This is a genomic window from Massilia agri, from assembly GCF_024753255.1.
GTDB lineage: Bacteria > Pseudomonadota > Gammaproteobacteria > Burkholderiales > Burkholderiaceae_D > Telluria > Telluria agri.
This window is the reverse complement of sequence record NZ_JANUHA010000018.1, coordinates 54,591-105,093: the sequence shown is the minus strand read 5'-3', so window position 1 is coordinate 105,093 and position 50,503 is coordinate 54,591. Positions and strand designations below refer to the sequence as shown.

The 50,503-nt window shown below is 67.2% G+C and carries 44 protein-coding genes, 1 tRNA gene, 1 other RNA gene and 1 riboswitch (1 of these 47 running past the window's edge); of the genes, 30 read left to right on the top strand and 16 right to left on the bottom strand.

Features of this window, described 5'->3' with window-relative positions; genetic code table 11:
- Positions 1-23: 23 nt before the first annotated feature.
- Positions 24-770: an SDR family oxidoreductase gene (locus tag NX780_RS21020; protein ID WP_258829832.1), complete on the bottom strand. Its 747-nt coding sequence runs from the start codon at positions 768-770 to the stop codon at positions 24-26.
- A gap of 144 nt (positions 771-914) precedes the next feature.
- Positions 915-1,029: riboswitch (ZMP/ZTP riboswitch) on the top strand.
- Between the two features lie 107 nt (positions 1,030-1,136).
- Here NX780_RS21020 and glyA point away from each other — a divergent pair.
- The 9 genes from glyA (at position 1,137) to NX780_RS20975 (ending at position 8,259) form a co-directional block, all read left to right on the top strand.
- Complete coding sequence (gene glyA / locus NX780_RS21015; RefSeq protein ID WP_258829831.1) at positions 1,137-2,384, top strand: serine hydroxymethyltransferase; 1,248 nt, start codon at positions 1,137-1,139, stop codon at positions 2,382-2,384.
- A 51-nt stretch (positions 2,385-2,435) separates the two neighbouring features.
- The gene (gene nrdR / locus NX780_RS21010) at positions 2,436-2,894 is read left to right on the top strand and encodes a transcriptional regulator NrdR (RefSeq protein WP_159695734.1); all 459 of its coding nucleotides are present in this window, start codon (positions 2,436-2,438) and stop codon (positions 2,892-2,894) included.
- A 220-nt stretch (positions 2,895-3,114) separates the two neighbouring features.
- A complete protein-coding gene (gene pilV / locus NX780_RS21005; RefSeq protein WP_258829830.1) occupies positions 3,115-3,633 on the top strand; it encodes a type IV pilus modification protein PilV in 519 nt (172 codons plus the stop codon).
- On the top strand, positions 3,630-4,592 hold the full coding sequence (locus NX780_RS21000; protein ID WP_258829829.1) for a PilW family protein: 963 nt from the start codon (positions 3,630-3,632) through the stop codon (positions 4,590-4,592). The genes pilV and NX780_RS21000 overlap by 4 nt, the downstream gene beginning before the upstream one ends.
- Before the next feature lie 7 nt (positions 4,593-4,599).
- A complete protein-coding gene (locus NX780_RS20995; RefSeq protein ID WP_258829828.1) occupies positions 4,600-5,451 on the top strand; it encodes a hypothetical protein in 852 nt (283 codons plus the stop codon).
- A complete protein-coding gene (locus tag NX780_RS20990) occupies positions 5,448-5,897 on the top strand; it encodes a type IV pilin protein (protein WP_258829827.1) in 450 nt (149 codons plus the stop codon). Before NX780_RS20995 ends, NX780_RS20990 begins: the two co-directional genes overlap by 4 nt.
- On the top strand, positions 5,894-6,466 hold the full coding sequence (locus NX780_RS20985; RefSeq protein WP_258829826.1) for a GspH/FimT family pseudopilin: 573 nt from the start codon (positions 5,894-5,896) through the stop codon (positions 6,464-6,466). The genes NX780_RS20990 and NX780_RS20985 overlap by 4 nt, the downstream gene beginning before the upstream one ends.
- A 27-nt stretch (positions 6,467-6,493) precedes the next feature.
- Positions 6,494-7,630 (top strand): bifunctional diaminohydroxyphosphoribosylaminopyrimidine deaminase/5-amino-6-(5-phosphoribosylamino)uracil reductase RibD, encoded by a 1,137-nt coding sequence (gene ribD, locus NX780_RS20980; RefSeq protein WP_370663634.1) that lies wholly within the window; start codon positions 6,494-6,496, stop codon positions 7,628-7,630.
- A gap of 5 nt (positions 7,631-7,635) precedes the next feature.
- Complete coding sequence (locus NX780_RS20975) at positions 7,636-8,259, top strand: riboflavin synthase (RefSeq protein ID WP_258829825.1); 624 nt, start codon at positions 7,636-7,638, stop codon at positions 8,257-8,259.
- A gap of 115 nt (positions 8,260-8,374) precedes the next feature.
- On the opposite strand, the gene NX780_RS20970 is transcribed toward NX780_RS20975, so the two are convergent.
- Positions 8,375-11,293 carry a M16 family metallopeptidase gene (locus NX780_RS20970; protein WP_258829824.1) on the bottom strand — a complete coding sequence of 973 codons (2,919 nt, stop codon included), beginning with the start codon at positions 11,291-11,293 and terminating at the stop codon, positions 8,375-8,377.
- 98 nt (positions 11,294-11,391) lie between these two features.
- Positions 11,392-14,061, bottom strand: a complete 2,670-nt coding sequence (locus NX780_RS20965; protein WP_258829823.1) for a two-component system response regulator — start codon at positions 14,059-14,061, stop codon at positions 11,392-11,394.
- A gap of 362 nt (positions 14,062-14,423) precedes the next feature.
- Here NX780_RS20965 and ribBA point away from each other — a divergent pair, with 362 nt between their 5' ends.
- From ribBA to nusB, 3 genes are all read left to right on the top strand, one after another.
- Positions 14,424-15,530: a bifunctional 3,4-dihydroxy-2-butanone-4-phosphate synthase/GTP cyclohydrolase II gene (ribBA, locus tag NX780_RS20960; RefSeq protein WP_258829822.1), complete on the top strand. Its 1,107-nt coding sequence runs from the start codon at positions 14,424-14,426 to the stop codon at positions 15,528-15,530.
- A gap of 66 nt (positions 15,531-15,596) precedes the next feature.
- Positions 15,597-16,076 carry a 6,7-dimethyl-8-ribityllumazine synthase gene (ribH, locus tag NX780_RS20955; RefSeq protein ID WP_258829821.1) on the top strand — a complete coding sequence of 160 codons (480 nt, stop codon included), beginning with the start codon at positions 15,597-15,599 and terminating at the stop codon, positions 16,074-16,076.
- Positions 16,077-16,089: 13 nt separating this feature from the next.
- Complete coding sequence (gene nusB / locus NX780_RS20950) at positions 16,090-16,560, top strand: transcription antitermination factor NusB (RefSeq protein ID WP_258829820.1); 471 nt, start codon at positions 16,090-16,092, stop codon at positions 16,558-16,560.
- Positions 16,561-16,678: 118 nt separating this feature from the next.
- Here the strand turns inward: nusB and NX780_RS20945 are convergent, their stop codons facing one another.
- Both NX780_RS20945 and NX780_RS20940 read right to left on the bottom strand, forming a co-directional pair.
- On the bottom strand, positions 16,679-17,149 hold the full coding sequence (locus NX780_RS20945; protein WP_258829819.1) for a GNAT family N-acetyltransferase: 471 nt from the start codon (positions 17,147-17,149) through the stop codon (positions 16,679-16,681).
- A gap of 71 nt (positions 17,150-17,220) precedes the next feature.
- A complete protein-coding gene (locus NX780_RS20940) occupies positions 17,221-18,132 on the bottom strand; it encodes a transglycosylase SLT domain-containing protein (protein WP_258829818.1) in 912 nt (303 codons plus the stop codon).
- A gap of 475 nt (positions 18,133-18,607) precedes the next feature.
- On the opposite strand from NX780_RS20940, the gene ubiD reads away from it, so the two are divergent.
- The 8 genes from ubiD (at position 18,608) to NX780_RS20900 (ending at position 26,444) form a co-directional block, all read left to right on the top strand.
- Positions 18,608-20,092 (top strand): 4-hydroxy-3-polyprenylbenzoate decarboxylase, encoded by a 1,485-nt coding sequence (gene ubiD, locus NX780_RS20935; RefSeq protein ID WP_258829817.1) that lies wholly within the window; start codon positions 18,608-18,610, stop codon positions 20,090-20,092.
- Between the two features lie 78 nt (positions 20,093-20,170).
- Positions 20,171-20,857 carry a type 1 glutamine amidotransferase domain-containing protein gene (locus NX780_RS20930; protein WP_258829816.1) on the top strand — a complete coding sequence of 229 codons (687 nt, stop codon included), beginning with the start codon at positions 20,171-20,173 and terminating at the stop codon, positions 20,855-20,857.
- A 52-nt stretch (positions 20,858-20,909) separates the two neighbouring features.
- An RNA gene (ffs, locus tag NX780_RS20925) (signal recognition particle sRNA small type) lies at positions 20,910-21,008 on the top strand.
- Positions 21,009-21,151: 143 nt separating this feature from the next.
- Complete coding sequence (locus tag NX780_RS20920) at positions 21,152-23,284, top strand: DNA polymerase III subunit gamma/tau (protein ID WP_258829815.1); 2,133 nt, start codon at positions 21,152-21,154, stop codon at positions 23,282-23,284.
- 41 nt (positions 23,285-23,325) lie between these two features.
- Positions 23,326-23,652: a YbaB/EbfC family nucleoid-associated protein gene (locus NX780_RS20915; protein WP_121561271.1), complete on the top strand. Its 327-nt coding sequence runs from the start codon at positions 23,326-23,328 to the stop codon at positions 23,650-23,652.
- A gap of 13 nt (positions 23,653-23,665) precedes the next feature.
- Positions 23,666-24,256 carry a recombination mediator RecR gene (recR, locus tag NX780_RS20910; RefSeq protein WP_258829814.1) on the top strand — a complete coding sequence of 197 codons (591 nt, stop codon included), beginning with the start codon at positions 23,666-23,668 and terminating at the stop codon, positions 24,254-24,256.
- A 105-nt stretch (positions 24,257-24,361) separates the two neighbouring features.
- A complete protein-coding gene (locus tag NX780_RS20905) occupies positions 24,362-25,519 on the top strand; it encodes a glycosyltransferase family 4 protein (RefSeq protein WP_258829813.1) in 1,158 nt (385 codons plus the stop codon).
- Positions 25,520-25,523: 4 nt separating this feature from the next.
- A complete protein-coding gene (locus NX780_RS20900) occupies positions 25,524-26,444 on the top strand; it encodes a DUF2334 domain-containing protein (RefSeq protein WP_258829812.1) in 921 nt (306 codons plus the stop codon).
- On the opposite strand, the gene NX780_RS20895 is transcribed toward NX780_RS20900, so the two are convergent.
- Both NX780_RS20895 and NX780_RS20890 read right to left on the bottom strand, forming a co-directional pair.
- Positions 26,362-26,646, bottom strand: a complete 285-nt coding sequence (locus tag NX780_RS20895) for a hypothetical protein (RefSeq protein ID WP_258829811.1) — start codon at positions 26,644-26,646, stop codon at positions 26,362-26,364. The genes NX780_RS20900 and NX780_RS20895 overlap by 83 nt on opposite strands.
- 215 nt (positions 26,647-26,861) lie before the next feature.
- Positions 26,862-27,218, bottom strand: a complete 357-nt coding sequence (locus NX780_RS20890) for a hypothetical protein (protein ID WP_258829810.1) — start codon at positions 27,216-27,218, stop codon at positions 26,862-26,864.
- A 64-nt stretch (positions 27,219-27,282) separates the two neighbouring features.
- Between NX780_RS20890 and NX780_RS20885 the strand changes: the two genes are divergently transcribed.
- Positions 27,283-29,679: a penicillin acylase family protein gene (locus NX780_RS20885; RefSeq protein WP_258829809.1), complete on the top strand. Its 2,397-nt coding sequence runs from the start codon at positions 27,283-27,285 to the stop codon at positions 29,677-29,679.
- A 122-nt stretch (positions 29,680-29,801) separates the two neighbouring features.
- On the opposite strand, the gene NX780_RS20880 is transcribed toward NX780_RS20885, so the two are convergent.
- The 5 genes from NX780_RS20880 to NX780_RS20860 form a co-directional block, all read right to left on the bottom strand.
- Positions 29,802-31,919: a putative bifunctional diguanylate cyclase/phosphodiesterase gene (locus tag NX780_RS20880; protein WP_258829808.1), complete on the bottom strand. Its 2,118-nt coding sequence runs from the start codon at positions 31,917-31,919 to the stop codon at positions 29,802-29,804.
- 1 nt (position 31,920) lies between these two features.
- A complete protein-coding gene (locus tag NX780_RS20875) occupies positions 31,921-34,773 on the bottom strand; it encodes a hybrid sensor histidine kinase/response regulator (protein ID WP_258829807.1) in 2,853 nt (950 codons plus the stop codon).
- Between the two features lie 177 nt (positions 34,774-34,950).
- Positions 34,951-36,024, bottom strand: coding sequence for a S41 family peptidase (locus tag NX780_RS20870; RefSeq protein ID WP_258829806.1), 1,074 nt, complete (start codon positions 36,022-36,024; stop codon positions 34,951-34,953).
- Between the two features lie 167 nt (positions 36,025-36,191).
- On the bottom strand, positions 36,192-36,398 hold the full coding sequence (locus NX780_RS20865) for a YbdD/YjiX family protein (protein ID WP_258829805.1): 207 nt from the start codon (positions 36,396-36,398) through the stop codon (positions 36,192-36,194).
- The gene (locus NX780_RS20860) at positions 36,398-38,464 is read right to left on the bottom strand and encodes a carbon starvation CstA family protein (protein WP_258829804.1); all 2,067 of its coding nucleotides are present in this window, start codon (positions 38,462-38,464) and stop codon (positions 36,398-36,400) included. The genes NX780_RS20865 and NX780_RS20860 overlap by 1 nt, the downstream gene beginning before the upstream one ends.
- Before the next feature lie 303 nt (positions 38,465-38,767).
- On the opposite strand from NX780_RS20860, the gene NX780_RS20855 reads away from it, so the two are divergent.
- From NX780_RS20855 to NX780_RS20835, 5 genes are all read left to right on the top strand, one after another.
- A complete protein-coding gene (locus tag NX780_RS20855; protein ID WP_258829803.1) occupies positions 38,768-40,132 on the top strand; it encodes a cache domain-containing protein in 1,365 nt (454 codons plus the stop codon).
- A complete protein-coding gene (locus NX780_RS20850) occupies positions 40,129-40,773 on the top strand; it encodes a response regulator transcription factor (RefSeq protein ID WP_258829802.1) in 645 nt (214 codons plus the stop codon). Before NX780_RS20855 ends, NX780_RS20850 begins: the two co-directional genes overlap by 4 nt.
- 94 nt (positions 40,774-40,867) lie before the next feature.
- A complete protein-coding gene (locus NX780_RS20845; protein ID WP_258829801.1) occupies positions 40,868-42,037 on the top strand; it encodes an EAL and HDOD domain-containing protein in 1,170 nt (389 codons plus the stop codon).
- Positions 42,030-44,084: a putative bifunctional diguanylate cyclase/phosphodiesterase gene (locus NX780_RS20840; protein ID WP_258829800.1), complete on the top strand. Its 2,055-nt coding sequence runs from the start codon at positions 42,030-42,032 to the stop codon at positions 44,082-44,084. The genes NX780_RS20845 and NX780_RS20840 overlap by 8 nt, the downstream gene beginning before the upstream one ends.
- Positions 44,085-44,132: 48 nt before the next feature.
- Positions 44,133-44,222: transfer RNA gene (locus NX780_RS20835), tRNA-Ser, on the top strand.
- Between the two features lie 53 nt (positions 44,223-44,275).
- Here NX780_RS20835 and NX780_RS20830 read toward each other — a convergent pair.
- From NX780_RS20830 to NX780_RS20820, 3 genes are read right to left on the bottom strand one after another with little or no spacing between them, the layout of a single operon-like run.
- Positions 44,276-44,935 (bottom strand): PAAR domain-containing protein, encoded by a 660-nt coding sequence (locus NX780_RS20830; RefSeq protein WP_258829799.1) that lies wholly within the window; start codon positions 44,933-44,935, stop codon positions 44,276-44,278.
- A 15-nt stretch (positions 44,936-44,950) separates the two neighbouring features.
- Positions 44,951-45,616 carry a WG repeat-containing protein gene (locus NX780_RS20825; protein WP_258829798.1) on the bottom strand — a complete coding sequence of 222 codons (666 nt, stop codon included), beginning with the start codon at positions 45,614-45,616 and terminating at the stop codon, positions 44,951-44,953.
- On the bottom strand, positions 45,613-46,287 hold the full coding sequence (locus NX780_RS20820; protein ID WP_258829797.1) for a T6SS effector amidase Tae4 family protein: 675 nt from the start codon (positions 46,285-46,287) through the stop codon (positions 45,613-45,615). Before NX780_RS20820 ends, NX780_RS20825 begins: the two co-directional genes overlap by 4 nt.
- A gap of 162 nt (positions 46,288-46,449) precedes the next feature.
- On the opposite strand from NX780_RS20820, the gene NX780_RS20815 reads away from it, so the two are divergent.
- The gene (locus tag NX780_RS20815; RefSeq protein WP_258829796.1) at positions 46,450-47,232 is read left to right on the top strand and encodes an alpha/beta fold hydrolase; all 783 of its coding nucleotides are present in this window, start codon (positions 46,450-46,452) and stop codon (positions 47,230-47,232) included.
- 6 nt (positions 47,233-47,238) lie between these two features.
- On the opposite strand, the gene NX780_RS20810 is transcribed toward NX780_RS20815, so the two are convergent.
- Positions 47,239-48,159 (bottom strand): LysR family transcriptional regulator, encoded by a 921-nt coding sequence (locus tag NX780_RS20810; RefSeq protein ID WP_258829795.1) that lies wholly within the window; start codon positions 48,157-48,159, stop codon positions 47,239-47,241.
- A gap of 105 nt (positions 48,160-48,264) precedes the next feature.
- On the opposite strand from NX780_RS20810, the gene NX780_RS20805 reads away from it, so the two are divergent.
- The 3 genes in view from NX780_RS20805 to NX780_RS20795 are tightly spaced (at most 27 nt apart) and all read left to right on the top strand, a layout consistent with a single transcriptional unit that may run on beyond the window.
- Positions 48,265-48,591 (top strand): nuclear transport factor 2 family protein, encoded by a 327-nt coding sequence (locus tag NX780_RS20805; RefSeq protein ID WP_258829794.1) that lies wholly within the window; start codon positions 48,265-48,267, stop codon positions 48,589-48,591.
- Complete coding sequence (locus NX780_RS20800; RefSeq protein WP_258829793.1) at positions 48,588-49,367, top strand: SDR family oxidoreductase; 780 nt, start codon at positions 48,588-48,590, stop codon at positions 49,365-49,367. The genes NX780_RS20805 and NX780_RS20800 overlap by 4 nt, the downstream gene beginning before the upstream one ends.
- Positions 49,368-49,394: 27 nt before the next feature.
- Positions 49,395-50,503, top strand: the 5' portion of a protein-coding gene (locus NX780_RS20795; RefSeq protein ID WP_258829792.1) for a GMC family oxidoreductase. 505 nt of this gene lie beyond the right edge of the window; only the first 1,109 of its 1,614 coding nucleotides appear in the window; the start codon lies at positions 49,395-49,397; its stop codon lies beyond the right edge, outside the window.

Here is a 50,503-nt window from a genome sequence, read left to right as displayed (position 1 = left end):
GAGACCCGTCCACCCTACGCAATTCAATTGCGCTTGATGGCGAACGGCGAGAACCCCTGGCAGGTCGGCATCAGCTCGATGCTGTTGACGTTCACGTGCGGGGGCAGGGTGGCGATCCAGTAGGCGGTATTGGCGATGTCCTCGGCCGTGAGCGGCGTCGTGCCCTCGTAGACCTTGGCGGCGGCCGCATCGTCGCCCTTGAAGCGCACGTTCGAGAACTCGGTGCCGCCGCACAGGCCCGGCGCCAGGTTGGTGGCGCGCACGCCGGTGCCGACCAGGTCGGCGCGCAGGTTGAGGGTGAACTGTTCGACGAAGGCCTTGGTGGCGCCGTAGACGTTGCCGCCAGGGTAAGGGTAGTGGCCGGCCACCGAACCCAGGTTGATCACCAGGCCGCTGCCACGGGCCACCATGCCCGGGAGCAGGGCGCGGGTCATGGTCACCAGGCCCTGGCAGTTGGTGGCGATCATGGTGTCCCAGTCTTCCAGCGGCACCTCATGCGCCGGCTTGGTGTTCAGCGCCAGGCCGGCATTGTTGATGAGCACATCGATGTCGCGCCAGCCTTCCGGCAGCTTGGTGAGCGCCGCCTCGATCGAGGCGCGGCTGGTCACGTCCAGCGTCACCGGCAGGGCGGCTTCGCCCAGCTCGCGCGCCAGCTCCTCGATGCGTTCGGTGCGGCGTGCGGCCAGGATGGCGCGGTGGCCATTGCTCACAAAAGTGCGCGCCATCGCGGCGCCGAAGCCGGCCGAGGCGCCGGTAATCAAGACGATCATGGGTGGTCCTTGGAGGAATGATCCGAAAATTGTAGCCGAAACAGCCACATGTCCGCTGGCGGCCGGCCTGGCGCCTGCGTCTTGTTAGGAAGACAGCAGTTTCCTTGCCCTAAGGAGCGTAGATCACATACAATTTGGTGAATTTACGTCTCACGTAACTGGCGAAATGCCGGGCGCGGCGGTGTTTCGCCACGACCGGCCAAGGTGGGCATCCACCGGGGAACGTGAGGCATCACCGCCGTTCGCCTGGGCAGCCATCGACGGAACGCTTTGCGATGCGTTCGGTGGGCGCTTGTCCTGGGGCCCGCCACATACGCACTGTCAACGCTGACCGTTGCCTGGTATTTCTCTCGATTGGAGTTTTACATGTTTGCAAAAGACCATACGCTCGCCAATGTCGACCCGGAACTGTGGGATGCCATCCAGAAGGAAAACGTTCGCCAGCAAGACCACATCGAACTGATCGCCTCCGAGAACTACACCTCGCCGGCCGTCATGGAAGCGCAGGGTTCGCAGCTGACCAACAAGTACGCCGAAGGCTATCCGGGCAAGCGCTACTACGGCGGTTGCGAATACGTCGACGTCGCCGAGCAGCTGGCGATCGACCGCCTGAAGCAGCTGTTCGGCGCGGAAGCCGCCAACGTGCAGCCGAACTCGGGTTCGCAGGCCAACCAGGGCGTGTTCTTCGCCATGCTGAAACCAGGCGACACCATCATGGGCATGTCGCTGGCCGAAGGCGGCCACCTGACCCACGGCATGGCCCTGAACATGTCCGGTAAATGGTTCAACGTCATTTCCTACGGCCTGACCGAGCAGGAAGACATCGACTACGAACAAATGGAACGCCTGGCGCGCGAGCACAAGCCGAAGATGATCATCGCCGGCGCCTCGGCCTTTGCCCTGCGCATCGACTTCGAGCGCTTCGCACGCATCGCCAAGGAAGTGGGCGCCTATTTCATGGTCGACATGGCCCACTACGCCGGCCTGATCGCCGCGGGCGAGTACCCGAACCCGGTGCCGCACGCCGATTTCGTCACCTCGACCACCCATAAATCGCTGCGCGGTCCGCGCGGCGGCATCATCCTGATGAAGGCCGAGCACGAAAAGGCCATCAACTCGGCGATCTTCCCGGGCATCCAGGGCGGTCCGCTGATGCACGTGATCGCCGGTAAAGCGGTCGCCTTCAAGGAAGCGCTGTCGCCGGAATTCAAGGAATACCAGAAGCAGGTGGTGAAGAACGCCGCCGCCCTGGCCAACACCCTGACCGAGCGCGGCCTGCGCATCGTGTCGGGCCGGACCGAATCGCACGTGATGCTGGTCGACCTGCGCGCCAAGGGCCTGACCGGCAAGGAGGCGGAAGCCATCCTGGGCCAGGCACACATGACCTGCAACAAGAACGGTATCCCGAACGACCCGCAGAAGCCCTTCGTCACCTCCGGCATCCGCCTCGGCAGCCCGGCCTTCACCACCCGCGGCTTCAAGGAAGAAGACGCGGTCAAGGTGGGCCACCTGATCGCCGACGTGCTGGACAATCCGCACGACGCCGCCACCATCGAGCGCGTGAAGGCTGAAGTCAAGGTCCTGACCGACAAGTATCCGGTCTACGCGAAGTAAGGCAATCCGGGGCTGCGCTGTGCAGCCCCTTTCAGGAAGCACTCGGCGCCCATGAAATGTCCCTTCTGCCAGCATGAAGATACCCAGGTCCTCGACACCCGCGTGTCCGAGGAAGGGGATGCCATTCGCCGGCGCCGGCGCTGCGCGAAGTGCGACAAGCGCTTCACGACCTACGAACGCATCGAACTGTCGATGCCGATCCTTGTCAAGAAGAACGGCAGCCGCACGGAATACGCGCCAGCCAAGCTGCGCGGCAGCCTGATGCTGGCGCTGAGGAAGCGCCCGGTCGCCGCCGAGGCGATCGACACGGCCGTCGCCACCATCGAAGAGAAGCTGCTGACCAGCGGCCGCCGCGAAGTCGACACCGGCTACGTGGGCGAACTGGTGATGCAGGAACTCAAGCGCCTCGACAAGATCGCCTATATCCGCTTCGCCTCGGTCTACAAGAACTTCGAAGACCTGGCCGAGTTCCAGGAAGCGCTGGCCGAAGTGGGCCATCCGCGGAAGTAGGTAATCGCTCGCACGAGTTCGTAGGGTGGGCGGTCCTCCGCCCACGCGTCCAACTCCCGTCGCGTACTCGCAGAGTGCGTCACAGCCCAACAGTTCCCCGATCAGGCTTGGGCCAGCTCATGGCCGGCTCCGCCTCGCCTGATAACTTCGCAGCTCGCAACCGGTATGCGACATTTTGCGTGCCGGCCCGTCAACGCTGTCGCAAGATCGGGAGGGTGCCGTGCGGGTGGGGGAACGAGGCTTCACACTGGTCGAGGTGCTGGTCGCACTGTTCGTGCTGACCGTGGGCATCGTCGGCGCGGGGGCAGTGCAGATCACGGCGGAGCGCACCCGGCAGCAGGCGAGCCTGCGGTCCGATGCCGCGCAGCTGGCCAATGCGCTGGCCGCGCGCATGCGCGTCAATCCGGCCGTCGCCGCGCTGCCGGACGGCGCCAATCCCTATCTCTCTTTCCACTACGACGCCGCAGATGGCCTGCCGGCGGCGCCAGGCTCATGCTTCGGCGGCAGCAGCTGCACCCCGGACGCGCTGGCGCAATTCGACCTGCACGCGATACGCCAGGCGCTCTACACGCAGTTCCCGCGCGGCCGTGTGACCGTGTGCCGCGACGGCGCTCCCTGGGATGCTGCGGCCAACACCTACCGCTGGAATTGCGACGGCGCCCTTGACGCGCTGCCGGTCGTGAAGCTCGGCTGGCAGGGCACGGGCGACGGCCCCGGCTACGTGATGGTGCTCCGATGAGACGGCGCGAATCGGGCATGACGATGGCCGAGCTGCTGGTGGCCATGAGCGTGGGCCTGGTCGTGCTGCTGGCCGCGGCCAGCCTGTTCGTCTGGGCCAACCGTGCCTTCGCCGCGCAGCTGGAAACCGCCGCCATGGACGATGCCGGCCGCTACGCCCTGGAAGTCGTCGCCCGTGCGGTGCGCCAGTCGGCGGCGGCGGACTGGGAGCGCGCGAGCGGCGGTCCCGACCCGGCCGCGCCCAGCGCGCTCGCCGGCCTGGATGCGCATAGCGTGCCGCGCACCGGCCACGGCATCGACAATGCCTCGCCCCTTGCCGTCAACGGCAGCGACGTGCTGGCGGTGCGCTTTCCCGGCAGCGGTCCGGCGCCCGGCGGCGACGGCGGCAGCCTGGATTGCGCCGGCTTCAGCGTCCATCGCGACGAGGAAGGCTGGAGCATCTTCTACGTGGCGCGCAACGCCCAGGGCGAGGCCGAGCTGCGCTGTAAGTACCGCGGCGGCAGCAACTGGTCGGCGGACGCCGTGGTGGGCGCCGTGGACAGCTTCCAGCTGCTGTACGGCGTCGACCTGGACGGCGATGGCGCGCCCGAGCGCTACCTGAACGCCAGCGCGCTGAGCGAGCTCGACGCCGGCCTGGTCCTGGCGGGCGCGACGGCCGCCGAACGCGAGGCCGACCTGCGCAAGCGCACTCACTGGAAGAAGGTCGCCATCGTGCACGTGGCCTTGCTGCTGCACGGGCCGGTCAGCAAGCTGGACAGCACGCGCGATGTCGTGCACGAGCTGTTCGGGCCGGAATACGGCGCGGCGCAAGGCGCGGACGACGCCGGCACGCGCCTTCCCGAAACGGTGCTGGCCGCCGGCAGCGCGCGGGGCGGCAGGCCGCGGGATGGCGACAGCGGCAAAGCACGTTACCGCAAGGTGTTTGCCACGACCGTGGCACTGCCGGCGCGGGCGAGGTGAGGGCGCGATGACGTCACGCGACTTCATGCTGCCCCGGCAGGCACGACAGCACGGCGTGGCCCTGTTGACGGCCTTGCTCTTGATGCTGGCGGTGCTCATGACGGGCATTGCCGCCGCCCGTGCCGCCATCGCCTCCGCCCGGGTCGCCGGGCACGAGCGCGACCGCATGCTGGCCCTGCACGGCGCCATGGCGGGGCTGCGCGACGCCGAGCACGATATCGAAGGCGGCCTGGACCCCGGCTCGGTCCGGGCCGTGGCGCTGGCGCACGCGGATCCCGCCGCCTTTGCCGACGGCTGCCGGGGTGGCGCGCCTTTCGGGGGACTCTGCCGCCAGGCAGCCGGCGTGGACATCCATGCGGCCCTGGCCGATCGGGAAGGGCCGGGCGTCGTACTCGGCGCCTTCAGCGGGGTGAGCATGCCGACTGGCGGCGCGCTGGCGGCACAGGCGCCGCGCTACCTGATCGAGCTGATGCCTTCCAGCCCGGACACCCTGCTGTATCGCATCACCGCGCTCGGATTCGGGAGCGTGGAGACGACCCAGGCGGCAGTGCAGGCTTACTACCGCAAGGTGCTGCCACCCGGTGCGCCGGCGCCGGGCACAGGGGCGCCACCCGGGGTGGAGCCGGGCGCGCCGGACGTCCCCGGTGTACCCGATGCGCCGGCTGCCCCGGAAGCGGAGCAGCCGCCTTCGCCGGGTGGCGGGCCCGGCGGCGGCACGCCGCCTCCCGCCCAGCCCGAAGCGGCGGGGCCGCCGGGCGCACCCGGCTCGCCCGGCGGCCCCGGCATCCGGGTCGGATGGCGTGAAATCGGCAACTGGCAGGACACCATGGTGGCGTCGAGAGGAGCGGAGCGGCGATGAGCAGGCACAAGGGTTTCACCCTGATCGAGGTGCTGATCGTGGTCGCGATCCTGGCCATCATGACCGCGATCGCCTGGCCGGGCTATGCGCGGCATATCGTCAAGGCGCGCCGCACCGAGGCGCAACTGGCCCTGGTCGACGCCATGCAGCGCCAGGAACAGTACCGTGCCCAGCACCACCGCTACCTGGCTTTCTCGTCCGGCGCGAACGATCCCGCCAGCCGCGATTTTCCCTGGCACCTCGGTACCCGGCCTGAGAAGAGCGCCTACGAGATCGACGGCTACGCCTGCGAAGGGCAGGACATCCGCCACTGCATCGTGCTGCGCGCACGGCCGGGGACGGAAAGAGTCGACGCGCGTTTCCGCGACCCGGACTGCGGCGTACTGACCTTCGACAGCACCGGCACCCAGGGTGCGAGCGGCGCCGGGCCGCGCTGCTGGCCATGAGGCACGCAGGCAAGCTGCGTCGGTCGACGGCCGGCGCCAGCCTGGTCGAGCTGGCTGTCGTCGTCGCCATCGCATCCATCCTGATGGCGGTCGCCGCCCCCGACCTGCAGGCCTTGCTGGCGGCCCAGCAACTGCGCACGGCGTCCGGCGACCTGATGGGCGCGATCGCCGAGACCCGGGCCCAGGCCATTGCCCGCAATGCGCGCGTCAAGCTGATGCCACGCGACCCCGGCGGCGCCGACTGGACCCGCGGCTGGACAGTTTTCATCGACCGCGACGGCGACCGCCAGCCGGGCGTCGGCGACGAGATCCTGCAGGTGCACGGCCCGGTGCCGGAAGGCGTGCGGATCGACTTTTCCTTCACCCAGTCAGCGCCGCCGCAGTACATCGCCTACAATGGCGCCGGGCGCAGCTGCAGCGATGCGGGCGGCAACGCGTCCCGGCTCGGTACGCTTTCGCTCTTCCATGGCGAGCATATCCGCCGTATTAAAATCAATATGCTCGGTCGGGTGCGCGTATGCAATCCGGCGCGCGACGATGCCTGCGACGGCGCGGAGGCGCCGCGCTAGGCTGGCATGGCAGACAGGAAGAGAAACGTGCAAGAGGACAGGGTAGAGATTCGCGACGACACCGAGGGCATGGCCCTGGCCCTCGCCTGGGCCGCGAAAGGTATGTATATCACCGCGCCGAACCCGCGCATCGGCTGCGTGATCGTGCGTGACGGCACCGTGATCGGCGCCGGCCACACCCAGCCGGCCGGGCAGGCGCACGCCGAGATCCAGGCAATGCGCGATGCCGCCGCCCGCGGCAACGATGTGCGCGGCGCCACCGCCTACGTGACCCTGGAGCCGTGCAGCCACCACGGCCGCACGCCGCCGTGCTCGAACGCGCTGGTGCAGGCCGGCATTGGCCGCGTCGTCGCCGCCATGACCGACCCCAACCCCCTGGTCGCCGGCCGCGGCCTGGCCCAGCTGGAGGCGGCCGGCATCGCCGTCACTTCCGGCGTGCTGGCCGATGCCGCCCACGAGCTCAACATCGGATTCTTCTCGCGCATGCGGCGCGGCCTGCCCTGGGTGCGCCTGAAGGTGGCCGCCAGCCTGGACGGCGCCACCGCGCTGCACAGCGGCGAAAGCCAGTGGATCACCGGCCCGGACGCACGCGCCGATGGCCACGCCTGGCGCGCCCGCGCCCAGGCGATCCTGACCGGCATCGGCACCGTCAAGGCGGACGATCCGCAACTGACCGTGCGCGGCGTCGACACGCCCTTGCCGCCGCGCCGCGTGATCGTCGACAGCCGCCTCGAGATCGACCTGGATGCGCGCATCCTGCAGGGCGAGCCGTGCTGGATCGCCGCTGCCGTCGAGATGCCCGAGAAAGCCGCCGCCCTGCGCGCGGCGGGACACGACGTCATGCAGTTGCCGAACCCGAAGGGCAAGGTCGACCTGCCGGCCCTGATGCGCGAGCTCGGCCGGCGCGAAATCAACGAAGTCCACGTCGAGGCCGGCTCGAAGCTGAATGCCTCGATGGTGCGCGAAGGCTGCGTCGACGAGCTGCTGGTCTACCTGGCCCCGAGCCTGATCGGACCGGGGCAGGGCATGTTCGACCTGCCGCCGCTGGCAAGCCTCGCGGACAAGCGCCGGCTGCGCTTCCACGACGTGGCGCGGGTCGGCGACGACATCCGCATCCTGGCCCGGTTCGCGCACCCCCATACCGACATCACTACGAAGGAATAAGCAGCATGTTTACTGGAATCGTCGCCGCCGTCGGCAAGATCACCTCCGTCACCCCGCTCGAAGGCGGCTCCTTTGCCGGCGTGCGCCTGCAGATCGACGCCGGCCCGCTGCCCCTGGCCGACGTCGCGCTGGGTGACTCGATCGCCATCAACGGCGCCTGCATGACCGTGGTCGAAAAGACCGGCAACAGCTTCGCCGTGGACGTCTCGCGCGAGAGCCTGAGCAAGACCGTCGGCCTGGATGGCGCAGGCGAAGTCAACCTGGAAAAGGCGCTCACCCTGGCCGAGCGCCTGGGCGGCCACCTGGTGTCGGGCCACGTCGATGGCCTGGGCACGGTGCACAGCTTCGAGCCGGTGGGCGAGTCGCGTGAACTGGTGATCGACGCACCCTGGGAGCTGGCCAAGTTCCTGGCCTACAAGGGATCGATCGTCGTCAACGGCGTTTCCTTGACGGTGAACCGCGTCGAGGATGTCGAAGCGGAAGGCGGGAAGGTGTGCCGTTTCTCGATCAACCTGATTCCGCACACGATCGAGGTCACCACGCTCAAGCACCTGAAGGCGGGGTCGAAGGTGAATCTGGAGATCGATCTGATTGCGCGCTACGTGGAGCGCATGCTCTCCGCCAAGTAGTAGGGTGGACGGCTCCGCCGTCCGCGCGTTCAAACAGTGCATGAATAGCGCAGGCTGTATCCGTTCACACGGGATTTGAACGCGCGTGCGGCATAGCCGCACACCCTACAACAGCTTAACCCCCGGGCGCCGGCTTGCCGGTATGCGCCGCCACCTGCGCCGGCGCCGCCGTCTCCGGATTCAACACCACCTGCACATAGTTGCGCTCGTTGAAATAGCGCTGCGCAGCAAGGCGGATATCGTCCGCCGTCAATGCCTGCACCCGCTTCTCGACATCGAGGATCGAGGCCGGGTCGGTGCCTTCGCTCAAGGCCGCCTGCAGGTGTCCCAGCCAGTAACCGTTCTCGCGCAGCGAGCGGCGGTGGTTCTGGATCCAGTTGCTTTTCACCTTTTCCAGGTCGGCCGCATCCGGCCCCTGGGTCTGCAGGCGCTTGATCTCGGCAAAGGTGGTGGCCAGCACCTTGTCGACGTTCTCGGGCCCGGTCGGCAGGGTCACGCCGATCGAGTAGTTCCCATACGGGATCTTGCTCAGCGCCCCGGTTGCGCCGCCGCCGTAGATGAGCGCCATCTGCTCGCGCAGCACGTCGATGATGCGGATGTTCGTCACTTCGAGCAGGGCCGACAGGCGCAGCTGCTCGGCTTCCGTGAATTCCGCCTGCCCGGTGAAGGTCAGCGAGATCGTGCTCTTCGGCTCGGTGCCGCTCTTGACTTCGCGCTTGACCACGCCGGTGGCCGGGCGCAGGCCGACGTCGCGGTAGGCCACCGGGATCTCGGGCGTCGGCAGGCTGCCGAGGTAGGTCGCGAGCAGGGGCTTGATGGCCGCCGGATCGAAGCTGCCGACCAGGATGAAGGTCAGGTCTTTCGCGCTGGAGAAGCGTTGGCGGAAGATGTCGATGCTGCGGTCGAGGTCGATCTGCGCGTATTCCTCGGGCGTCAGGCTGCGCGGTGCGCGCGGGTGGTTGTTGTACAGCGCGGCCATCACCGCGTCGCCGAAGCGCGTGCCCGGCTGGGCGGTCTGGTTGCGCGCCTGCTCGGCCTGCTTGCCGACGTAGGAGCGGAACAGGTCCTCGTCGCGGCGCACGCCGCTGAACTTCAGCCAGGTCAGCTGCAGCATGGTCTCGATGTCGGTGGCGCCCGAGGCGCCCACCACCACGTCGGTGTAGTTGGCCAGGCCCACGTTCACCTGGGCCGCCTTGCCGGCCAGGATCTTGCGCATGTCGAGCGGGGTGAAGTCCTTCACGCCCATGCTGGCCACGATGGCGTTGGCGAAGCGCGCATTCAGGATGTCCTGGTCGCCGAACAGGCTCTGGCCGCCGAAGCGGGCGGCGCTCATCATCACCTGGTCGTTGCGGAAGTCGGTCGGCTTGAGGATGACCTTCACGCCGTTGGAGAAGGTCAGGTGCGTCAGGCCGAGCGCCTTGTCCTGGGCCTGGGCGACGATGGCGCCAGCCCTGGGCGGCTTGTCCATCAGGCGCGCCGCCACGGCTTTTTCGTCGTGCCGGCTCACCTCGGCGTGCTGGGCCGCTTCCACGGTCGCGAGCAGCTGCTCGCCCTTCGGGGTGTCGGGACGGGTCACGCCCGTGTACAGCACCAGCTTGCCCGAGTCGGCCGGGATGGTGCGGCGCGCATAGGCGTTCACCTCGTCCAGGGTGATGCCGGGCACCAGCTCCTTCACGTAGCGGTATTCGGTGTCGATGCCGGGAATCGCTTCCTGCTGCAGGAAGTTGCGGATGTACTCGGCGGCATAGGTTCCCGAGTCGCTCTTGGCGCGCTCGTTCCAGGCCTGCTCGTAGGTGCGCATCAGGTTCTTCTTCATGCGCTCGAGTTCCGCAGCGCCGAAACCGTAGCGGCGTGCGCGCTCGTTTTCCTCGACCAGGGCCGAAAGGGCTACCTCGGCGCCGCGCGGACCCAGCGCGGCCGAGGCATTGTAGGAGCGGTAGCGCGGGGTCAGCTTGCCGAGCGAGCTGGAAGCGCCCATGAAGGGCGGTTCCGGCAGCTGCGACAGCTCCTGCAAGCGCTGGTTCAGCATGGCGGCAAACAGCGACTGCACCAGGTCGTCACGGTAGGCGCGGATGGTGCCGGCTTCCTCGACCTTCTGCACCGGATAGCGGATCAGCACCGCGTTGCCGGTGGCTTCCTGGTCGGTCACGACCAGGGCCTGGGTCGACTGGCGCGCGGGAATCTCGGCATAGGCGCGCGGGCGCGACGGCTGGGGATTCTTCAAGTGGGCGAAGTGCGACTTGACCAGCTTCTCGGCCTGGCCCGGGTCGATGTCGCCGACCACGACGACCGCCATCAGGTCGGGGCGGTACCAGTCGCGGTAAAAGCGTTTCAGGGCCTCGGGCGTGAAATTGCGCAACACGTCTTCGGTGCCGATCGGCAGGCGCTCGGCGTACCTGGAGCCGTTGAAGATGGCCGGCATGATCTGCTTGCTCATGCGGTCCGAGGCGCCCTTGCCGAGGCGCAGCTCTTCCAGCACGATGCCGCGCTCCTTGTCGATCGTCTCGGGGTCGAAGCTCAGTCCGTGGGCCCAGTCTTCCAGCACCTGGAAAGCCTTGCTCACGTTTTCCTGCTTGTCGGTCGGGATCGGCAGGATGTAGACGGTCTCGTCGAACGAGGTATAGGCGTTCAGGTCGGCGCCGAAGCCGACGCCGATCGACTGCAGGTAGGAGACCAGCTCGTGCTTGCGGAAATTGGTCGAGCCATTGAAGGCCATGTGCTCGACAAAGTGCGCCAGGCCGCGCTGGTCCTCGTCCTCGAGGATGGAGCCGGCCTTGACCACCAGGCGGAGCTCGAGCTTGCGCTCCGGGCGCGCATTCTTCTGGATGTAATAGGTCAGGCCATTGGCCAGCTTGCCGACCTTGACCTGCGGGCCGACCGGGATCGGGGCGTCGAGGCGCAATGGTGCGGTGGTGGCCGCAGCGGCGGCCGAGGCGGACCCCTTGGCTGCGATGGCGCCAGCCGCGGCAGTGGCCGGCGGCTGCGCGCACAGCAGCGCGGCCAGGCAGAGGCCGCGCGTGAAGTTCTTGCTCATTGGTGATCCCTGGTTGGAAACTGACTGACGAGCATGCATTCTACCGCGCGCGTCCGCCATGCACTGTTGCGTTTGGGCAGGGTGGGGAAAAGCGGAGTTCAGACCGCCACACGCCCCTTCGCCAGCAGTTGGGCCATCTCGTGCGCCGGCACCGGGCGGCTGTACAGGAAGCCTTGCATCACGTCGCAGCCGATCAGGCCCAGGAAGTCGCGCTGCCCGATGGTTTCCACGCCCTCGGCCACGACCGACAGCGACAGGCCCTGGGCCAGGGCGATAGTGGCCTGGGCGATGGCGGCGCTGCGCTGCTCGGTGGTGATGTTGCGGACGAAGGCCTGGTCGATCTTGAGCTTGTCGAGCGGGAAGCGCGACAGGTAGCCCAGCGAGGAGTAGCCGGTGCCGAAGTCGTCCAGCGACAGCGACACGCCCATGGCGCGCAACTCCGCCATCTGCGCTTCCGCGACGGCGCTGTCGCCCAGCATCACGCTCTCGGTCAGTTCCACTTCCAGGTAGCGCGGCGCCAGGCCGCTGTCGGCGAGCGCCTTGTGCACCATGGCACTCACCGAGCCGGCCTTGAACTGGTTGGCCGAGACGTTAACGGCCACTTTCACGGGCGGCAGGCCGGCGTTTTGCCAGGCCTTGTTCTGGAAGCAGGCCTGGCGGATCACCCATTCGCCGATCGGGTGGATGAGGCCGGTGTCCTCGGCGAGCGGGATGAAGTCGCCCGGCGAGACCACGCCGATTTCTTCGCTGCGCCAGCGCAGCAGGGCTTCCATGCCGACCACACTGCCTTCGATGCGGGAAATCTGTGGCTGGTAGTGCAGGGCCAGCTCGCCGCGCTCGATGGCGCGCCGCAGCCGGGTTTCCAGCGCCAGCCAGCGCAGGGCCTGGGCATTCATTTCGCCCTTGAAGAAGCGGAAGCCGTTGCGCCCGGACTTCTTCATGTCGCCCAGGGCCGCGTCGGCCGCCTTGAGCAGGTCGCCGGGGGCCGCGCCGTCGCGCGGGAAGATGCTGATGCCGACGCTGCCGGTCACCACCACGTCATGCCCGCCCACCGTATGCGGCTGGGCGATGGCGTCGATCAGGCGGCGCGCGGCCAGGATGATGTCCTCGTTGTCGTGGCAGCTGGTGAGCAGCAGCACGAATTCGTCGCCGGACAGGCGCGCCAGGGTGTCGGTCGGGCCGGCGATCTCGCTGACCCGCCTGGCCACTTCGCGCAGCACGGCGTCGCCGGCCGCATGGCCCAGGCTGTCGTTGATGCGGGACAGGCGGTCGACATTGAACAGCAGTAGCGCCAATTCTCCGTCGCCCTGGCGCGCCGCGGCGATCGCCTGCTGCAGGCGGTCGTTGAACAGGGAGCGGTTCGGCAGCAGGGTGAGGGCGTCGTGGTTCGACAGGAAGTCGAGCTGGTGGTGGGCGGCCTTCAGGGCCGACAGGTCGGTCGACACCGAGACATAGGCCGTGAGCTTGCCGGCATCGTCGTGCACCGCGCTGATGCTGGTGCGTTCCGGATAGACTTCGCCGTTCTTGCGGCGGTTCCAGATCTCGCCGCGCCATTGCCAGTCTTTCTCCAGGCAGTTCCACATGTCGCGGTAGAAGGTGGCGTCGTGCCGGCCCGAGCGCAGGATGCGGGGAGTCAATCCCATGACTTCGGCCTCGCGGTAACCGGTGATCTGCTCGAAGGCCGGGTTGACCGCCACGATCTTCGCTTCGGCATCGGTCATCATGATGCCTTCCTGGGTGCTGTCGAAGACCTGGCGGGCCAGCTCCAGCCGGTGCTCGCTCTCGCGCAGGGCGGCGTCGGCGTCGGCGCGCGCCAGGGCCTCGAGCTGCAGCTGGGAGGCGTGGCGCTGCACCACGTCGTACAGGTTCAGGTTCTCGTAGGCGACCGCCAGCTGGGCGGCCAGGGCCGTGGCCCAGCGCTCTTCCTCCTCGGTGAAGGCCGGGGCGCCGGGATGGCGGGCGCAGTAGAGCCAGCCGAGCGGGTGCTGCAGGTCGTGCACCTGCAGGCCGAGGAAGCTGCCGATGCCCGGATGGCCGGCAGGCAGGCTGGACAGCAAGGTATCGCCCTCGGAGAGCCGCAGCGGCGCGCGGGCGCGCATCAGGACGCCCGGCAGGCGCATCTCGTCGCGCGCATGGCACTCGAACAGGGAGGTATCGAGCGACCAGGAATCGAGGTGGCGCACGTGGCGCTCGTTGCGGTCGATCAGGCACAGGGCCGCATAGTCCGCGTGCAGCACGCGGCGCGCGGCATCGAGGAAGGAGGCGGCGAGGGTCTCGACGCGGCGCTCGCCGATCAGGGCCAGGCACATGCGTTCGAGTTCGCCCAGGCGCGCGCACAGGTCGAAGGGCAGGGCGCGCTCGCGCTCGGTGATCTCGGGCGCTGGTGGCGGCGCGGCTTCGCCTCCGCCCAGTTCGGCGTTGACGGCTTCGAGGATCTGCTGGGCGTCGGCCGGCTTGGGCAGCACGGTGGCCACGCCGCAGCGCGCCGCCATCGCCTGGGTCTCGCGCTCGGCGTAGACGGCCGAGAAGAAGATGATGCGGGTGGCGCGCAGTGCGGGATCGCTGCGGATTTGCTGGACCAGCTCGTAGCCGTCCATGACCGGCATCAGGATGTCGGTGATGACCAGTTCCGGACGCTCGCTGCGCACCAGCGCCAGCGCCTGGGCGCCGTCTTCCGCTTCCAGCAGGCGATGGCCGGTATAGCCGAGCAGCGCGTTCAGGAAGACACGATTGCTCGGCCGATCGTCGACGATCAGGATCGTGGCCATCAGCGCCGCCTTCCCGTGCAGATCGCAGGAAGGCCGCAGGAATGTGGAACTACCGCCATGGCAACTCCGAAAAGTGGTTGAACAGCGCCGGGCATAGGCCGCAGCAAGCTCACCAGCCGCAATGTCTTTATCATAATCGAGTCAAGCGTCAGCACGCCACGCCATAGGATTCGTGGCATGCAAGAAGGGTGAGCTTAACAATTATGTGTGAACAAATGTACGCAGATTATTGCATGTTGCTTAGTGGCAACGCCCGTTGACGAAAGCCTAGCGCCGTGCTTGGTGAGAATGCATCGGCTTCCGCTTGGATAGCGGTAAATCCTTTAAAATAGCGGATTACGCAAAAATCCCGAGGAATCCGTATGTCTATTTCCAGCACCGAGGAAATCGTTGCCGAACTGCGCGCAGGGCGCATGGTCATTCTCGTCGACGAGGAAGACCGCGAGAACGAAGGCGACCTGGTGCTTGCCGCTGACTTCGTCACCCCGGAAGCGATCAACTTCATGATCCGCCATGCGCGCGGACTGGTCTGCCTGACGCTCACCGAAGAGCGCTGCGACCAGCTGGCGCTGCCGATGATGACCTCGAAGAACGGCACCTCCTTCGGCACCAACTTCACGGTCTCGATCGAGGCGGCGGAAGGCGTGACCACCGGCATCTCGGCAGCCGACCGCGCGCGCACCATCCAGGTGGCCGTGAACAAGGGCACGACCCCGGACGACCTGGTGCAGCCGGGCCACATCTTCCCGCTGCGCGCCCAGAACGGCGGCGTCCTGATGCGCGCCGGCCATACCGAGGCCGGCTGCGACCTGACCGCGATGGCCGGCCTGACCCCGGCCTCCGTCATCTGCGAGATCATCAAGGAAGACGGCACCATGGCGCGCCTGCCGGACCTGATCGAGTTCGCGAAGGAGCACAACCTCAAGATCGGCACCATCGCCGACCTGATCCACTACCGCAGCCAGAACGAAAGCCTGGTCGAGCGCGTAGCCGAGCGCCCCTTGCACACCGTGCACGGCGACTTCCGCCTGGTCGCCTACCGCGACAAGCCGAGCGGCTCGGCCCACCTGGCCCTGGTGCACGGCGAACCGGCGCCTGGCAAGCAAGCCCTGGTGCGCGTGCACCAGCCGGTGTCCCTGCTGGACGTGCTGGGCAACTGCGCCAGCACCCACTCCTGGGACCTGGCCTCGGCCATGAAGGCGATCCAGGCCAGCGACAACGGCGTGATCGTGCTGCTCAATGCGGGCGAGAGCGCGGACCAGCTGTTCGCCCAGTTCGCTCCGCGCGATACGAGCGCGAGGAGCGCCCGCGCGGCCTCGATGGACCTGCGCACCTACGGCATCGGCGCGCAGATCCTGCGCAACCTGGGCGTGGGCAAGATGCAGCTGCTGGCCAACCCGCGCAAGATGCCGTCGATGACCGGCTTCGACCTGGAAGTGACGGGCTACCTGCCGCAGCCGGCCGCCTGAAGAACAGCGCGCGCCCCCGATTCAACACACACTACTATATAGATACATACAAAGAAGAGGCCAGCCATGACGGTACCAACTTTTGAAAGCAATCTGGCGGGCGAAGGCCTGCGCATCGGGATCGTGCAGGCCCGCTTCAACGCCGACATCGGCCACGGCCTGCTGTCGTCCTGCCTGGCGGAACTCAAGCGCCTGGGCGTGGCCGACGAGGACATCCTCCACATCACGGTGCCGGGCGCCCTGGAAGCGCCGCTGGCGCTGCAGAAGCTGGCCGAGACCCAGCAGTTCGACGCGCTGATCGCGCTCGGCGCGGTGATCCGCGGCGAGACCTACCACTTCGAACTGGTCTCGAACGAATCGGGCGCCGGCATCACCCGCATCGGCCTGGACTACGGGATGCCGATCGCGAACGCGATTCTCACCACCGAGAACGACGAGCAGGCCGAAGTGCGCATGGCCGAGAAGGGCGCCGACGCGGCCCGCGTGGCGGTCGAGATGTCGAACCTGCTGTTCGCGCTGGAAGAGCTGCAGGCCGAAGAAGAATAAGGAAGAAAGAAGAATGACCGACAAGACCACCCACGCCAACCCGAGCAAGAACCGCACGCCGCGCCACCGCGCGCGCGAGTTCGCGCTGCAGGGCCTGTACCAATGGCTGCTCAACAATGAGCCGGCCCGCACCGTCGTCACCAACATCCGCGGCGCCCACGGCTTCGACAAGGCGGATGGCGAGTTCTTCAGCGACCTGCTGAACGGCGCCATCGCGACCTCGGTCGAGCTGCGCGAAGTCATCGCACCGCTGATCGACCGCAGCATCGCCGAGCTCTCGCCGATCGAACACGGCGTGCTGCTGCTGGGCGCCTACGAGCTGAAGAACCATCCGGAAATCCCCTACCGCGTCGTGATCAACGAGGCGGTCGAGCTGACCAAGTCCTTCGGCGGCATCGATGGCCACAAGTACGTCAATGGCGTGCTGGACAAGCTGGCCAGCACCCTGCGCCCGGACGAAGTGGGGGCGGACGCGAAGCGCTGATTCGCCGCTGCTCTATACTATATATAGGTAGAAAAGCCACCGTGGCGTCGCCCGGTGGCTTTTTGCTTTTGTTGGGTGGTCGGCGTAGCGTGATCTGGTCCACCGGACCAGATCACCCCTACGAAACGCGCTTCTCGAACCAGTGGTCGGCGTAGGGATTGTCGTTGTATGCGGGGATCTCGACGTAGCCGTTCTTTATATAGAGCGCATGCGCCTCCGGCAAATGCCGGCTCGTATCCAGGCGCAGCACCCGCACCCCGGCCGCCACCGCCTGCGCTTCCAGCGCCGCCAGCAGCTGCCTGGCGATGCCCCGGCCGCGCACCTGCGGCGCCACCCACATCCGCTTCAGCTCGCCGAAGCCCTGTCCCTGCACCTTGAGCGCCCCGCAAGCGACTGCGGCGCCATCGATCCTCGCGATGAGGAAGTAGCCGGAAGGCGGCACCAGCTCCTCCGGATTGGCCGACACGCTGGCGGCCGGATCGAAGCCGGTGTCGAACCTCTGCTGCAACTCCTCGAAGTACCGCGACAGGCAGGCGTGCGCCTCCGGGCTTGCCGGGTCGGCGAGGGAAATCGTCGTGTCTTGCATCATGGGTTTACGGCAAGGGCCAAAAAGAAAAAGCCACCGTCATGCGGTGGCCGTGAGGAGTGTTTTCTGCTGGCTTACAGGGTGGCCAGCGTTTCCGAGCCGTGGTTCTCGCTCGGAGTCGGCGCTGGAGCCGGGGCAGGGGTCTCGACCGGCTTGGCGCTCGGCGCCTGCTTGACCACGATCGGCGCCGGGGCTGCCTGCCGCGTGGTGGTCGGCACCTTCTGGCCGCGCGCCACCTGTTTCAGGCGCTTGTATTCGGCCAGGACTTTCGCACCGTAGCCGGAATCGGTTTCCAGGTCGGCGGCGCCGACGTAGGTCTTCAGGCCGCCTTCGACGGAGCCGGTGCGCTTGACGTAGTCCTTGAGGATCAGGGCGCCGACCTTGATGTTGGCGACCGGATTCAGGGCCGCCTGCTGGCCGCCGACTTCCTCGAACTTGTCATGGTGAACCTTGGCCATGACCTGCATCAAACCCTTCGCGCCCATCGGGCTCTCGGCGAAGGGGTTCAGGCCCGATTCGATCGCCATCACGGCGAGGATCAGGAGCGGGTCCAGCTTGACCTCGTGCGCCGTCATGTAGGCGGTCGAGACCAGCATGTTGGCGGCGTCGCTGGCGACGCGGTAGCGCTTGCTCAGCCAGGAGGTGACCCATTGCTGTTGCTTGCTGTTGCCGAGATGGTGGGTGTCGGTGTGACTCGTTTCCACCGCTTCGGTAAAGGCAACCGGCGTGATTGCGGCCGCAGGCGCGCTAGGGGCGACGGCGACGATTTCAGGCTGGGGATCCAGCACGTCCGAGACGCGCTTGGCGACGTCTTCGTTGGTGTACAGCAGCGCCAGCATGGCGACTGCGGAAAGACCGAATACGGTCAGGGTGTTGCGTGCGGTATTGACGAAACCGCGTGCCGCTTTGCCAATGGAAGACCATGTGACTGGCTGGCTGGCCATGGATTGCACGAGCCTTGCGCTCGTGATGAAACGATTGATCATCGAATTCCCCTTGTCGCGGCAAAAAAGAGCTCCTGTCACAGCGTGTAAACGCGGTGTCGGACTGCTTGCCGTGCATCAGAAATATCGTAGGTCGCCGCGTCGCGGCCGACTAACGCCGTCATTGCTTTGCTTCAGCTGGCTGCTAAAAACCCAGGCGGGTGGAACCAGTGGCTCAACAACTGTCTCGGGGGGTTAGGGCAGACGCCCCGTGAAAACACTCCTCAAAAATGTCATGTGGGGCCCCGACCCCGTGAATGCATGAGAACAGCTAAAATCATGTCAGAAAGACTTGCCTGCCTCATCAAGTAGGACGGATTCTAGTGGCTCCTTTATACCAAGTCAACCCTAGCACGATCCGCTCTTATTACTTTTAGTTCTGATTTCCAAAGCGAAATTTTGGAAAAGCTCAACAAATCAGATACTTGGCATGGTGCCTTGAACAAGCTTCTACTGACGAGATAACGATCAAAACTTGATGAAATATTCAGATTTGCGGGACTTTATGGCTCAGCTCGAGCGAATGGGCGAGCTCAAGCATGTTGGCGTACCGGTGTCGCCCCACCTCGAAATGACGGAGATTTGCGACCGGACCCTGCGTGCCGGCGGTCCCGCGCTGCTGTTCGAAAAGCCGACGGGGCATGGCATCCCGGTGCTGGGCAACCTGTTCGGCACCCCGCGCCGGGTGGCGCTGGGCATGGGCGCCGAGAGCATCGGCGAACTGCGCAATATCGGCCACGTGCTGGCGCGCCTGAAGGAGCCGGAGCCGCCCAAGGGCTTCAAGGACATCATGGGTCTCGGTTCGCTCGTGAAGGCCGTGTGGGACATGGCCCCTAAAGAAGTGCGCGGCGCGCCCTGCCAGGAAATCGTGTGGGAAGGGCAGGACGTCGACCTGGGCAAGCTGCCGATCCAGCACTGCTGGCCGGGCGACATCGCCCCCCTGATCACCTGGGGCCTGGTGATCACCAAGGGTCCCAACAAGAAGCGCCAGAACCTGGGCATCTACCGCCAGCAGGTGCTGGGGCCGAACAAGGTGATCATGCGCTGGCTCGCCCACCGCGGCGGCGCGCTCGATTTCCGCGAGCATGCGCTGGCCAATCCGGGCAAGCCCTATCCGGTGGCGGTGGCGCTGGGCGCCGACCCGGCGACCATCCTGGGCGCGGTCACGCCGGTGCCGGACGCCTTGTCCGAATACCAGTTCGCCGGCCTGCTGCGCGGACAGCGCACCGTCCTGGCGAAGGCCATCGGCAGCGAACTGCGCGTCCCCGCGTCCGCCGAGATCGTCCTCGAAGGGCATATCTATCCGGACGAGAACCACCCGTCCGGCTTCGAGCATGCGCTGGAAGGGCCGTATGGCGACCACACCGGCTACTACAATGAGCAGGACAGCTTCCCGGTGTTCACCGTCGACCGCATCACCATGCGGCGCGACCCCATCTATCACTCGACCTACACGGGCAAGCCGCCCGACGAGCCGGCGGTGCTGGGCGTGGCGCTGAACGAGGTCTTCATCCCCCTGCTGCAGAAGCAGTTCAGCGAGATCACCGACTTCTACCTGCCGCCCGAGGGCTGCAGCTACCGCATGGCGGTGGTGCAGATGAAGAAGCAGTACGCCGGCCACGCCAAGCGCGTGATGTTCGGGGTCTGGAGTTTCCTGCGCCAGTTCATGTATACCAAGTTCATCGTGGTGGTGGACGAGGACGTCGACGTGCGCGACTGGAAAGAGGTGATCTGGGCGATCACGACCCGGGTCGATCCGACCCGCGACACCGTCATGGTCGACAACACCCCGATCGACTACCTCGACTTCGCCTCGCCGATCAGCGGCCTGGGCAGCAAGATGGGCATCGACGCCACCAATAAATGGCCGGGCGAGACCAACCGCGAGTGGGGCACGCCGATCGCCATGACGCCGGAAGTGAAAGCCCGCGTGGACGACATCTGGGGGCAGTTGGGCCTGTGATGTGACGGTATCGCGTGCGTCGTGCCGGGCGGAGCGCGGGTAGACTGCGCCCTCGACCACCACGCATTGGAGGCAGTGATGAACATCCTGATGGTGCTGACCTCGCACGACCGCCTCGGCGACACCGGCAAGAAGACCGGCTTCTGGCTGGAAGAGTTCGCCGCTCCCTATTATGTCTTCCTGGATGCCGGCGCGACCGTCACCCTGGCCTCGCCCCAGGGCGGGCAGCCGCCGCTCGACCCGAAAAGCGACGAGCCCGACGCCCAGACCGAAGCGACCCGGCGCTTTCGCGCCGACCCGCGCGCCCAGCAAGCCCTGGCGAATACCGTCAGGCTCGCCGGCGTGAGCGCGGATGGATTTGACGCCGTTTTCTATCCCGGCGGCCACGGCCCGCTGTGGGACCTGGCCGGGGATGCCGATTCGATCCGGCTGATCGAGTCCATGCTTGCCGCCGGCAAGCCGGTGGCGGCGGTCTGCCACGCGCCGGGCGTGCTCGGGCGCGTGAAAGGGCCGGATGGGGCGCCCGTGGTCAAGGGCAAGCGCGTGACCGGCTTCGCCAACAGCGAGGAAGCCGCCGTCGGCCTGACGGAAGTCGTCCCTTTCCTGGTCGAGGACATGCTGGTGCAAAACGGCGGCCAGTACAGCAAGGCGGGCGATTGGGAGCCCTATGTGCTCACCGATGGCCTGCTCGTCACGGGGCAGAATCCGGCCTCGTCGGAACCGGGCGCCCACGCCCTGCTGGCGCTCCTGAAAGGGCGCGGGTAGGCGACTGCAAGATCCGGCCCCAAAATCGGTGGGGTCGGGTATAATGGTCGCTGGCGGGCCCCTGCGCATTGCGGCATGGTTTACCTGGTCAGGTCGGGAACGAAGCAGCCAAAGCCGTTCACCGCAAGTGCCGCAGATCAGGCTCGCCTCTTTATCTTCCCTCCTGTTTCACACTCCCCCTGTTTGAGCGACCCGCAGCAGCGCGGCTGTTCAATCACGTCCGCCGAATCCACGTTGTTGACAGGCATGCCTCGGATTGTTCGCCCCGGCCGCCAACTGCGGTAAAATCCGGGTATGTCCTATCAAGTCCTCGCCCGCAAATACCGTCCCAAGAACTTCGAAACGCTGGTTGGCCAGGAGCACGTCGTCCGTGCGCTGACCCATGCGTTGAAAACGGGCCGCCTGCACCATGCCTACCTGTTCACGGGCACGCGCGGGGTCGGCAAGACGACGCTGTCGCGCATCCTGGCCAAGTCGCTCAACTGCGTGGGCCCGGATGGGCAGGGCGGTATCACGGCCGAGCCCTGCGGCGTGTGCGAAGCCTGCCGCGCGATCGATGCCGGCCGTTTCGTCGACTACATCGAGATGGACGCGGCCTCGAACCGCGGCGTGGACGAGATGGCCCAGCTGCTGGAACAGGCGGTGTATGCACCGAGCAATGCGCGCTTCAAGGTCTACATGATCGACGAGGTGCACATGCTCACCAACCACGCCTTCAACGCCATGCTGAAGACGCTGGAAGAACCGCCGCCGCACGTCAAGTTCATCCTCGCGACCACCGACCCGCAGAAGATTCCGGTCACGGTGCTGTCGCGCTGCCTCCAGTTCAACCTGAAGCAAATGCCGCCGGGCCACATCGTGGGCCACCTCGAGAACATCCTCGGCCAGGAAGGCGTCACGTACGAGCAGCCGGCCCTGCGCCTGCTGGCCCAGGGCGCCCACGGCTCGATGCGCGATGCGCTGTCCTTGACCGACCAGGCGATCGCCTATGCCGCCGGCCAGGTGACGCTCGATGCCGTGCAGGGCATGCTGGGCGCGCTCGACCAGTCGTACCTGGTGCGCCTGCTGGACGCGCTGCTGGCCCAGGACGGCGCCGACCTGATGGCGGTGGCCGACGAGATGGCCAGCCGCAGCCTGTCGTACAACGGCGCGCTGCAGGACCTCGGCACCCTGCTGCACCGGATCGCGCTGGCGCAGTCCGTCCCCTCGGCCGTGCCGCAAGACCTGCCGGAACTGAACGACATCCTGCGCCTGGCCCAGGCATTCGACGCGCAGGAAGTGCAGCTGTATTACCAGATCGCCGTGCACGGCCGTAACGAGATCGGCCTGGCGCCGGACGAGTACGCCGGTTTCACCATGACCCTGCTGCGCATGCTCGCCTTCCGTCCGGGACAGGGCGGCGCCGAGCAGCCGGCCGCGGCACCGGCCCCGGCCATGGCGGCCGGCGCCGGTCCGGGCGCGCGTGCGGCGGCAGTCGCCGCGGCCAGCCATGCGGCGGTCGCGCCATCGCGCCAGGCGCCGCCTGCCCAGGCAGCGGCGCCGGCCCCCGCCGCTCCGGCAGCACCGGCTGCACCGGCGCCCGCCATGACCTCGGCGAGAGCCGCCATCAACGCGGCGCTGGAAGCTGCGCGCGCGGCATCGGGCCGTCCGGGCGGCGGAGGCGCGAAGCCCCGCCCCGAAGCACCCCCGCCACAAGCGGCAGCGGCGCCCGCTCCCGCGCCGGCTCCAAGCGCACCGCCGCCGGCCCCTGGTCCTTCGACTGCCATGCAGGCAGCGCCGGCGGCCCGTCCGGGCTCGACTCCGCCCTGGGAACAGGCACAGCCGCAGGCCGTGCAGCCGCAGCAACAGCAGCCCCAGGCGCGCATGCAGCAGGCACCGGCCGACGACGAGCCTCCCTCCTGGGTCACCGAATTTTCCGACGACACCGCCGTCGCCGCCGATGCGCCGGCTGTCGTGACTGCGCCGGCGCCGGCGCAACAACGGGCGCCTGCCGCGCCGCCGCATGCCTACGTGATCACGCCGGTCCCGGCCATCGGCTGGGACGGCAACTGGCCGGCCCTGGCCGCCAGCCTGCCGCTGCGCGGCGTGGCCCAGCAGCTGGCGCTGCAGACCGAACTCATCGAATGCGTGGCGCACGAGCAGGCCGCGACCTTCAAGCTGCGCGTGCCGGTCGATACCCTGCGCGCCAGCGGCAACAGCGAGAAGCTGACCGCCGCGCTGCAGGAGCACTTCCCGCAGGTGCGGATCACGCTCGACACCGAGATCGGACCGACCTGGTACACGGCGGCCGCCGAGGCCAAGGCCGCGCGCGAGGAACGCCAGCGCCAGGCCGAAGCCCTGGTGGCAAGCGATCCCTTCGTGCAGGCCATGGAACGCAGCTTCGGCGCCTTCGTCGTGCCCGGATCGGTGAAGCCGGCCGCCGCCTGAAATAATACGAATAACCCATCAGAACTTTTGGAGAAACGACCATGATGAAAAACCAGCTCGCAGGCTTGATGAAACAGGCGCAGGCCATGCAGGACAATATGAAGAAGGCGCAGGAGCAGCTGGCTCAGATCGAAGTCGAAGGCCAGTCGGGCGCGGGCCTGGTGAAGGTCGTGATGACCTGCAAGAACGACGTCAAGCGCGTCACCATCGATCCGTCGCTGCTGGGCGACGACCGCGACATGCTGGAAGACCTGGTGGCAGCCGCCTTCAACGACGCCGTGCGCAAGGCCGAAGCCACGGCAAGCGAGAAGATGAGCGGCCTGACCGCCGGCATGCCGCTGCCGCCGGGCTTCAAGATGCCGTTCTGAGGCGGCATAGCATATGTCGCGATCGCTCGACTTCCTGACCGAAGCGCTGCGGCGCCTGCCCGGCGTCGGTCCGAAGTCGGCGCAACGCATGGCCTTCCACCTGCTGCAGCATGACCGCGAAGGCGCGGCCATGCTGTCGCGCGCGCTGTACCAGGCGGTGGACACGGTCCACCACTGCGCCATGTGCAATACCTTCGCCGACACCGAGGTGTGCGAGCTGTGCGCCGACGAGTCGCGCGACCGCACGCTGCTGTGCGTCGTCGAAACCCCTGCCGACCAGATGATGATCGAGCAGACCCTCACGTATAAAGGCCTGTATTTCGTGCTGATGGGGCGGCTCTCGCCGCTCGACGGCATCGGCCCGCGCGACCTGCACCTCGACAAGCTCATCGGGCGCGCGGCGGACGGTGTCGTGAACGAAGTCGTGCTGGCGACCAATTTCACCAACGAGGGCGAAGCGACCGCCCACTACATCAGCGAGATGCTCAAGGCGCGCGGCCTGAAAGTCAGCCGGCTGGCGCGCGGCGTGCCCGTCGGTGGCGAGCTCGAGTATGTCGACGCGGGCACGATAGCGCGCGCCATGCTCGATCGCCGCAGCGCATAATGGATCGCATGACGGCCACGTAGCATCTCCGCGCCGCGCCACCGTGCGTGTGCGCAAACCCGGTCCGCGGGCGGCTGCTATGGTGGCACTTTCAGCGGACCGCCCATGCACCTTGTCGACATCACGATGTTCTATGCCGCCGAAGGGGGCGGCGTCAGCACCTACCTCAACGCGAAGGCGCGCTGGCTGGCTGGTCTCGGCTGGGCGCGTCATACCATCTTCAGTCCCAACGTCAGCGAAAGCGATGCCGATGACAGCGAGGGGACGGGCGCACCCACGCTGGTGCGCGTGCCCGCCGTCACGCTGCCCGGCATCCACGGCTACCGCATGCCCCTGTCCGTCGCGGCCGCGGTGCGCCTGCTGCGCGCGGCCCAGCCAGACCTCGTCGAGGCGGGCGACGCCGGCCACTGCGCCTGGGCCGCGCTGCGGCTGCAACAGCGGCTCGGCATTCCCGCCGTCGCCTTCTATCACTCGGACCTGCCGCGCCTGGTGGAGAACCGCTTCGGCCACGCCATCTCGCAGGGCAGCTGCAAGTACCTGGCCCACCTCTACCGCGAGTTCGACCTGGTGCTGGCGCCAAGCCGGCTGATGGTGCACCAGCTCGACGACATGGGCGTGGCCCATGCCCTGCACCAGCCGCTCGGCATCGACAGCGAGATCTTCCACCCGAGCCGGCGCCGCGCCACCCTGCGCACTGAACTCGGCTTGCCAGGCGATGTGCGGCTGCTGGTGTATGCAGGACGTTTTACCGCCGACAAGAAACTGCCGGTCCTCATCGACGCCGTGGGCAAGCTGGGGCCGCGCTACCACCTGCTGCTGGTCGGCGGCGGCGCCGAGCTGCCGCGCCATCCGCATGTGAGCTTCATGCCCTTCCAGCGCGACCAGCGGGCGCTGGCCGGCGTGCTGGCCAGCTGCGACCTGCTGGTGCATCCGGGAGATTGCGAGACCTTCGGCCTGATCGTGCTCGAAGCGATGGCCTGCGGCCTGCCGGTGGTCGCCACCACCGGCGGCGGCGTGGCCGAGCTGGTGGACGAGCAGACCGGCATCCTCGCGCGGCCCAATGACGTCGACAGCCTCGCCGGCGCCATCGAGGCGATCTACGCGCGCGACATGGGACGGCTGGGCGCGCAGGCGCGCCACAAGGCGCAGGAGCAGTACGACTGGCGCCAGGTCTTTCCCCAACTCATGCACCGGTACGGCAGCCTGCTGGCGGCCCGTCCGGGCGCCCGGCACGCGCTGGACCGTGTCTGTGTCAGCGACTGATAAAGTGGAAGGGAAGGCCGGGGACGGCGCCAGGCGGGAGCCGTCAGCGCTCTGCATCTCGATTCACGACGTCGCGCCGGCCACCTGGGACGATTGCGCCCGTCTGGCGCAGGCCATCCGCGCCGTTGCCGATGTGCCGCTGACCTGGCTGGTGGTGCCGCACTATCACCGTGGCGGCGGTGACTTGCGCCGGATGGAAGCGGGGCTGGATGCGCTTCTCGCGCGCGGCGACGAGCTGGCGCTGCATGGACTGGCGCACCTGGACAGCGGTCCTCCCGCACGCGGATGGGTGGAGCGTTTTCTGCGTGAACGATATAGCCGGGAAGGGGAGTTCGCCGCACTCGATGCCGTCGAGGCGGCGCGCCGCATCAGGCTGGGCCTGGAATGGTTTGCCGAGCGCGGCTGGCCCGTGCGCGGCTTCGTGCCGCCGGCCTGGCTGATGGGCGAGGGCGCCTGGCAGGCGTTGCGCGACTTCGATTTCGACTACACGACCACGTTCAGCCGTTTTCACCTGCTGCGCGCGCATTCGTCGGACATCGCGCCGGACATCGCGCTCACAGCCTCACCCGCAGCGGCCTCGCTGTGGTCGCCTTCCCTGGTGTACGCCGCCCGGAACCGCAGCGGCCGGCTGGCCTCGCCCTTGCTCGCGGACGCCTTATCGCTGCTGCTGGCGCGGCGTCCGCTGATCCGCCTCAGCCTGCATCCGCCCGACCTGCATCACCCGCGCCTGCTGCGCCATGCGCAGGCCACGGTGGCGCGGCTGCTGGATGGCCACACGGCCATGACCAAGGCCGCCTTCGCCGGCCGCCTGCTGGCCGCCGGCACGATGGGCAACCCTACGCTTACCAGTACGGACCCCAGAAGCCGCCTCCACGCCAGCCACGCGGACCGTAGCCGCCATAGTAGGACGGGCCATAGCGCCTGACTTCGTCGCGCGTGCTCAATTGCAGCACGCATTCGCGCCATGGGTCGCTGTTGGGGGCGTAGCCCAGGCGGGTGCAGGCCGGTCCGTAGATGGCCATCAGTTCGGCCATTTCGGCCTGCAGGCGCTCGGCGCGCTGCTGCGGAGTGGAACAAGCTGCCAGCAGGAGGGGCAGGACCAGTAGGGGAAGAGCTTTGATGCGCATGATGTTCTCCTGTATTCGCCGTCCTGGCGATCGGGTTCATGATTTGCTTCCAGTATAGGCCGCACGTTCATCATCTGCCTTGCCTATCTTAATCGTGCGTGCGCAACACCGGGTCATCGAAGAACCGCATCCGCATGGTCTCTCCTCTGTCGAAATTCTCCTGTAGGCGCCGCCTGACAAGGCCAAGCGGGATTGCCGCAGCGCGGGCGACCGGGCTACCAGATTCCGTGCCGCCAGCCCATGTGATAGCCCGATTGTTCGTCGAGCTCGGCCCGTGAGCTGCGTTCGACGACGCAGTGGCGCCAGGGATCGGTATTGGGCGCATTGCCGAGCCGGGCACAAGCGGGGCCATGCAGCGCCATCCGCTGTTCCATGGCAAGCCGTACCCGTTCCGCGCGCCGTTCAGGCGTACTGCACGCGGACGCGACCAGCGCCAAGGTGAGCACTAACCATTGCAACAGCGACATTCGCATCATCATCTCCCATGCCGCCGTCCTGGCAGCGCAATTCAGCATAGTGTCGCGACCCGGCACCCGTATGAGGTAAATCAATCGCGCTAGGAAGGTGATCACAAGTCTGTTCGCCGGGGAAATCAATTTTCTGGCAAGATACGCCCCCTAAAAACAAGGAGGGGACATGCGACAGCGCCGTTGGAAGACCTGGGCCCTGAGAGGGCTGGGAGGATTGCTGCTGCTCGTCGTCCTGGCGGCGCTGGGCGCCTGGCTCTACCTGCGCGCCAGCCTGGCCCAGCTGGACGGTGAACGGCAGGCCCCCGGCCTGTCGGCGGCGGTGACGGTCGAGCGCGACGCTGCCGGCGTGCCCCTGATCAGCGGAGCCAGCCGTCTCGACGTCGCCTATGCCACCGGCTTCGTCCACGCGCAAGAGCGCTATTTCCAGATGGACCTGTTGCGCCGCACCGCCGCCGGTGAGCTGGCGGAGCTCTTCGGTCCGCGCGCGCTGCCGCTCGACCGCGCACGCCGCCTGCACCGGTTCCGCGCCCGCGCCGAGCGCACCCTGGCCCGCCTGCCGGCGCCGGAACGCACCTTGCTCGACCGCTATGTCGCTGGTGTGAACGATGGTTTCAGGGCGCTGGGCGCGAGGCCTTTCGAATACGCACTGACCGGCACCGAGGCGCGAACCTGGACGGCGGCGGATTCGCTGCTGGTCGTGTGGGCCATGTACATCGACCTGCAGGCCATGCAGGAAGGCCGCGACCTGGCGCGCGGCTGGCTGCGCGAGCACAGCGACGCGGCGCAGCTGGCCTTCCTGCTGCCCGAAGCGAGCCGCTGGGACGCCACCCTCGACAAGGGCGCGGCCCTGGCGCCCGCGCCCATTCCGGAACGGGCTCCAGGCTGGTGGGGCACCCCGCCCGACACCGCCGGCAGGCAGGCGGCGCTGCGCGGCGCCGACTTCGTCGACAGCGTCGGCAGCAATAGCTGGGCGGTGGCGGGCAGCCGCAGCAGCAATGGCGCGGCCATCGTCTCGGACGACATGCATTTGGGCCTGCAGCTGCCGAACATCTGGTACCGCCTCGCCCTGCGCTTCCCGGACGGGCAGGGCGGCCAGCGCCGCGTCGCCGGCGTCAGCCTGCCGGGCGCGCCGCCCACGGTGATCGCCGGCAGCAATGGGCGGGTGGCCTGGGCCTTCACCAACAGCTATGCCGACCTGATCGACCTGGTGGCGCTCGAACGCGACCCGGCCCACCCCGGCCAGGTGCGCCTGCCCTCCGGCTGGGAAACCCCGCAGAGCCACGTCGAATCGATCGCCGTGAAGGGCGCGCAGCCCGAACGCTTTGTGGTGCAGGACACATCGCTCGGCCCGGTCCGCGAAGCCGGCGGGCGCCTGTACGCCGTGCGCTGGGTGGCGCACGACGATGCCGCCGTCAACCTCAATCACCTGAAGTTCGAGACCGCCGCCAGCGTCGAGGAGGCTTTCGCCGTCGCCGCCATCGACGGCATCCCGGCCCAGAACATCGTCGTGGGCGACGCGGCCGGCAACATCGGCTGGACCATCGCCGGCACGCTGCCGGCGCGCAGCACGGCGCAGTTCGCGACGACTTTCCCGCTCACGGGCGAAACGCCGAGCTGGAGCGGCCTGCTGCCGGCGCAGCGCTATCCGCGCATCGTCAACCCGGCGGACGGGCAGATCACGACCGCCAACAGCCGCCAGCTGATGGGCGAGGGCGCGGCGGTGCTCGGTGACGGCGGCTTCGACCTGGGCGCACGCAACCGCCAGATCGCCGAAGGCCTGCAGGCGCTGGGCGGCCAGCTCGACGTGCGCAAGGTCTTCGACGTGGCCCTGGATGACCGCGCGCTGTTCATTGCCGGCTGGCGCGAGCGCGCGCTGCGCGTGCTCGATGCCCAGGCGGTGACGGGCCAGCCGCAGCGCGCCGAGTTCCGCCGCCTGCTGGAGCAAAGCTGGGACGGCCACGCCAGCGTCGATTCCGTCGGCTACCGCCTCGCGCGCGGCTATATGTGGGCGCTGCACGATCTCTTCTACGCGGGCGCCGGCAAGGCGATCAAGGCGCTCGACCCGAAGGCGCCGATCGCCGGCACCAGCCGCTGGCCCGAGGTCGTGGCCCGCCTGCTCGACGCCCGCCCCAGCGGCTGGCTGCCTGCCGGCTACGCCGACTGGCGCGCCGTGGAACTGGCGGCCGTGGACCGCGTCATCGCCGAGCTCACCCGGGATGGCCAGGCGCTGGCCGCTGCCAGCTGGGGCGCGCGCAACACGGCGGAGATCGCACACCCGATCAGCCTCGCGGTGCCGGCCCTCAAGCCGCTGCTGGGCGCGCCCGCGGACCGCCTGCCGGGCGACGCCAACATGCCGCGCGTGGCGGGGCCGAAGTTCGGCCAGTCGGAGCGCATGACGGTGTCGCCGGGGCGCGAAGAGGAGGGCTTGTACAATATGCCGGGCGGGCAGAGCGGGCACCCACTGTCGCCCTTCTTCCTGGCGGGGCACAGCGCGTGGGTGAAGGCGGAGCCGGTGCCGTTCTTGCCGGGGAAGCCGAAATATACTTTACGGTTTGTACCGTAGGGGTGGTCCAGTCCAGTGGACTGGACCACGCTTCGCCGACCGCGCGTTCAACCAGCGTAAAAATGGACGATGCGCCTGTCCTCGTCGTGTATTTGAACGCGCGGTCGGCAGAGCCGACCACCCTACTTAGCGGGCAATGCGAGCGGCGCCGCCAGCATGCCGGTGATCGCCTCCGCACTCGACGGATGCCCCAGGAAGTAGCCTTGCACCATATCGCAGCCATACTGCTCCAGCAGCAGCAACTGCTCCCCGGTCTCCACCCCTTCGGCCACCACCACCATCTTGAGCCCGTGCGCCATCGCGATGATGGCGCGCGTGATGGCCGCGTTCTCCGAATCCTGGGGCAGGCCGTTGATGAAGCTGCGGTCGATCTTCAGCGCGCGCACGTCGAAACGTTTTAAATAGTTCATTGACGAGTAACCCGTGCCGAAATCGTCGATCGACAGGAAGACCCCGATGCCGCGCAGCCGTTCCAGCGTCACCAGGGTGGCGCGCGCGTCGTCCATCAGCGTGCCTTCGGTCAGCTCCAGTTCCAGCAGGCGCGGCTCCAGTCCCGCGTCCAGCAGGGCCGAGTGCACCATCTGCGACAGGTTCTCGTCCTTGAACTGCTTGGCCGACAGGTTCACCGCCATGCGCAGGGTGCGCTGGGCGTGGCGCTGCCAGACCCTGGCCTGGCGGCAGGCGGTGCGCAGCACCCATTCGCCGATCGGCACGATCAGGCCGGTCTCTTCGGCCAGCGGAATGAACTCGGTCGGCGGCACCAGGCCGCGTTCCGGATGGCGCCAGCGCACCAGGGCTTCGACGCCGACGATCTCCGAGGTTCGCACGTCGCGTTGCGGCTGGTAGACGAGATACAGTTCGTCGTTCTGCAGCGCCTTGCGCAGCCCCACCTCCAGCTTCACATGGCTCATGATCTGCATCGTCAGGGAAGAGCTGTACAGCTTGGCGTTGTTCTTGCCGCAGTTCTTGGCGTGGTACATCGCGGTGTCGGCGTATTTCAGGAGCGAGCCGCAGTCGTCGCCATCTTCCGGGAAGAGCGAGATGCCGATGCTGGCGGTAACGAAGATCTCGTTGCCCTCGATGAGGAAGGGCCGCCGCATCGCTTCCTTGACGCGCGTGGCCACATTGAGCGCATGCTCGACCCGTTCCAGGTCGGGAATCAGGATGGTGAATTCGTCGCCACCCAGGCGCGCCAGGTTGCTCGCATTGTCCCCGCGCGAGACCAGATCGCTCGGACGCGTGGTCTCGCGCAGGCGTTCCGACACCATCTTGAGGAGCTGGTCGCCCGCATTGTGGCCGAGCGTGTCGTTGATGCGCTTGAACGCGTCCAGGTCCATGAACAGCACCGCGAACTTCTTGTTGCCGATCTTGGAACGCTGCAGTTCGCGCTCCAGCGTTTCCAGGAAGGCCTGGCGGTTCGGGATGCCGGTCAGGCTGTCGCAGTAGGCCAGGCGCCGGATCTGTTCCTCGGCGCGCTTTCTTTCGCTGATGTCGCGCACCAGGCCCAGCACCTGGGAGGCGCTGGTGGCCACCAGGCGCGCCTCGAAATGCTGGATCTCGCCGCAATGCTCCAACTCGTACTCGACCGAGCGCACCTGCTGGGTGGTCAGCACGGTGCGCATCTGCTCGATGATGCTCGCGGCCACCTCCGGGGGCAGCACGTCGGTGATGTGCTTGCCGACCCTGGGCTGCTGCGGTGGCATTGTCCGTCCGCGTCCGGGGCGCTCGTTGCCCGGCTCGTAATCGAGATAGAAGCCGTCGCGGTCGAGCCGGAAGAAGGTATCGGGAATCGCGGCCAGCACCGCGCGGTTCTGGGCGTCGGCGATGCGCAGGCGTGCGATGGCGTCGCTGGCGCGCAGCACGTAGAGCACGCGGTGGCCGAGGATGGGCCAGTTGATGGGTTTCGAGACGAAGTCGGTGGCGCCCACTTCGTAGGCGCGGGTGACGGCTTCCAGGTCGTCGCCGCCGGTGACCATCACGATCGGCACCGACACGCCATCTTTTTCGGCGCGGCGGATCGCTTCGCAGGCTGCGAAGCCGTCCATGCGCGGCATGTCGACGTCGAGCAGGATCAGGTCGGGGTTGCGCTCGGCCGCGAGCTGCACGGCCTGTGCGCCGTCCGCCGCCTCGATCGCGTCCAGCCCGACCTGGGCCAGCATCTCGAGCATCAGCAGGCGCATCACCGGGTCGTCGTCGGCGACCAGGACCGTTCCGCGCTTCAGGGGAGAAGAGGCTGGCATTCTAGGTTTCCTTTTCGAGCATGGCGTGAAGCGACTGGCGGACCGACTGGAACTCGCGCTCCATGTCGGTAAGGATGCGCGCGGCCCCATCGACGGACTCCGCGCGGCCGAGTTGTTCGAGTTCCTTGCACAGCGAGGCCAGGTGCATGGCGCCGACGTTGGCGCTGGCCGACTTCAGGCTGTGGGCGACGCGCCGCACGCTGCCGGGGTCATCGCCGTCGATCGCTTCGCGCAAGGTGGCCAGGTGGCGTGGGGTGTCGCCCATGTAGGCGGCCACCACCTTCTGCACCAGGGCGTCGCCGCCGTCGCGGGAGAGCGCCCGGATGTTTTCCAGGGCCGTGCGGTTGACGGCTTCGCGCTGGATCACCTCGATGCTTTCCGGCGGCAGGCGCGGCGGCGCCCGCAGTGGCGCGTCGTCGTGGTGGCTGGTGGCGGCCATGCCCACCCCGACCCAGCGGCCGATCACGGCGGACAGCTGCTGCTGGGTGAAGGGCTTGGACAGGTAGTCGTCCATGCCGGCCGCCAGGCAGGCTTCGCGGTCGCCCTGCAGGGCATTGGCCGTGATGGCGATCACGGGCAGGGTGCGCGCGCGGCCGGATTCGCGTTCGTGGCGGCGGATCGCGGCGGTGGCGGCGAAGCCGTCCATCACCGGCATCTGGCAATCCATCAGCACCGCATCGAAAGCGCTGGCGCGCACCGCGTTCAGCGCCTCCTGGCCGTTGCGCGCGCAGGTCGCCTCGATGCCCAGGCTTTCCAGCATCGCCTTGGCCACTTCCACATTGACCGGATTGTCCTCGGCCAGCAGCACCCGGCGGATGCGTGCGCGCGGCGCCGGCGCGGCGGGGGCCGGACGCGGCGTCGCGCTGGCTGCGACGGGCGCAGCGGTGGCGGGCATGGGAACCGGCGGCGCATGCAGGCGCGCCGCGCAGGCGGCGAGGCAGGCATACAGGTCGGCCGCGCGCGCCGGCTTGATCAGCTGGTAGGCCACGCCGGCGGCGCGCCGCTGCACCGGATCGGCCGCCTGGGTTTCAAGGCTGAGCAGCACCAGGTGGGTGGCGCGCGCGGCGGCGTCGGCCTTGATGGACGCCGCCAGGGCGAGACCGCTGGTGTGGGTCAGTTCCATGTCCAGCAGCGCGGCGTCATAGGGGCGGCCGGCGCGGGCGGCGCTCAGGATGCATTCGTAGGCCGCGGCCGTGCTGGCCGCGCCATCGGCCTGGGCGCGCCAGGCGCGCAGCTGCTGGGTGAGGTCTTCGCGGACCTCTTCCTCCTCGTCGACCACCAGCACGCGCAGGCCCTCGAGGGTGTGCTGGCGGTGGCCCGGCGCATCCGGATCCACGCGGCGCTTGTCGAAGCTAACCGTGAACCAGAAGATCGAGCCGCGCTGCGGCGCGTTGTCGACCCCGATGGCGCCGCCCATCAGCTCGACCAGCTGCTTGGAGATCGCCAGCCCGAGTCCGGTGCCGCCGTAGCGCCGGGTGGTGGAATCGTCGGCCTGCGAGAAGGCCTCGAACAGGCGCGCACGCGCCTCGCGCGAGATGCCGATGCCGGTGTCGTGCACCTCGAAGCGCAGCATCACCGACTGGGTGTCCTCGCCCGCCACGCGCACCCGCGCCAGGATGCGGCCCTGGTCGGTGAACTTGATGGCATTGCCCAGCAGGTTGGCCATGATCTGGCGCAGCCGGTTCGGGTCGCCGCAGATCGCCACCGGGATGTCGTTGGCGATGTCGAAGTCGAAGCCGATGCCTTTGCTGGCCGCCTGCGGCGTATAGACGTTGTGGATGTCGTCCAGCAGGTCCCAGAGGTTGAAGTTGATGTACTCGATGGTGAGCTTGCCGGCCTCGATTTTTGAAAAATCCAGGATGTCGTTGATGATCACCAGGAGGTGCTCGCCCGAGCGCTTCACCAGGGTCGTGTAGTTGCGCTGCGACTCGGTGAGCTCGGTCGCGAGCAGCATCTCGGTCATGCCCAGCACGCCGTTCATCGGGGTGCGGATCTCGTGGCTCATGGTGGCGAGGAATGCGCTCTTGGCGCGGCTGGCCGCTTCGGCCGCGTTCTTCGCCTTCTCCAGCTGCTCGGTGCGCACGCCGACCTGGCGTTCGAGTTCGTCGCGGTGGTGCAGCAGGGCGGCGCCGCGGTCCTCGATCTGGGCCATCATGGTGTTGAAGCTGTCGATCAGGATGCCCAGCTCGTCGGTGCGCTGGTGGGCGATGCGCAGGCTGTAGTTCTGGCTGCTGGAGACCTTCTGGGCGGCCTGGATCAGCTTCGTCACCGGCTCGGCGATGCTGCGCTTGAAGCGGCCCGCCATCGCGACCGACACCAGCAGCGAGGCCAGCATCGCCAGCCCCATGACGGCCAGGCCCGCGAGGATGTCGATCCAGGTGTTCACCAGGTCGGTCTCGATCATCACGACGCCGACCTGCAGCTCGCCGTCGCGGACCGGCTGGTACAGGCGCATGGTGCGCGACAGCAGGCGCTGGCCTTCCCGGTTGGCGCCGGCCAGGCCTTCGGCATCGACGCGGTCGAGGGCCTGCGCTTCCCATTCCCCGTCGGCGGGGTAGTGGGCGAAGGGCTGGCCGTGGCGGTCGTAGAGCACCGCGGCCGAGATGTCGCGCTTGGCGGCCAGGGTGGACAGGGCCGCGACGGCGCGCTTGCGGTCGCGCAGCAGCAGGTGGTCGCTACTCGTGGCCCCGATCACCTGGGCGAAGGTTGCCAGCTGCATCGCCTCGTCCTTGCGATGGTTGGCCACCGAAGTCGCCGCAAAGGCGGCGAACACGAAGGCCAGCGCGGTCGCGGTCGACAGCAGCGAGATGATGGTCAGCTTCTGGTTCAGACTGGAGCGCTCGAAGTTCGGCATGCTGATCCCGGAGGCACGGCGGAGCAGACCTGCAACGGACGAAGCAGGGCCTCCTTTGCGGAATGCAAATTCCCACAAGAAAAAAATATACGTTCAGGGAGGGGGAGGGGCGTTGAGGGAGGTCAACTGCGTGTCTGGGCGGAATTGTCGCGTGCGCGTGCCGCACGCATGCCGCTGTCAGTGCCTGGCTGCGGCGACCAACGGGGCGCTGTCGCGAATCCTGCGCCGGATCAGCTTCCTGGCCACCGCGAACGCGCTTTCCTCCGACACCGCGACATCCGGCGTGACGCCCACGCCTTCCCAGTTCGTGCCGGTGATCGGACTGATGGTGCGCTGCTTGGGCACCCATGCGAAGAAGTGCTCGCTCAGCTGATAGGCCTGGTTGGGGTGGGCCCCACCCCAGGTCCGCTCGCCGACCACGGCGGCGCGTTTCAAGGCCTGCATCGTGTACGCGAAGTCTTCGCCGGCGGACGCCGTACCGGGGCCGACCAGGATTATGACCGGCTTCTTGCCGCCATAGCGTTTCCCGTCGAGCTTGTCTTCGGTCCAGTGCTGGACGGTCTTGCCGGTGTCACGATCCCACAGGTCGTTGAGGCGCGTGCGCCCGTCGACGAAGTAGCTGATGAGCAGGGCCACCGCTTGCGGGTCGCCGCCGCCATTCTGGCGCAGGTCCACGACGAGGCCGTCGGTGTCGGCAAGTTCGTCCATTGCCTCGGCGTATCTTTCCCGCATGAGGAAAGCATCGGGGAAGCTGGTCATCTTCATGTAACCGATGTTGTGCTTCATGCGATGGACCTGTTTCACTTCCCGGCTTGCCTCGTCGCGCAAGACCATGCGCTCGAGGAAGTTGTAGCGCTCTTCCCATTGCGCCAGCGACGTCGGAGGAGGAGCGACCACATCGTCGGGCAGGGCCAGCCTGGGGTGGTAGCCCACCTTCAGATGGCGGTCCCTGGCAACGTCCCGGATGTCGGCCGCGAGCTGTCCCGCAAGCCGGTAGCCGCTCGTGATGCCATCGTACTTGCCTTCCTGCTGGCGACGCTTCAGGACGGCTTCGATCTGCCTGGCCTTGTCGGGGAAAACGTAGTGATCGTTCAGCGCCGCCACCAGCTTGTCGATCGTCTCTGCCCGCGTCGCGCGGTCAAGCACCACCTCCGGTTGGGAACTGAAACCCTGCAGCAGGAACATGAGGACAATTGCGCCGAACACGACCGGCGCCAGCAAAGACGGTTTGTCAGTCCATTTCTTGCTCATTGCTTCTCCGGAAGTGATTTCTTCGATGGTGCGGAAGTTTGATGGATTGAGAATAGCACAACAATTGCTATGTGATAGCAAAAATAATTGCGTCTCGCGCGCGTGCAGGCAGCCGGCATAAAAAGAAGGGACGCCGCAGCGTCCCTTCTCTGTTCAACGCGCCGCCGTCAGCAGCACGTCGCCCGCTTCCCGCCGTAGCGCGCCTCCTGGCGCTCGCGGAAGAACTCCTCGTACGTCATCGGCGTCTGGTCCGGGTGCGTCCTTTCCATGTGCGACACATAGGTGTCGTACTCGGGCAGGCCGACCATCAGGCGCATGCTCTGCCCGAGGTACTTGCCTGCCGTCTTGCCGGCGTCGAGCAGGGCGCCGAACATCACTGCACCTGTGCGCCGGACATGGCGACGTACGGGGTTTCCTTCGCGGTCGGGCCGCTGCTCGAGCGCGAGGCGAGGATGGTGCGGACACCGTAGACGACCACCGCCAGCACCACGATGATGAAGAAGCCCGCCAGGGTCGCATCGACGTAGTCGTTGAAGATGATGCGTTCCATCTGCTCGACGGTCTTGGCCGGCGCCAGCACCGTGCCGGCGTCGTGCGCGGCCTGGAACTTGTTGGCGTGGGCCAGGAAGCCGACCTTCGGATCGCTGGCAAACACCTTCTGCCAGCCGGCGGTCAGGGTGCAGGCCAGCAGCCAGATGGTCGGCACGATGGTGACCCAGGCGTACTGGGCGCGCTTCATCTTGAACAGCACCACGGTGCCCAGGGTCAGCGCAACGGCGGCCAGCATCTGGTTGGCGATGCCGAACAGCGGCCACAGGGTGTTGATGCCGCCCAGCGGATCGACCACGCCCTGGTACAGGAAGTAGCCCCAGGCCGCGACGCACAGGCCGGTTGCCAGCAGGTTGGCCGGCAGCGAGTCGGTCTTCTTCAGCGACGGGGCGAAGGCGCCGAGCAGGTCCTGCAGCATGAAGCGGCCGGCGCGGGTGCCCGCGTCCACCGCGGTCAGGATGAACAGGGCTTCGAACAGGATCGCGAAGTGGTACCAGAAGGCCATCATGGCCTGGCCGCCGACCACGTTCGACAGGATGTGGGCCATGCCCACCGCCAGGGTCGGGGCGCCGCCGGCGCGCGAGATGATGGTGTGCTCGCCGACGTCCCTGGCCATCTGCTCCAGGGTTTCAGGGGTGATCACGAAGCCCATGTTCGACACGGCCAGGGCGGCCGACTGCGCGGTAGTGCCCAGCACGGCGGCCGGGCTGTTCATGGCGAAGTAGACGCCCGGGTCGATGGTGCTTGCGGCCACCAGGGCCATGATGGCCACGAAGGATTCCATCAGCATGCCGCCGTAGCCGATGAAGCGGGCGTGGGTTTCGTTCTCGATCATCTTCGGCGTGGTGCCCGAGGAGATCAGCGCGTGGAAGCCGGAGACGGCGCCGCAGGCAATCGTGATGAACAGGAAGGGGAACAGGTTGCCCGACCACACCGGGCCGGTGCCGTCGATGAACTTGGTCACGGCCGGCATGCGCAGCTCGGGCGCGACGATCACGATGCCGATGGCCAGGGCCACGATGGTGCCGATCTTGAGGAAGGTCGACAGGTAGTCGCGCGGCGCCAGCAGCAGCCACACGGGAATCACGGAGGCCACGAAGCCGTAGCCGATCAGCATCCAGGTCAGTTCGGTGCCGGTGAAGGTGAAGGCCGGGCCCCAGGTCGGCGAATCGTGGACCCACTGGCCGCCGATGATGGCCAGCATCAGCAGCACGAAGCCGATGATCGAGACCTCACCGATGCGGCCCACGCGCACATAGCGCGAGTACAGGCCCATGAACAGCGCGATCGGGATGGTGGCCATCACGGTGAAGGAGCCCCATGGCGAGCCGGTGAGCGCCTTCACGACGATCAGCGCCAGCACGGCCAGGATGATCACCATGATCATGAAGCAGCCGAGCAGGGCGATCAGGCCCGGAATCTCGCCCATCTCGGACTTGATCAGGTCGCCCAGCGAACGGCCGTCGCGGCGGGTCGACATGAACAGCACGATGAAGTCCTGGACGGCGCCGGCGAAGACGACGCCTGCCAGGATCCACATCATGCCGGGCAGGTAGCCCATCTGGGCGGCCAGTACCGGGCCGACCAGGGGACCGGCGCCGGCGATCGCGGCGAAGTGGTGGCCGTAGAGCACGTATTTATTGGTCGGGACGTAGTCCAGGCCGTCGTTGTACTTGTAGGCCGGGGTCTGGCGCGTCGGGTCCAGGCCCAGCGCCTTGTAGGCGATGTATTTGCTGTAGAAGCGGTAGGCGATCAGGTAGACGCAGACCGCCGCGGCGACGATCCAGATCGCATTGATGGTTTCGCCGCGCTTGACCGCGATGAACCCGAGCGAAAAGGCGCCGAGGATCGATAGCGCGATCCAGCCGAGCATGCTCGACATTCGTTTCATGGTGCTCCTCCGAGGATGGATTGACAACTTGTTGTATCCCGCATGCGAACGGCCTGATGCGGGCGGATTTTTGGACAGGCTAGCGCAAAGTATGTTGCATCATTATCAGCACGACAAGCGCATGATTACGCAGTGGCTGCGTAGTAGTACGTAGGTCGAAGAGCTCGCTGGAGCTTAGAATGCTGGTCTGTAGGGTGGGCGGTCCCCCGCCCACGCGTTCAAATCACGGTGAAATCATCGTGCGCGGCCTTTTTGCGATAACTATCACCGCGTGGGCGGAGGACCGCCCACCCTACGAAAAACATGAAACTACGGCAAAAGGTCATTGTTCTGGCCATCGCCCCCCTGATCGTGGCCCTGTGCGCGATCGCCCTGTTCGTGCGCCAGCAGGCCGTGGACCTGGCCCGGCAGCAGCGCGCCACCATCCAGCGCGCCTACCTGGCCAGCAAGGAGGCCGAGCTGCGCCACTACGTGGCCCTGGCCAGCCAGTCGATCGGGCACCTGGTCCGATCCGGCCGCAACGATCCCGCAACCCTGGAAGAAGCCAAGCGCATCCTCGGCGCGCTCAGCTTCGGCGACGACGGCTACTTCTTCGTCTACGACATGAAGGGCAAGAGCCTGATGCACCCGCGCCAGCCCGAGCTGGTCGGCCGCGACATGTGGGACTGGAAGGACGCCAACGGCGTGCCCACCGTCCGCCGCCTGATCGAGCGCGCACAGAACGGCGGGGGCTTCCATCGCTACACCTGGGCCAAGCCCTCCTCGAACCGCCAGGCGCCCAAGCTCGGCTACGTGGTGCCGGTGGCGAACTGGGGCTGGATGATGGGCACCGGCATCTACCTCGACGACGTGGAAAACGCCCTGGCCCAGGTCGATGCCCAGCAGTCGCGCAATATCGACGAGACCCTGTTGTGGATCGCCGGCCTGGCGATCCTGGCATCGAGCGCGGTGGCCGCCGGCGGCCTGGTGCTGAACCTGCGCGAGCTGCGCGTGGCCGACGCCAAGCTGAAGGCCCTGGCCCAGCGCGTGGTCGACTCGCAGGAGCAGGAGCGGGCGCGCCTCTCGCGCGACCTGCACGACGGGATCAGCCAGGCCCTGGTCTCGGTCAAGCTGCAGCTGGAAGCCGGCATCATCCGCCTGGGCGGCGATGCCGCCCAGCAGCAGGCCGGCAAGGAAGGCCTGGAACGCACGGTGGAGCAGGTGAAATGCGTGCTCGGCGAGGTGCGGCGCATCTCGCACGACCTGCGTCCGGCCCTGCTGGACGACCTGGGCCTGGCCCCGGCGCTCGACCACCTGGCCAGCGAATCGCACCGCCACAGCGGCACGCCGGTACGCTTCCGGGTCGAAGGGGCGGTCGACGCGCTGCCCGAGACGGCGGGCACGGTGCTGTTCCGCATCGCCCAGGAAGCCCTGACGAACGCCGAACGCCACGCCGGCGCGCGCGCGATAGACCTGTCCCTAGTGCGGCGCGGCCGCTGCCTCACCTTGAGCATCCGCGACGACGGCGCGGGCTTCGATGCCGACAGCGTGGCGGTCCACCCGCAGCGCGGAATCGGCCTGCGCAATATGATGGAGCGGATGGAGGCGATCGGCGGACGCCTGGAGATCGCCTCCAGCCCCCTGGGCACCCGCGTGGTGGCCAGCATCGACCTCGAGGAGCACGCATGAGCGAACAAGACATCAATATCCTGCTGGTGGACGACCACCCCCTGGTGCGCGACGGCCTGCGCGCCAGATTGGAAGCGGCGCCGCGGCTGCGCGTGGTGGGCGAGGCGGGTTCCGCCGAAGAGGCGCTGGAGCAGGCCGGGCTCCTCCAGCCCGACCTGGTGCTGATGGACGTGAACATGCGCGGCGACAGCAATACCAGCGGCATCGAAGCCACCGCCCGCCTGACGCAGCGTTATCCCGGCATCGCCGTGCTGATGCTGTCCATGCACGACCGGCCCGAGTACGTGACCCAGGCCATCCAGGCCGGGGCGCGCGGCTATGTGCTCAAGGACGCGCCAGGCAAGGACATCGTGCTGGCGATCGACACCGTCATGGGCGGCGGCATCTATTACAGCGCCGCCCTGGCGCGCCAGCTGGCCAGCGCGCCGGCCACGGCCCCCGGCTATGGCGAAGGCCTGACCTCCCGTGAGCAGGAGATCCTGCGCTTCATCGCGGCCGGCCAGTCGAACAAGGGCATCGCCCGCGAACTCGACCTGTCGGTCCGCACGGTCGAAACCCACCGCCTGAACATCAAGCGCAAGCTCGGCATCGAGGGCCAGGCCGAGCTGATTCGCTACGCAATACAACACGCCAGCCCCTAAAGTCTGCACATTAGTGTCCGCAGAGCAATACAGGTGTTGCTTTCTGATAAGCACTACAATAAGATTGACTGAATATCATTGAGAAGCCTCGACAATGGCCGAGCTGGACCCACACCCATTTCCGCTGGTAGCAATCGACCCGGTCGCCAATGGGCAGAACGAGTGGGTGGCGCTGTGCCTGCAGGTCGAGGGCGGCGCCCCGACGCCGCAGCACCTGCAGACGGTGTTCGGCTCGCCCGACCTCCTGACGGCGATCGCGCCGCTCGACGGCCTCCTGATGCTCGACCACCCGGCCTCCCTGACGCCGCCGGTGCTGGCCCTGCTGCCCGCCAACCGCATCGGCTTCGTGGTGGCGGCAAGCGCGCTGGCCCAGGATGGCGTGGCGCGCCGCCTGAGCGAACTCCATGAATTCGGCTACCGCATCTGGCTCGATGGCGACGCCCGCGAAGGCGTGGCCGTCCCGCCGGCGCTGCGCACCGTGGCGCGCGATTGCGGCGTCGACGCGCTGCCGCCGGGCCGCCTGGTCGCCCTGTTCGGCCCCCACCTTGCTACCCGCGTCGACAGCGCCCAGCGCTTCGGCGAATGCGAGATGGCCGGCTTCGACTGGTTCAGTGGCGACTACCCCTATGACCCGGTACTGGCGGGGCAGGGCGGCGACGGCAGCTCGCGCAAGCGCATCCTGACCCTGCTCGGCCTGCTGGCGCGCGACGCCGACTCGCGCGAGCTGGAAAACCAGCTCAAGCAGGACCCGGCGCTGTCCTTCCACCTGCTGAAACTCGTGAACTCGGCGGCCTTCGCGGTCAGCTCCCAGATCACCAGCTTCAACCAGGCCATCAACCTGCTCGGCCGGCGCCAGCTTCAGCGCTGGCTGCAGCTGCTGCTCTACGCACGCCAGCAGCCCGACGGCCTGCCGAACCTGCTGCTGCCGCTGGCGGCGCGCCGCGGCGCCCAGCTGGAGGCCTTGTGCAAGGAAGCGGGAGGAGAGCGCGACGACTGCGACGTTGCCTTCATGACCGGCGTGTTTTCCCTCCTCGACCGCCTGCTGCAGATGCCGATGCAGGACATCGTCGCCGACCTCCACCTGCCGCCGCACGTCTCCGATGCGCTCCTGCACCGCACCGGACCATTGGGAAGCTGGCTTCGCCTGGCCCAGACCCGTCCCACGGAGCAGGAGCTGAGCGACGCCGGCATCAGCCCCACCGCCTGGTGGCACAGCCAATTGAACGCCTATCATTGGGCAATTCAGGTAGGCCGTAATGTCTAATATTCACGCACTGGTTCCCGCCCATACATCGCTCGACTTTGTCGGCGCCTCCAGTGCAGTGTGCGATGCGGTGCTGCGCCTGCGCGGCGAAACCCTGCATGCGGCCCTGGGCGGCGCCGCCGCCGGCCTGTTGAGCAGTTCGCGCGGCCGATTCGTGCCGGGCGCCGGCGTGGCAGCACCGTTCGGCCCCGGCCCTGTGCTGCGCCAGGTGGTGGCCGGCGTGTCCGAGCAGTTCGGTATCTACGAAGTGGCGGGACGCGGCAGCTATACCGTGGAAGACGCGCGCCAGCTGGAAGGCCTGGCGCACCTGACGGCCTCCCTGATGCAGGTGCACTCGCTGGCCCAGCGCTCCACCCACGCCTATGCGCAGATGGAAGCGCAGCTGGCGCACCAGTCGCAGATCCTCGACCAGATCCACGAGTCGGTCCTGACAATGGACCAGATGGGCTACATCACCAGCTGGAACCGCGGCGCCGAGGAGCTGTTCGGCTACACGGGCCTGGAAGCCATCGGCCGCAACATCCTCTTCCTGTACGCAGACGAAGACGAGGACATGCCGGACGCTTTCGCCGAGCAGGGCGGGCGCATGATGGAAGTGAAGCGCCGCAAGAAATCGGGCGAGGTGTTCTGGGCCAGCCTGTCGCTGTCTCCGCTGCGCGACCTGGCCGAGCGCCCGATCGGCCTGATCGCCTACCTCACCGATATCACCGAACGCAAGCAGGCCGAGGAACAGCTGCACCACCTGGCCTACTACGATGAGCTCACCGGCCTGCCGAACCGCACCCTGTTCGCGCGCCTGGTCGACCAGGCCCTGATGGTCGCGCAGCGCAACGAAACCTCCGGCTGCGTGCTGTTCATGGACCTGAACCGCTTCAAGCGCATCAACGACACCCTGGGCCGCCGCATCGGCGACGAGCTGCTGCGCCAGGTGGCCCAGCGCGTGCGCGATACCCTGCGCGACGAAGACGTGGTGGCGCGTCTGTCGGGCGACGAATTCGCGGTGGGCCTGTTCGACATCCGCCAGCACTTCGAGGCGACCACGGTGGCGCGGAAGCTGCAATTGGCGCTGGACGCGCCTTTCCTGATCGGCGGCCACGACCTGCGCGTGGGCGCCAGCATCGGCATCAGCGTGTATCCGCAAGACGGCAGCGACGCCGAGACTTTATTGGGCCTGGCCGACATCGCGATGGAGCGGGCCAAGCAGGCGGCGGCGAACCCGGACCGTAGCGTGGCCTTCTACAGCCAGGACATGAACCAGGGCATGCAGGAACGCATGCGCATCGAATCCGGCCTGCGCCAGGCGCTGGGCAACGGTGAACTGATCCTGTATTACCAGCCGAAGTTCGAGATCGGCAGCGACCGCATCGTCGGCGCCGAGGCGCTGGTGCGCTGGGTGCATCCGACCCGCGGCATCGTGCCGCCGAGCGAATTTATTCCGCTGGCCGAGACCACGGGCCTGATCGTGCAGGTGGGCGAGTGGGTGCTGGAGCAGGCGTGCGCGCAGGCCGCGATCTGGCAGCGTGCCGGCGTGCCGCCGTTCCGCCTGGCGGTGAACGTGTCGGCGCGCGAGTTCACGGCCTCGCTGCCGGAGCGCGTGGCCGAGACCCTGGCGCGCTACCAGCTCGATCCGTCGTGGCTGGAGCTGGAGATCACCGAGAGCACGCTGATGCACGACTTCGAGCGCGTCACCGGCATCATGGACCACATCAACAAGCTGGGCGTGGCGCTGTCGCTGGACGATTTCGGCACCGGCTATTCGAGCCTGTCCTACCTGAAGCGCTTCCCGATCGACACGCTCAAGATCGACCGCTCGTTCACGACCGGGATTCCGGTGGACGGCAGCGACTGCGCGATCGCGGGGACCATCATCAGCATGGCCCGCCAATTGGGCTTGCGCGTGATCGCGGAAGGCGTGGAGACCGTGGAGCAACTGGATTTCCTGCGCGAGGCGGGCTGCGACGAGGTGCAGGGCTACCTGTACAGCAAGCCGCTGCCGGCCTTCGACTTCGAGCGCTGCCTGCGGGAGAACTGGCTGCTGGTGGCCTGATTGTCCTGACCGGCGTTGATGATTTATGTATAATGCTGCTTCCTCACAGGAAGCGTGGCCGAGTGGTTGAAGGCAGCAGTCTTGAAAACTGCCGACGGGGGAACCCGTTCGTGAGTTCGAATCTCACCGCTTCCGCCAAAGCATGCTGAACGAGAGCCCAGACTGGGGCTTCTTTTGTTCGACGGCATTCTCTAGGCAAAGATCCCGATTTCCACCGTCCTGTTGCGGAACACATTGCTCAGTTTGGCAGTGCCGTCCGCACCGACCGTTGCGCGCAATTCCAGCGTGGGGGCGCCGCCGGTCAACTCGGTCTCGTCGTCGTTCCTGATGACCACCACGGCGGTGTCGCCCGCCGAATAGTTTTCGGTCTCGATGTGCAGGTTCAGGTCGACGTAATGGCGCGAGACATCGCTGACCGGCGTCTCGTCGGGGCCATACGACCAATACATGCGCGTGATCTTCTTCGCGGGGGTTTCGTCCACCGCATCCTCTCCGGCCAGAGAAGATGCCAGTTCCTGCGCCACGCCTGGCGCGAGGACAGCGGCTGCGGCGGCACCCGCGTTCAGAGCGCCGCCACCGCCGCCAGCCCATTCCACCGTGTCGGTGAACTGCGACGGAATGAGTGACGCGCCACAAGAGGTCTTCATGCCGGCAACGGCCACGCCCTTGCCGAAGATGGTGGTCGTCAGCACGCCTTCGACGATGGGGTAATCGCCGCCGCAGCGGGGGCAGTACACCTTGTGTCCGATGTAGGAAATCGGCTTGCCGTGACAGATATCGGTCACGGATCCTTCAATCACAGTGCCGCCGTGATCGGTTCGATCTCCTTGCCGGATGATTTCTCGTGCCATGTGAACTTGTGATGATTATTTGAACGGGTTGTAACTCTTCAGAATGCATTCCGGGCGCGTCCCGGTGTAGGCCTTGTGCTCCGCGCTGCCGGCCTGTGCGCAGGCCGTCTTCTGGTCGGGCAGGCGGAAGCGCCTGCGGACGGTTCCGTCCGGGCCGAGCGCGACGCCGTCGCCGTCGACCAGGATGCTGTTCTGGCACTCCGGCTCAGTGCAGACCGAAGCGCAGTCCTTGCAGGCGATCGCTTCGCCGTTGGCAAAAGGCCTGCACTGGGCATACTCGGCCGGAATGACGATGCGAAAGCTCCGGCTGTCGAAATAACCGCACTGCGGCCTGGCCTTGCTTCCCGGCGTAGTCGGAATGGTTTCGAAGCGTGCGATGCCACCCTCCGCATCCGGGAAATCGAAGTCCCCCGTATGCCGGATTCCCGGCACGACGACTTTGCCTTGCCGGTTCACCGCCACCAGCTCCCTCGGCTCACTGATCACGAGTGTCGCATGGCCGCTGCTGTCGAATCGCAGATGTTTGTGATGCTGCGGCTTGAGTCGCCGGCCGCTCTTGTCCGTGTTGAAACAGCTGGCCGCCCATTCACCATCCGCACCTTTCTCCGGGCAAGCGTCTGCCGCCATGGCGGGGACATTGAGCAGCATGGCCGCAAACAGGATGCAGATGTGCCGCATCATTTCAACTCCCAGAACTTGATCGAGGATACCTGGACGAGCCACTGCTTGCCGTTCTCATCCTCCTGGAGCTGGGTCAGCCAGAAATAGTAGGTATTGTTGGCGGAGCTATCGTGCCCCGTCGCGTATGCCAACGATTTCGCCTTGCCGTCCCACAGCGTGAAGTGTCCCGATGCATCGCCCCAGCCGGTCACGTTGAACACGACAATGCCGCTCCGTCCTGCCAGTTTGGTGTCAAGCCATGCCTGCGCCAGAGCGCGGCGCTCCTTGTACTTTTCCTGCATCGCAGGTACGTCCTTCATCATGGATGCCGGGATGGTGGCCAGGGTCAGTTCTTCGTCTGCGCCCTTGAACTGCTTGGCCAGGTGCGCCTTCAGGTCCGTTACCCGGATCCAGTACACGTAGCCGTCACCGCCTTCGACGGTCCCGCCGCTGCTGGGAGCAGAGCCCATCTTCAGCCCACTGCGGTTGAGCGCATACGACATGCGCACGGCGCAGGTGTTCTGGTATGCCGGGTGCTTGTACAGGCCCTTGAATTTGCCGCCGATTTTGCTGTCGTACAGGATCGGGGTCTCGACGCTCTTGTCCGGATAGTGCTTGCTCATGTCGGCCCAGGAGGGCCGCCGTGCGGTAATGCTGGCAGAGACGCCCGGGGCAGTTGCGGTGATGGCCAATTGTTGCCTCCAATCAAAAAAGCAATACTAGCAAACCTCCATGGACTCAGCTGTCCGGTTGGCAATCGTGCGCGACCTTCTATCGGTTATTCGACCGATACCGTCCAGACAACGTTCTCCCTACACTGGCTTCACTAACCCACCACACCCGAGGAGAACGCCATGACCACCATCCAGACTTCGCTCCGCCTGATCGCCGCTGCCGCCGCCTTCGCCGCCATCTGCACCCAGGCCGCAAGCGCCGCAACTGCCGACCCCAACGCCAAGCCCTCCGTCGTTATCGTCCACGGCGCCTTCGCCGACGGCTCCGACTGGTCCAAGGTCATCCCGATCCTGCAGGCCAAGGGTGTGAAGGTCACCGCCGTCCAGAACCCGCTCACTTCCCTGGCCGACGACGTCGCCGCCACCCGCCGCGCCATCGCGGCCCAGCCGGGCAAGGTCGTGCTGGTCGGCCACTCCTGGGGCGGCACCGTGATCACCGACGCCGGCCAGCACGACAAGGTCGCCAGCCTGGTCTACGTCGCCGCCTTCGCGCCGGACGCCGGCAAGTCGACCGCTGAAACAGGCGAGGGCTACCCCGCAGCTCCGGGCAGCAAGCGCTTCGTCGCCGATGCGGAAGGCTTCCTGAGCCTGCCGGAAGCCGCGATGCGCGAAGACTTCGCCCAGGATGTGCCGGCCGCGCAGGCTGCCGTCATGACCGCGACCCAGGGTCCGATCCAGGCCAAGGCCTTCGCCGACAAGGTGACGAGCGCCGCCTGGACCACCAAGCCTTCCTGGTTCATCGTCAGCGCACGCGACCGCATGATCGATCCTGGCCTGCTGCGTGCGATGGCGAAGAAGATCAACGCCAGGACCACCGAACTGCAGGCCAGCCACGTGCCGCAGCAGTCGCGCCCCGCCGATGTCGCCAAGGTCATCCTCGACGCGGTTGCCGCGACCAGGTAAGCCTGGCTAGCCCTCGCAGCGGATGTCGAAGGCGCCCTCGCCGGCGAGCAGGGAAACCTGCTCGATCAGCGCGCGCATCTTCGGCTGGTGCTGGGTGCGCATCGGGAAGTAGAGGAACAGGCCAGAGGTCTCGGGCACGAATCGGGTCAGTACCCGCACCAGCCGTCCGGCGTCCACGTCCTCCTTGACCTCCAGGTCCGGCAGATAGGCGATCCCCAGTCCCTGGCGCGCCCATTCGGCGAGCATCTGTGTGTCGTTGGCGGTGAGGTGGGCATCGATGTCGAGCAGCAGTTCACCGTCCGGCCCGGTCAGGCGCCATGGCGGCAGGCGGCTCGCGGTGGTGAAGCGGTAGCGCAGCGCCTGGTGCCGCAGCAGGTCTTGCGGGCGTTCGAGGCTGTCCGCCTTGGCGAGATAAGCGGACGACGCGACCAGCGACCATGACAGGGGCTGGCTGAGACGGATGGCCACCATGTCCTGCGCGATCGCCTGTCCCAGCCGGATGCCGGCGTCCAGGCCCTCCGTCACCAGGTCGGCCAGGCCGTCGTCGAGCGACAGGTCGACCTTGACGTCGGGGTAAGCGGCGCGCATGCGCGGCACCAGGTGACGCGCCACGAGGAAGCCGAAGGTGCGCGGGGCGGTGATGCGCAGGTGGCCCGAGGGGCGGCTCTGGTGGCGCGACAGCTCGCTGAAAGCGTCGTCGATCTGGCCGACCGCGGGCTTGATGGCGGCTTGCAGGCTCGCTCCCGCTTCGGTCAGCGCGACGCTGCGGGTGGTGCGCACAAAAAGAGCGACGCGGTGCTGCTTTTCCAGCGCGCGTACGCCCTTGCTGACCGCCGTCGGCGTGATGTTCAGGCGCCGGGCGGCCAGGGTGAAGCTGCGCTCCTCGGCAACGGCAAGGAACAGGCGGATGAGGTCGAGCGAGCTCATCTTATCTGATTGTGAACTGTTGGTTCATTGCGCATGTCCATTATGGTGCTTTTTCGCAATGATGCCAGAACCTACACTGGCTTCACACCTTTTTTGGAGACTGACATGAACACACTGCCTCAAGCGATCGCCAACTTCGTCGACGCCAACAACGCCATGGATCCGCAGCGTATCGCGGCCGCTTTCAACCCAGATGCCAAGGTCTTCGACGAAGGCCACCTGCGCAGCGGCCGTGAAGAGATCGCCGCCTGGGCCAGCGACTATGTCGCCCGCTACCAGTCCACGATGGAACCGACCGGCATGGTCCAGGCGGGCGACGCGCACGTCGTCCGCGCCACCGTGCGCGGCACCTTCCCGGGCAGCCCGATCGCGCTCGACTTCCACTTCCTGCTGCAGGGCGGTGGCATCCAGTCGCTGGAGGTGACGGCATGAGCGCCTATTCCTTCCAGGGCAAGCACGCCCTCGTCACCGGCGGCACCAAGGGCATGGGCGAGGCCACCGTGCGCCGGCTGGCACGGGACGGCGCAGTCGTGATCGCGACCGCCCGCCACGCGCCGGAAGCCCCGCTGCCCGGGGTGCGCTACATCGAAGCGGACGTGGCGACGAGCGCGGGCGCGGCCCATGTCACCGACGTGGTGCGGCGCGAATTCGGCCACCTCGACTTCCTGGTGAATAACGTGGGCGGCTCGTCGGCGCCGGGCGGCGGCGCGCTGGCGCTGACCGACGCGCTGTGGGACGCGGCGCTGCAGGCCAACCTGATGTCCGCCGTGCGCCTGGACCGCGCCTTCCTGCCCGCGATGCTGGAACGCGGTAGCGGCGCCATCGTCCACATCACCTCGATCCAGCGGCGTCTGCCGCTGTTCGAATCGACCGTCGCCTATGCCGCGGCCAAGGCGGCGATCAGCAACTACAGCAAATCGCTGGCCAACGAATTCGGCCCCCAGGGCATCCGCGTGAACAGCGTGGCGCCCGGCTTCATCGAAACCACCGCGGCGCAGGCCTTCATCGAGCGCCTGGCGCAGCACGGCGGCGGCAGCGCCGACGAGGCCAGGCAGCAGGTAATGGCTTCGCTGGGCGGCATTCCGATCGGCCGCCCTGGCAGGCCGGAAGAGGTCGCCGAGCTGGTCGCTTTTCTCCTGTCGCCGCTGGCGGCCTCGGTCCATGGGGCCGAGTACGTGATCGACGGCGGCACCATCCCGACTGTCTAGGCAGTCTTCACTTGCAGGTATCCGACCATGAACAACCCTTACCATTCCGAACACGATCTCGCGGACGCGGTCCGCCGCAACCAGGCCGCACGGCACGCCAGCCTGCGCAGCCACTACGACTTCATCGTCTGCGGCGCCGGCTCCTCGGGCTCCGTCGTCGCGGCCCGGCTGGCCGAGAACCCCGAGGTACACGTCCTGCTGCTCGAAGCGGGCGGCAGCGACGAAGCCGCGAGCGTCATCGAACCGGCGCAGTGGCCGCTCAACCTGGGCACGGAACGCGACTGGGGCTTCATGGCGGAGCCGAACGCCCACCTGAACGGCCGGTCCATCCCCATGAACATGGGCAAGGTGCTGGGCGGCGGCTCGAGCATCAACGTGATGGTCTGGGCGCGCGGCCACCGCAGCGACTGGAACCATTTCGCAGCGGAGGCGGGCGACGAGGCCTGGAACTACGAATCCGTACTGCAGATCTACCGCCGCATCGAAGACTGGCACGGCCCGGCGGATCCGGAGCGGCGCGGGAAGGGCGGCCCCGTCTATGTGGCGCCGGCCCGCGATCCGCAGCCGACAGCCACCCTCATGCTGGAAGCCGCGCGCTCGCTAGGCATCCCGACCTTTGACAGTCCGAACGGCGCGATGATGGAAGGCGATGGCGGCGCCGCGATCAACGACCTGCGCATCCGCGACGGCAAGCGCCTGTCGGTCTTCCGCTCCTACACCTACCCGCGGATGGCGCAGGAGAACCTGACGGTGCTCACCGATGCCCTGGTCTCGAAGCTGGTCTTCGAGGAGAGCACCGTGACCGGCGTCGAGGTCATTGTCGGCGGCCGCAAGCGGCAGTTCAATGCTGCGAAAGAAGTGATCCTGTCCCTGGGCGCCGTGAACACGCCGAAGGTCCTGATGCAGTCCGGGATCGGACCGGAGAAGGAGCTGCAGCGCCACGGCATCTCCGTGCGCCAGCACCTGCCGGGCGTCGGCCAGAACCACCAGGACCACGTCTCCTTCGGCTGCATCTGGGAATACGCCGAACCGCAGCAGGTTGGCAACGGCGGTTCGGAGGCGACCTTGTACTGGAAGAGCGACCCGGGCCTCGACGCCCCCGACATGCTGCATTGCCAGGTCGAGTTCCCGGTGCC

Excerpts from the sequence above, each read along its gene's own strand:
- nusB (WP_258829820.1), top strand. The coding sequence starts at position 16,090 with ATGACCGACAAGACCACCCACGCCAACCCGAGCAAGAACCGCACGCCG.
- NX780_RS20920 (WP_258829815.1), top strand. The coding sequence starts at position 21,152 with ATGTCCTATCAAGTCCTCGCCCGCAAATACCGTCCCAAGAACTTCGAA.
- recR (WP_258829814.1), top strand. The coding sequence starts at position 23,666 with ATGTCGCGATCGCTCGACTTCCTGACCGAAGCGCTGCGGCGCCTGCCC.
- NX780_RS20875 (WP_258829807.1), bottom strand. The coding sequence starts at position 34,773 with ATGCCGAACTTCGAGCGCTCCAGTCTGAACCAGAAGCTGACCATCATC.
- NX780_RS20990 (WP_258829827.1), top strand. The coding sequence starts at position 5,448 with ATGAGCAGGCACAAGGGTTTCACCCTGATCGAGGTGCTGATCGTGGTC.
- NX780_RS20800 (WP_258829793.1), top strand. The coding sequence starts at position 48,588 with ATGAGCGCCTATTCCTTCCAGGGCAAGCACGCCCTCGTCACCGGCGGC.
- NX780_RS20805 (WP_258829794.1), top strand. The coding sequence starts at position 48,265 with ATGAACACACTGCCTCAAGCGATCGCCAACTTCGTCGACGCCAACAAC.
- NX780_RS20865 (WP_258829805.1), bottom strand. The coding sequence starts at position 36,398 with ATGTTCGGCGCCCTGCTCGACGCCGGCAAGACGGCAGGCAAGTACCTC.
- ubiD (WP_258829817.1), top strand. The coding sequence starts at position 18,608 with ATGAAATATTCAGATTTGCGGGACTTTATGGCTCAGCTCGAGCGAATG.
- NX780_RS20830 (WP_258829799.1), bottom strand. The coding sequence starts at position 44,935 with ATGGCACGAGAAATCATCCGGCAAGGAGATCGAACCGATCACGGCGGC.
- NX780_RS20945 (WP_258829819.1), bottom strand. The coding sequence starts at position 17,149 with ATGATGCAAGACACGACGATTTCCCTCGCCGACCCGGCAAGCCCGGAG.
- NX780_RS20840 (WP_258829800.1), top strand. The coding sequence starts at position 42,030 with ATGTCTAATATTCACGCACTGGTTCCCGCCCATACATCGCTCGACTTT.
- glyA (WP_258829831.1), top strand. The coding sequence starts at position 1,137 with ATGTTTGCAAAAGACCATACGCTCGCCAATGTCGACCCGGAACTGTGG.
- NX780_RS20825 (WP_258829798.1), bottom strand. The coding sequence starts at position 45,616 with ATGATGCGGCACATCTGCATCCTGTTTGCGGCCATGCTGCTCAATGTC.
- NX780_RS20975 (WP_258829825.1), top strand. The coding sequence starts at position 7,636 with ATGTTTACTGGAATCGTCGCCGCCGTCGGCAAGATCACCTCCGTCACC.
- nrdR (WP_159695734.1), top strand. The coding sequence starts at position 2,436 with ATGAAATGTCCCTTCTGCCAGCATGAAGATACCCAGGTCCTCGACACC.
- NX780_RS20860 (WP_258829804.1), bottom strand. The coding sequence starts at position 38,464 with ATGAAACGAATGTCGAGCATGCTCGGCTGGATCGCGCTATCGATCCTC.
- NX780_RS20995 (WP_258829828.1), top strand. The coding sequence starts at position 4,600 with ATGACGTCACGCGACTTCATGCTGCCCCGGCAGGCACGACAGCACGGC.
- ribH (WP_258829821.1), top strand. The coding sequence starts at position 15,597 with ATGACGGTACCAACTTTTGAAAGCAATCTGGCGGGCGAAGGCCTGCGC.
- NX780_RS20970 (WP_258829824.1), bottom strand. The coding sequence starts at position 11,293 with ATGAGCAAGAACTTCACGCGCGGCCTCTGCCTGGCCGCGCTGCTGTGC.
- NX780_RS20915 (WP_121561271.1), top strand. The coding sequence starts at position 23,326 with ATGATGAAAAACCAGCTCGCAGGCTTGATGAAACAGGCGCAGGCCATG.
- NX780_RS21000 (WP_258829829.1), top strand. The coding sequence starts at position 3,630 with ATGAGACGGCGCGAATCGGGCATGACGATGGCCGAGCTGCTGGTGGCC.
- NX780_RS20850 (WP_258829802.1), top strand. The coding sequence starts at position 40,129 with ATGAGCGAACAAGACATCAATATCCTGCTGGTGGACGACCACCCCCTG.
- NX780_RS20870 (WP_258829806.1), bottom strand. The coding sequence starts at position 36,024 with ATGAGCAAGAAATGGACTGACAAACCGTCTTTGCTGGCGCCGGTCGTG.
- ribBA (WP_258829822.1), top strand. The coding sequence starts at position 14,424 with ATGTCTATTTCCAGCACCGAGGAAATCGTTGCCGAACTGCGCGCAGGG.
- NX780_RS20885 (WP_258829809.1), top strand. The coding sequence starts at position 27,283 with ATGCGACAGCGCCGTTGGAAGACCTGGGCCCTGAGAGGGCTGGGAGGA.
- NX780_RS20895 (WP_258829811.1), bottom strand. The coding sequence starts at position 26,646 with ATGCGCATCAAAGCTCTTCCCCTACTGGTCCTGCCCCTCCTGCTGGCA.
- NX780_RS20940 (WP_258829818.1), bottom strand. The coding sequence starts at position 18,132 with ATGATCAATCGTTTCATCACGAGCGCAAGGCTCGTGCAATCCATGGCC.
- NX780_RS21020 (WP_258829832.1), bottom strand. The coding sequence starts at position 770 with ATGATCGTCTTGATTACCGGCGCCTCGGCCGGCTTCGGCGCCGCGATG.
- NX780_RS20855 (WP_258829803.1), top strand. The coding sequence starts at position 38,768 with ATGAAACTACGGCAAAAGGTCATTGTTCTGGCCATCGCCCCCCTGATC.
- NX780_RS20930 (WP_258829816.1), top strand. The coding sequence starts at position 20,171 with ATGAACATCCTGATGGTGCTGACCTCGCACGACCGCCTCGGCGACACC.
- NX780_RS20985 (WP_258829826.1), top strand. The coding sequence starts at position 5,894 with ATGAGGCACGCAGGCAAGCTGCGTCGGTCGACGGCCGGCGCCAGCCTG.
- NX780_RS20810 (WP_258829795.1), bottom strand. The coding sequence starts at position 48,159 with ATGAGCTCGCTCGACCTCATCCGCCTGTTCCTTGCCGTTGCCGAGGAG.
- NX780_RS20880 (WP_258829808.1), bottom strand. The coding sequence starts at position 31,919 with ATGCCAGCCTCTTCTCCCCTGAAGCGCGGAACGGTCCTGGTCGCCGAC.
- NX780_RS20965 (WP_258829823.1), bottom strand. The coding sequence starts at position 14,061 with ATGGCCACGATCCTGATCGTCGACGATCGGCCGAGCAATCGTGTCTTC.
- NX780_RS20905 (WP_258829813.1), top strand. The coding sequence starts at position 24,362 with ATGCACCTTGTCGACATCACGATGTTCTATGCCGCCGAAGGGGGCGGC.
- NX780_RS20845 (WP_258829801.1), top strand. The coding sequence starts at position 40,868 with ATGGCCGAGCTGGACCCACACCCATTTCCGCTGGTAGCAATCGACCCG.
- NX780_RS20815 (WP_258829796.1), top strand. The coding sequence starts at position 46,450 with ATGACCACCATCCAGACTTCGCTCCGCCTGATCGCCGCTGCCGCCGCC.